The following is a 56949-nucleotide window of genomic DNA, read 5'->3' on the forward strand; positions in this document are numbered from 1 at the left end:
CTCATTGCAGGGCTGATTTACGGGTTGGCCCTGCGACGGTTCCCCGGGCTGCCGGTGCTCGAGATCTCACCCGATCTGGTGATCCTGCTGCTGTTACCCGCGCTGATCTTCGCCAGCGCCAGATCCCTGGAACCCCGTCAGTTGAAAGCCCAGGCACTACCGATCCTCTTCTATTCGACCGTGGGTGTGCTCCTCACGCTGTTTCTGATCGGCCTCCCGCTCTACGGGATGACGGCGCTGCCGCTCGCCGACGCGCTGCTCTTCGCCTCCGCTGTCGCTGCCACCGACCCCTCGGCGGTCTCGGCCATTTTCCGGCGCTTTGCGGTCCCGGAAAAACTCGGTGCGGTGATTGAAGGCGAGTCCCTGTTCAACGACGGCACCGCCATCCTGCTGTTCTTCACCATGGCAGCGTTGGTGATCGGTATGGAATCCTTCGACGTTGCCGACACCGCGTTCAATTTCGGCCGGACGGTTCTGGTTGCGATGTTGTTGGGTTCCGCCCTGGGTTGGATGGCGGGTCGACTGATTCGTTTCTGGTCGATACAGAACCAGTTCCCAGGCATCTCCATCACCCTGGCCCTGGTGTACGGCGGCTTCCTGCTTGCGGAACGGCTGCTGCACGTCTCCGGCGTGATCACCGTCATGTTCGCAGCCTGGGTATTCGTCTTTCAGCGTGGCCCCGCCTCGCTGCCGCACGCCTCAGCACCGACCAGTACCGCGGAGACCGGTGGTCATCCAGAACTGTTTGTCGGGTTCTGGGACTATGTGAGCCAATTGGCGGGCGGGGTGCTGTTCTTTGCCCTCGGCGTCACCGTGGGCCAACACGACTTCCCATTCACCTGGCTGATTCCCGCCAGCATCCTGGTGCTGTTGTTGGCACGCATGGCGGTCATCTACGGCGGCGGCCTGCTGTTCTTCAGGACGAGCCAAAAGGTGCCGCTTGCCTGGCAGCACATCCTGGTCCTGAGTGGCCTCAGGGGTGCCGTCTCCGCCGCCCTGGTGCTGATGTTGCCGGAATCCTATGAGTATCGGGAATTCATGCTGTGTCTGGTCTTGGTCCTGTGCCTGTATACGTTGGTGGTCCACCCGTTCTTGTTGCAGATCTATCTTCAGCGGCAAAAGCTGGAAGACTGAGCTCCTGACTGGCCAGAAATACCCGAACAAGCACTCGACTTAAGACCTGGACGTGCGGCAGGGGGCTCAGTTTGCCCCCCCTTCTCACGCGACCACCTTCGCGGAACGCCCGGCGTGGTGCGGTTTCACCGCGGACCTCCCGCCCTCCTCTGACTGCCGTCAAACGACCAGAATTCATCGATCAGTTCCGAATTGAACCCGAACAGAGCTCGGGATTAGCCTAGAACAATGAAATTCATCTGCGCGCGGCTGACCGCCGGCGCCGTGAGGGGGTGCCGAACCACTTCTGGCCCACGCCAGTCAGGCTTCTTATTTCGCGAAGTCCCGGCGCCCCGATTTCCTTACAGTTCCCCCCAAGACTTGACAGCACAGGTAACCCCATGACGACTGCAACCGCTGAAGCCCTGGTAGAGAGCACCACCCAACCAGCAACAGAGCAACCAGAAGTCCCCATCCGCCATATGAAGTTTGACTTCAACACCAAGGATGCGGACCCCAACTTCTATATGAACACTGAGCTGGCGAGCGCCTACTTTGAAGCGCTCTCGATCTTTCTGACCTACGGCGAGGAGCTGGTGATCGACACCGCACGCTACCATCGCGACTTCCTGACTGATCCGGTGCTCAAACAACGGGTGACCTCTCTCATTGGCCAGGAGGCCCTCCATTCCAAGGTGCACGAGGAATGGAACGAGGTATTGAAAGAACACCGGTTCCCGGTGACGTTCTATCGCTTCCTGGCGGAGAACGTGTTCAACTACGGCTTCAAACGATTCCCGCAGCCTCTGCAGCTCTCCCTGATGGCCGGTATCGAGCATTTCACCGCCGTGCTGGCCGAGTTCATGATGAAACACGAGGAGAACTTCTTCCACAGTGAGGACGAGAAGCAACGCGGGCTGTGGATGTGGCACATGCTGGAGGAGTCCGAACACAAGGACATCGCCTACGATGTGTTCCAGCAGCTCTCCGGTAACTACCCACTACGTATCGCCGGCTTTGCCCTGGCCCTGTTCACCATCTGGTTCCTGGTGCCCCTGGGCGGAGTGCTGATTCCGTTCATTCGTAAGCCGCGCAACCTTATCAGCCGTCGATTCTGGAAGGATGCCAAGCGCAGCCTGGATCTGGTCATCGGTCGCAAGGACGGTGTCTACGGCAGCACCCTGGGGCACGTGTTCGACTACCTCCGCCGGGACTTCCACCCCAATGACCACGATACGTCGGAGTATCTGGCCTACTACAAGGAGCGGCTGCTCCACCCGGAGACCGGCCTGCTGACGCCGTACCTGGTCAAGGAGGTGGTTCCCCCAGTCCGGGCGTAACTGTTACAGGACTCGGGCTGCCGGTATCCACCCATAACTCCGGCAGCGCCCAAACGCCCCTTCGAAATAACGCATTCAACCACGGTTACCACACATGGCTAACACCAAGAACAATTCGTCCACGGCGGACCATATCTACGACACCTTCATTGTCGGCGCGGGCATTTCCGGGCTGGCCACCGCCATCAAGCTGAAGAAAACCGGCTATCACAACTTCAAGATCATCGAGAAGGCCAGCCGGGTCGGCGGCACCTGGCGGGAAAACACCTACCCGGGCTGTGGCTGCGATGTGCCGTCGGCACTCTACTCCTACTCATTCGCCCCCAGCAGCAAGTGGAGCAACCTGTTCGCCAAGCAGCCGGAAATCCTCAACTACCTGGAAGAGGTCAGCGAGAGCTTCGGGATTGCCCCGCAGATCGAGTTCAACAACGAGCTGGAGCGTGCGGTCTGGGACGAGCAGCAACAATTGTGGAAGCTGGACACCAGCAGTGGCCAGTATCTTTCCAGAACCGTGGTGTTCGCGACCGGCCCGATCACCGAATCCCAGATCCCGGCCATCTCGGGCCTGGAGACCTTCAAGGGCGAGATGTTCCACTCCGCCAAGTGGAACCACGACTACGACCTCACCGGCAAGCGCATCGCGGTGATCGGCACCGGCGCCTCCGCCATCCAGTTCGTGCCCCGGATCCAGCCGCTGGCCAGCGAGCTGACCGTGTTCCAGCGCACCGCGCCCTGGGTGCTGCCCAAGCCTGACATGCAACTGAACGAGACCAGCAAGCAGGCCATCGACCGCTTCCCGGTCATCCAGAACACCTGGCGCAAGGCCGTCGCCGGCTCGCTGAATGTGATCAATTTCGGGCTGCGCAACCCGTCATTCCTCAAACCCGTCAACGTCGCCGCCAAACAGCTGCTGAAGCTACAGGTCAAGGACCCGGCGCTGCGCAAGGCGGTCACCCCGAACTTCGACATCGGCTGCAAACGCATCCTGTTCGCCAACGACTACTACCCCGCCCTGCAGGCGGACAACACCTCGCTGATCGCCAGCGGCCTGGTCAAAGTGGAAGGCAACACGGTGATCGCCGCCAATGGTGAACGCCGCGAAGTGGATGTGATCATCTGGGGTACCGGCTTCGATGTCTCTCACCCGCCCATTGGCCAGAAGGTGGTCAATGCCAACGGTGACCGCCTGGCGGATCTGTGGAAGAACAGTTCACCGGAAGCCTATCTGGGCACCGCCATCGAAAATACCCCCAACGCCTTCCTCATCCTTGGCCCCAACGTGCTGGTGTACGACTCGTTCATCCAGCTGGCCGAAGCCCAGCTCGACTACATCATCGACGGGCTTTGGAAGATCAAGGAGAAGGGCATTGGCAGGCTGACCATCAATCCCACCGTGCTACGCAAGCACAACGAGCGGGTTCAGAAACACCTGCGGACCACGGTCTTCAACGCCGGTGGCTGCAGCAGCTACTACCTGGACCAGAACGGCCGCAACTTCGCCGCCTGGCCCTGGTCCCTCAGCGCCCTCAAGCGGCGGCTGAATGTGTTCCAGTTGAAGGACTACGACGTGGTGTATGGCAAAGACGCCAAGGTTCGTGCCACCGAGGATCATGCCTCCGCCCGTGGCCAGGCCAGGGAAGAGGCCGTTAGCTGATCGATACCGGCGTTGGCGAGCCGCTTGAAGCTTCAGCGCTCAAGCGGCTCCCGCCGTTCTCCACCATCACCAAGGCACCGACTCCCCGTTGCACCTTCCGCCCCGATGGGTTGCCGGCTGAAGGCCCCGATGATGGGCGTGCCATGGGCCCGCATCACCGGTTCAATCTGCCGATGCAGGGCGTGATAGCGATAGAACGGCACCCGCGGAAACAGGTGATGGATGGAGTGCAGGTTCTGGCCAAGCCAGAACCATTCCAGCGGTTTCATCCAGCGCGGCATGATCAGGCTGTTGGTTGACGAAGAACGCCGCCAACTGGCCCAACAGTTACTGGAGGGCAGTGCCATGAAGCTGGACGAACTCGCCATACACCTGGGGTATACCGACACCGCCAGCTTCACCCGCGCCTTTCGACGCTGGCTGGGCTGTTCCCCCGGGGAATATCGCAAGTTCCCCGGGAGGAAGCTCCCCAACCGCCCCGTTCAGGACTTGCCCAGGTAAAGCCTCAAGGCCAACTTCTGGACGAACCGGCCATAGGGGGGATAGAAGAGTTGGGTCGGGAACCAACTCCGGCGCCGGAAGATAGCCTTGCCGTGGGACAGGGCAACAAACCCTTCCTCACCGTGGTAAGACCCCATGCCCGAGTTGCCGATGCCGCCGAATGGCATGTCATGCTGGAATACGTGCCAGGCCCAGTCGCCCACCGTCACACCACCACTGTGGGTTTCCCGCGTCAGCCTTTTCAGCTCCGCACCCGAAATCCCCAGGGGATACAGCGCCAGGGGCCGTGGGCGTTGACGGATGTAGGCAATCGCCTCGTCCAAGGTCTCGTACTCAATGACCGGCAGGATGGGCCCGAACAGTTCTTCCCTGGCGATCAGCATGTCGTCCTTCACCTCGGTGACAATGTGCAGGGGGATCCGCCGATGGTTAGCCCCGGCTGCCCCACAGCGAGTCACCTGAGCTCCCTTGGCTTCCGCCTCTTCGATCAACATGTGCAGTCGCCGTGCGTGTCGGTCGGAGACGATGCTGGTGTATTCGTCGCTGCTCTCCGGCGACTCGTGCAGGGATTCAAAGGCCGCTTTCACCGCCTCAGCAAAGGCCGCGCCCTTGCCTCTGGGCACCAGCACATAATCCGGCGCCACGCAGATCTGGCCGGCATTGAAGCTCTTGCCATGGGCAATCCTGAGCGCCGCATCCCTAACATTGGCTCCTTTACCGATGATAGCCGGTGACTTACCCCCAAGCTCCAGGGTGACCGGCACCAGATTTTCGGCAGCCGCCTTCATCACCTGGCGACCAACTTCGGGAGCTCCGGTAAAGATCAGGTGATCGAAGTGAAGCCGGGTGAAGACCTTGGCCTCTTCCACTTCGCCCCCGAAAACCGCAACCTGGTCTTCGCTGAAGCACTCCGCCAGTAATTCGGTCATCACCTGGCGGGTGCGGGGAGCGAGTTCAGGCATTTTGATCATCGCCCGATTACCGGCTGCCAGCGCCGCCACCAGGGGTCCCAGCGACAGGTAGAGCGGAAAGTTCCAGGCACCGACGATGCCCACCACACCTTTGGGCTGGTACTCCACCCATGCCTTGTTGCCCGCAAACAGCAGCTCGGTGCTGCGTCGGCTCGGTTTCATCCATCGGCGCAACCGGGAGATGGCGTGTCGGGCCTGCAGGATGGGGCCCATCACCTCCACCTGCAGGGTTTCAAACGCTGCCCGGCCCTCAAAGTCAGCGTCCACCGCTTCAACGATACGATGCTTGTTGCGCTTCAGGGCGGCAATCAGGCTTTTCAAAGCCTGCACCCGCTCCTCATACGTAGGGAACGGACGAGCCTCGAACGCCTGCTGTTGGCGAACCAGCGTTGCCTCCATACGTTCGATTTCCAGGGTGTCGGTTGATACTGCCATTTGATTCATGATTCAGGTCTCCTTGTGCCCTGCTGAATCCTGTCCGCAATCTTCTCACCGAGCTTCGCTTTCGGGGGTGTTCGCATTACCGCCTGCAGGTACCCAGGCAAATTTCGGAGCACACCACGGACGAACACCAGCACATGATGGGCGTTTGGCGAAAAGGTGTGATTCTCAGGTTCCAGGATGCTTCGTTGTCGTTGTGTGGTTGAGTCGTGGTCCCATGTTGGCAAGGGCCTTTCGATTCGACGAGGTTGAAAAGCGACACGCTGGGGGTTAATTTCTGCCACAGACATCAGGAAACGAGCGAATGACTACAATAACGACAGGCTCCTATGGCCATGCGCTGGAAGTCCGCCAGTTCAACATGCTGGGGCTGACGGCGCTGATGAAGGAACTGCAAACGCAGGGGGGAGACCCCAATGTCCTGCTGGCAGGCACAGGCCTGCCCTGCTCAAAAATCAACGACCCGGATACCCGCATATCCCATCAGCAGAAGGTGCAGATCTTCAGGAACATGCACCAGTCCATGCGCGAACCCGACAGCGGGCTGCGGGCCGGTCAGCGACAGCGCATCAGCGATTTCGGGATTTACGGCTACGCGGTACTGAGCAGCAGCACCTTCGGTGACGCCATCGACTTCGGCATCCGGCACGTTCGCTTGCTGGGCCCGGTCTTTGAGAAATCCTTTCACATCGAAGGGGATGAGGGAGTCTTTACCGGGCAACCGCTTATGGCGCTCGGCGACCTCCTGCCCCTGGCCTCCGAATTCTGGCTGTCATCGATTCAGGCGCTGGCCTATTTCATCCTCGAATACCAGTTGCCCGCCAACAGCCTGCGGTTGCCCTACCCCGCCCCCGATTACTGGCGTCGTTACGAGGAGATGTTTCATTGCCCGGTGACCTTTGGCTGCGACACCATGGAGTGGCGGTTTGACGCCGAAATTCTTGACGTCCCCTGCCCCAATGCCAACCCGATCACGGCGGCGGTCACTGCGGATCTATGTCGCCAGCTATTGGCAAACCTGCCGGAAGAATCGGAACTGATCGAGCAGATTCGCCTGGCCTGTCTCAACCAGCGAGGCAAATTTCCTTCCGCCGAGGCATTCGCGGAACAGGCTGGTATCTCGACCCGTACCCTCCACCGGCAACTGGCCAGTGACCACAAGACCTATCAGGGGGTACTGGATGAGATCCGCTGCACCCTTGCCAAACAGTTCCTGGACCAACCCGACCTGCCGGTGGAAACCGTTGCCGCTCAGGTGGGGTTTTCGGAGGCCTCAAACTTCCGCAAGGCCTTCCGGCGGTGGACGGGACTGACGCCCAGCAAATACCGAAACACAGTGGCCCAGCAGCAGGAATCCCAGTGAACGAGAGTACGCCTGCCCCCGATTACCTGGGCACCAGCCAGCCACGACTGGTCCTGTACCTGCCCCATCGCCCCAACGGCCTGGCGCAGTTGGTGGCCGCCCCCAACACCCAGGCCCTGATGGCGGCCAACTCCAATCACTGGCGCAAGATCGTGACCCTGCTGGCCAAGATTGCCAGTCCGGACGCCGGGGACTGGCGCCGCTTCCGGGATGACGAGTTGTTCCGACAAACGGCCCTCAGCTTCACGCCGTGGCTGAGTGAGACCCACGCCTGGCACTGGGTTGGCGGCAAGGACAACCTGCAGCGCTTCAGCGGGCTGACTCACCGCGCCCAGCCATTGACCGACTGTCCCGAAGTGTCCATGGATCCCGGGCTGCGCCTGCTGCTGACGCCCTACCCGGATTACCGGCAGTTGAGCAATGCAGTGGTCGAACATGTCCGCTCGGCCCTGAGGCACCAGGGATTCTATGGCAAGGCGAGCGCATGAGCCGTCCCTATTTTATCGGCTGCCCCCAGTGGCAGGACCCGAAATGGAATGGCGTCCTTCCGCCAGGAGAAAGCCCCTTGGCGCGTTACAGCCAGGTTTTCAATTGCGTGGAAGGCAACACCACCTTCTACGCTACCCCTAGCCAGGAGCAGTGCCGGCAATGGCGTTCCCAGGTGCCGGACGACTTCCGCTTCCTGTTCAAATTCCCCCGCCCGATCAGCCATGACCGACTGTTGGCCGGGGTCGGCCCCCAGGTGCGAGATTTCCTGGAAGTTCTCGCCCCGCTCGAAGACGTCATGGGCCCCCTCCTGCTGCAACTGCCGGCGGCGTTCGGTCCGGAACATCTGCCCAGGCTGTGGCGGTTTATCGATGCCTTGCCAGAGCCCCTGACTTGCACGGTGGAAGTGCGCCACCCGGCGTTCTTCGGCAAGGGTGAAGCGGAAAAACACCTGAACCGCGGTTTGCGGGGCCGCAAGGTCGCCCGGGTGTGTTTTGACGGACGCGCGCTCTTTGCCGCAGCTCCGGTCGACGTGGCCACCCGGGACGCCCAGCGCAAGAAGCCGCGGGTACCGGTTCACCTGTTGCCCGTCGACGCGCCTCCGGTGGTTCGTTACATTGGCCATCCCGACCTGGAGACCAACCGTCGCTTTCTGGTCCCGTGGGTGGAACGGGTGGCGCAGTGGCTTGCTACCTCCCAGCGGCCTTTCATGTTCATGCACATGCCGGACAACGGCGATGCCCTGGCACTGGCCAGGTTATGGAGTGACCTGCTGGGCGAGCGGATGCCAGAGGTTGAGGGCCTGGAACTCGACGACAAGCAGTGCCAAATGGGGCTATTCTGAAATCAGTAGTGAAGGTTCAGTGGGCTTGGATTGTATGAGTAGACACACACTCAAAGCAGCAACCGGGGCGTATCCAAGCCGTGGCGTGATTCTGGTGTGTGCCATAGTGCTTATGTTGGCGGCCTGGCCGGTTGCCGCCTCGCCGCACCGGCCCCAGGTGGACATGTTCCTGCCAGCCAGCACCCCGTTCTGGGACAAGGTGGCCCGGTTTGGCAAAGCCGCCGCGGAAGATAACGACATCCGGCTTGCCGTACATTTCGCCGATGCGTCCCGGCTGAAGTTGCTGGCCCAGCTAAAACGCCGGTTTGCCAGCCCGTCGCCGCCAGACGGTGCCATCTTCCCCAATTTCCTGGAAACCGCTCCCAGCCTGATCAAGGCCTGCGAAGCCGCCGGCATTCCCTGCATCACGTTTAACAGCGAGCTATCACCAGCGGACCAGGACCTGTTCGGGTTACCCCGCCAGCACTACCAGTACTGGATTGCCCAGCTGGTGCCGGACGACGCCGGCTCTGCCTACCGCCTCGCGCGACTGCTGCTGGAACGTGCCACCCAGAAGTATGGCTCGGGGCACCCCCTGCATATGGCAGCGGTAACCGGATACGCGGCGGATGCACCTTCCAGGGTGAGGATGCGGGCGCTGCGTACCGCCCTGCAGGAGTTCCCCCACGTGCGCCTGCTGCAGGTGTTCCACACCGACTGGAGCGAGACCGACGCCCAGCGCCGCACCACCGGACTGCTGAACCGACACCGCAATGTCCGCATTATCTGGTCGTCCAGCTCACGGATCACATCGGGCATACTGGCGGCAATCGATAACAACCCCGCGCACGACATCAATGAACTCACCATTAACGGATACGACCTCGACGCCGCGTTGTTGCTCCGAATCAGCGCCGGGGATCTGGTGGGGACCGCCGGGGGCCACTACACGGAGGGGGCCTGGGCCGTGGTGATCATGGCGGATCACCTGGCCGGACATTCGCCGCAAGAGCGGGTGATTCTGACGCCTCAACTGCTGGTCACCCAAAACAACGTCAATCAGGTGACGCCGCTACTGGCCATGCTGAACACCCCCGACGCCTTGCACCGCATCGACTTCAGCCGTTTCGCCCGCCCCGAGACCGCTTACCACTTCGACCTGGAGCCCATCCTCGAGCAACTGATGACCTCTGCCGAACCAGATCCCCCGGTCACCATGCCTTAGCGCGTCCGGCCGGCGCTCAACGTACCCGATCCGTCTGCAGGTACTGCTTTGGTAGCGATATTCCGTCGTCGTACAGGGTGATGCCAGATCTCAGGCCCACCGAGAGGTTACGGTGCGACTTTTCCGTGTCTTTGGGGAGCAGATCCGCCACCGCCTTCATCTCCTCGATCAACTCCTTCTCGGTGGCGATCATCCGTTCCCGGGCAAACTCGCTGATCTCCAGCCCCGGCACGATCTGGTAACGCCCGTAATCACAGCGTACCGGGAAGGAATAGACGATACCTTTCTCGATTCCGTAACTGCCGTCACTGACGATGGCCATGCTGACCCAGTCGTTCTCGTCGGTGCCGTTGATCCAGTCGTGCATGTGGTTAATGACCGCCTGGGCAGCCGACGCCGCACTGGAGCGTCCACGGGCCTCGATCACCGCCGCGCCGCGTTTTTGGATCTTCTCGATCAGGTGATCGCGGTACCAGCTCTCATCCACTTGCGACAACGCCGGCTCGCCGTAGATGGTGGCGTGTGCCAAATCGGGAAACTGGGTGGAGGAATGGTTGCCCCAGATGGTCACCCGTCGGATGTCCTTGGGATTGGCACCGGTGTGATTGGCCAGTATGCCCCGGGTACGGTTATGGTCCAGGCGGGTGAGCGCGGTGAACTGGGCCGGTGACAGGTCCGGCGCATTGCGGCTGGCAATCAATGCATTGGTGTTGGCAGGGTTGCCCACCACCAGCACCTTCACGTCCCGGTTCGCGAACTTGTTGATGGCCTGCCCCTGACCGGCAAAGACAGGCGCGTTCGCCGCAAGCAGGTCGGCGCGCTCCATCCCCGGTCCGCGGGGCTTGGCTCCGAGCAACAGCACATAGTGGGCATCAATCACGCCTTCCTCAAAACTGTCATGCAGGCTGATGGTGTGCAGCAATGGGAAGGCACAGTCTTCCAGCTCCATGGCGACGCCCCGTAGAGCCTCCAGCGCCTCGGGCACCTCGATGAGCTGCAGGATGACGGGCTGATCCGGGCCAATCATCTCGCCACTGGCGATCTTGAACAACAGGGCATAGCTGACACTACCGGCAGCGCCGGTGATTGCGATTCTGACGGGACGTTTCATAGGACTCCCCTAGCGCAGGTGGGCATTCTCTCTGTGAACTCTAGCACCGAGTGGCGGGAACTTCCTCCGACATTGACTCGCCGCTGCAACAACCCGGTCAGAGACACAGATAGAGAACAGTGGCGAAATACACCAGCAAAATCGCGGCGCTTTCAACGCCGATATTGGCAATGCCCTTGCGCTCCCGATACAGCAGCCCCAACAGCAGTAACGCGTTCATCGACATTGCCGTGCCAAGCCAAAGCTGCTCCTGATCAGTGATCGCGGTGAAGATGGAGCCTTCTCGATAAAAGATATCGGATACCGCCACGAACAGGGTATCGAAGGCATTGCCGCCCACTATATCACCCACGGCCAGCGTCAGAGCGCCCGCTCGTATGGCTGTGATGGCGATAACCAACTCCGGCAGCGAGGTGGAGATGGCAATAAAAATGCCGCCGACCACGCTCGAAGACATTTCACCGCGTTCAACCAGTTCCATGCCGGCACTGGTTATCAGCCAACCGGCGAAGCCAACCATGAACGCGCAACCGAAGAAGGACATCACTAGCCAGTGCTTGGAGCTACTAACTTCAGTGGACGCACGTTGCTTGGTTTCCTGGATGGTACCGGGGCTCATTCGGGGTAACCACATGGGTTTCTGGTGCGTATCCACCAGCATCTTTACCGTAAAGAGGTAAGTCACAATCAGCACCAGGGAGGCGGGATGTACGGACGCCAGGTTAATGGACGGGATCGTAAACGCAATCAGGAGGATGCACAGCAGCAACAATAACTGCGCGGACATCATCATGTTCTCGACCGAGGCGGCCGCAAACTCCAGGTTGGCCTTTCGGTAGACCAGGTCCCCCAGGACCAGGAACAGGGTTTGCGCCGCAATTCCGCCAAGCGAATTGCTCACAGCGAGAGTCGCCAGCCCATTGGAAGCAGCGGTAGCTGACGCCACCAGCCCGGACAATGACGTGGCAGCGCCAATGAAAACCGCCCCCATGACCGCTTCGCCGATCCGGGTCATGGCCGCCAGGTCCCGGGAGACATAGGTCATTTTTATGCCGAAATAGGCAATGAGACCTGCCGCCAGCAGGAAGAGGGCAACGCTCACCCAGAGCGAGTGCTGGGACAATAGCGCAGACATGTCTGGTAAGTTCCTGTGAATTGGACTGGTGTTAGAAATGTAGCAAACCCCCGGCAAAGGAGGCGCCTACCCCCCTCTGACTTTCCCCACGCAATCAACCATACTGGGTGGGTACAACACTGCTTCGGAAGAATCGGAGGCGTCATCCATGTCCTTCACCATTACCGTTTCCAACGACGTATACGCAGCAATCGTGGCAAGACGACAAACCCCGGATGAGTCCGAGAATGATATTCTCAGCCGCATTCTGTTGACGGCCGGCAACGCAAACGAAGTTCACGCCCATGCCCATAAAGATGCGGACTATGATCACCTCATCCTGGACAGCGAGATGGATCACGTAGCGGAGTGAAGATCCCGATAACCACCTATGGACGGGTCATTGGTTCCCGATACAGGGCATAAGCAGCGTGTATGAGCGACATCGACGACGCCAACCCGGAATTTTCCAGCCTGCAACAACTGCTGGATCATATAGCCAGGACCTCGCGTCAAAAACGGAAGGTGTCCCTGGAGCTGGTGGTGTACGCCATCGGTCAGCGCTCCTTCGCCCCCCTGCTGCTGCTGGTGGGCATCATCCTGTTCTCACCATTGAGCGGCATTCCCGGCGTGCCCTCACTGATGGCGGTTCTGGTGCTGCTGGTGGCCATACAGCTTCTGCTAGGCCGCCAGCACTTCTGGCTTCCGCAGTGGATACTGAAACGCTCTGTCCCGGAGAAACAGCTACTCCGGACGCTGGACAGGCTGCAGAAACCGGCGCGGTTTATCGACCGCTGGCTGCAGCCCAGATTCCATTTCCTGGTCCAACGCACCGGCAGCTATGTGATCGCCGCCATCTGTGCCGTGATTGCGCTGGCCTTGCCGGCCATGGAAATCATCCCCTTCTCCGCCACAACCGCCGGCTTGGCCCTGACCGCTTTCGGGCTGGCCCTGATGGCCCATGACGGCCTGCTGGCGATCATAGCGATTGTCATCACCGGCCTGCTGTTGATGGTGATCCTTTATGGCCGGCTTTGAGGTAACCCTGCCCCCTTTACACACGCGTCGATGCGAAACTCAAGACAATTCAAAATGCTGCTGAACGACAGTCTGGTATGACGTTTGGAACGGCATCATAAAGACACAACAACCGCATTGACTTCCCCCGGTGCCCCACCTAGGTTAACTCGAGTTAATAAAGCAGTCCTGTCATGGAGAAAGTGGCCAGGATGACCCACCAAAGGATGATAAGCGAGGACAAGGGATGAAGTTTCCAAAACTCTGCGCTCTTTTTGCCGCCGGCGCCCTGAGCGCCAGTGGCGCGGCCAACGCCGAACTGGTGACCGTTCAGGTGTCGGCGACCGTCAGTATGGTTGACGACCCGGGCATGGTGCTCGGTGGCGCCGTGCAACCGGGAACGCCGGTGACCGGCACCTATAGCTTCGAAACCACCACGGCGGATCTCGATTCCAGCCCCGAGTTTGGCCACTACCGACATGACTCCGGAGCGGGAGCGCTCGACCTGAACGTGGCCGGGTTCGCCATCCGGACCGACCCCGGCGCCAGCAACGGTTTTTTCACCGTGGATGTCATCGACTCGCAGTATGACGAAGGCTATCACGTGGTCAGCACGGACAACCTCCACCCCCTGGCCAACGGTGCCTACCTCTACGACGCGGGCATCCACCTGCATAGCTGGAACCCGACTGATGCACTCAGCTCCGATGCGCTGCCGTCAAGCCCACCAGCGCCGACACAGTTTGAGGAGCGGGTGATCTACATTGGCGGCAGTAACGGCAATGACTACTTCAGTTTTGAGGCCAAGATCGACAACCTCGTGGTGGAAGGGGCCGCCACTCCCGGAGTCTATACGGTAGTCGCCAAGGTCGACGACATCTACGATCCGGCCGGCCTGCTGCAAGGGCGCGTGGTGTTGGGTGAAACGGTCAACGGCAGTTATCGGGTGGAGCCCTCACTGGCGGACCAGGATTCGTCACCGGAATGGGGGCTCTACGAGCATCCCCTGGTCTCCGGTTATGGTTTCGAGCTGTCGATCAACGACCTGACCTTCTCCAGCGACAGTTCTGTGGCGCCGGTGCGCGCCTTGATCGCGAACAGCAGCGGCCACGACCAGTATGAGATTCAGGCGGAAGGTGGCAGCTCCAACGGCGGTTTCACATTGGATGAGATCTTTATGCACCTGGGTGACGGTTCAGCGACCGCCCTGTCATCCGACGCTCTGATCCAGACGCCAGATCCTGCCCAGTTTGATGGTCCCAGGGACCTGATCATCGCGGGCCGCAGTGCCTCCAGTGGTGACTACTTCCATATCCGGGCCCAGGTACTGTCCATCGCCGATTCCGGCGAGCCAGCGCCGGAGCTCACCTTGTTACCAGCCGACGGCCAATTCCTGCCCACTCAGGAATTCGACCTGGGCATTGCCCTGGCACCGGGGGAGCACCCTGTCCAGATCGAAGGTTCGGTTAACGGCTACGACAACAGTTCCTGGTTCGGAGGCTGTCAGCTGCGAGGCGGTAACTCCGCCGAAGGCGACTTCCTGATCTGCCCGGATGCACAGTACCTGCTGGATCCCGGCGCGGCACTGACGGTGATCGACGTCTCCGTGACTCTGGAGGACGGATCCACCCGAAGCGCGCAAGTGAAGTGGGAGCTGCTGCGCCGCTAACGTCAGAATCTCTCATCAGGGGCAGGCTCTGCCTGCCCCCGCTCTCTCCCACCACGGAAGAGCTGAGCTAAACAGGGTATCTGACCGTTCTACCGAAGGCTCTCCAGTCTGTCCCCCAGGGCACGCATCATCAGCTTTGCCGCTCGCTCACCCAGCAGCGTATGCTTGCCGGCCCAGCGTTCTGACCGGCCGTGACCGGAAACAATGGCGATAGCATCGGTACCTGTCCCGGTCGCGATCCCGCCCGATACGGGGCTGGTGACACCGGCTTCCTGCAGCACCGCGCACTTGGCTTCGGTCAACACCATTAGCAGCTCGGCCATGGTGGCCGGAGACAGGCCCAGGCTGGTCGCGAACACCGTATTGATGGTACCCGGCGGGGGCGTCACCTCCCCTGCCCAGTCGGCCGGATCACCGGCTCGCCGGGCGTTATCCAGGCCGCAGGTCACCCACAACGCCAGGGACTCGCCAGAATACTGATCGGATAGACAATGCAACGAGCTCATCGGTGCAGCGGTCATCAGCCCTACGGTCTCCCCGTCCCAACCCTGGTTATCGGCATACTGCTGCAGGCTCTGTTCCGGCGGCTGTATCACCTCGGAACCTTCAACACGGAGGTTCAGGACCCGGTTTGCCAGGCAGTAACCTCCATTATGGGGCGCGGAACTCAGGCAAGGGCGTACGCCATTCCAGGACAGACTCACGTGCCGGTCCGTGTGACACACCTTAATGCCCGCAACCTCCTCACGCCCTGGTAGTTCGAGCTCCTGCATGGCGCGAATCTCCTATTGGTTATTGGCAAGCGCTCGATTCTGCACCAGGGTATCGCCAGAGCCAACCCGATATCGCGCCGTTCCCCGCCATGCGGCTCCCACATCCAGCAATTTCAGACCTGTTGTGCCCTCAACCGGCTCTCTTTCCTGCCGGTCGGGCCATCCGGTCCGGCTCGCCACTCAACTCCAGGATGGCCTGGCGGGTCTGGTTACGCAGTCGGGTGGCCGCTGCCCAGTCATCGCCTTCGGGCCAGATCAGCTCTCCCACCCGAACCCCGATGGGGCCCGGCCGCGGGTTCCAGCGGTCGGCGGGCAGCTTCTGGCGGGTGCCCGTCAGGCCTATGGGCAAAACCGGCTGGGCGGCCACGGCGGCGGTCATGAAGGCCCCCATATGGAACATCTTCAATCCCGGTGCGGCGTCGAACGTGCCTTCGGCAAAATACATCAGGCGCCGCCCCTCGGCGTGCTCGGCTATGCGTCGCGAGGCGCGGACACTGGCTTCACCCGAGGCGCGCTCGACCGGCTCCACGTCAATCCGGCGGAACAGACGACGGAGCAGCCTAATCCGGGTCAGTTCGGCCTTGGCCACAAAGCTCACCGGTACCGGCATCACCGCGGCGATGACAAACGCATCGACGTAACTGGCATGGTTGGCCACGATCACGCAGCCTTCGGGTAGCTGGCGCAGCTTCTCTGCCCCCTCGACCACCAGGGGGGTTCCCGTCAGCCGCGCCAGCGCCCGACCGGTCTGGTGCACCACCTGCCAACGCGCGCTTTGGGTTGGCAACAGGTTGGCCAGAATCAGCACCGTCGCCCCCACGCCGCCCATGACGCACCAGCACCAGCCCGCGTACAGCCGGCGACTGAGGTAGCGCCCGGCAAACACACCGTAGCGGCGCCAGCCGGTTGCGCTCAGCCGGGCCAGTTGGTGCCAGAGTGGCAGGGATTTGCGCTCCAGGTCTCCGCGCTCGTAACGCAGGCGGCATTCGTTGCGGCGCAGCTTGCCACTGGAGGTCTTGGGAATGCTGTGGGGTTTGACGATCACCACGTCGTCCACGTCGATGCCGAGATTGTCCCGGACGATACGGGTGATCTCAGCGGTTAGTTGCCGACGGACGCTCGGGGTTCGTTGCCGGGACTCGGCCACCACCACCAGCCGCTCTCCCTCGCGCTCCCCAATGCCGGACGCGAAGGCCGCCACACAGCCACGCCGGACATGCTCCAGTTCCCCCACGGCTTCCTCGATCTCGGCCGGATAGAGATTGCGACCGGCGCGCACGATCAGGTCCTTGTTGCGCCCGGTCAGGTACAGCTCGCCATCGGCCATATAGCCCCGGTCCCCGGTATTGAGCCACTCGCCATCAAACAATTCGGCGGTTTGGTCCGGATTGCGGTAGTAGCCGCGGGTGGCGGAGGGCCCGGTGAACTGGAGCGAGCCTTCGCGGCGCTCCGGCAACGCCTGGCCGGCGTCATCGACAATGCGGATGGCGTTGTGGGGAATTGGCTTGCCACAGGCGACAAACCGCAAGGCCGTGGCGTCATCCGGTGACGCTGGCACCGCCTGGCCCTGCTCCTGGAAGCGATCCCGCTCGATGGTATCGATCAACGGTGCATGGGGCGATTCCGGAAAAGTCAGGGCGACGCAATTCTCGGCCAGGCCATACACCGGCGCCATGGTTTCAGGACGAAACCCCCAAGGGCCGAAACGTTCTATGAACCGTTCCACCGTCGCAGGGCTCACCGCCTCGGCGCCATTGAGAGCCACCCGCCAGGAACTGAGATCCAGCCCCTGCAGATCCTCATCACTCAGGCGCTGCAGGCAGAGTTCGTAGCCAAAATTGGGCGACGGCGAGAGGGTGCCGCGGTATTGGTGAATGGCCCAGAGCCAATAGCGGGGCTTGGTGAGGAACAGCAGCGGCGACATGATGACCAGGTGCATGCCCAACCACAGGCTGGATAGGCAGGTTCCGATCAGGCCCATGTCGTGGTATAGCGGCAGCCAGCTGACAAACACGTCGTCCTGATCCGCCTTGAGCACCTCTGCGCCGGCTCCAATGTTTGCGAACAGGTTGGCGTGGCTGAGCTGGACCCCCTTGGGATGGCCGGTGCTGCCGGAGGTGTACTGCAGGAAGGCGATATCGTCGGCCTGGGACCTGGCCGCTGGACAGGCCAGGGGGTGAGACCAGAGTTCATCGGGGGTAACCACGTGTTCCAGGCTGGGCACCAGCGCCTTGATCACCACAGCCATCCGCCTGGCCTCTGGCACGGTGACCAGGATGCGAGCCTGGGCATTATTAAGCACGTCGGCCTGCCGACGCAGGTGTTCCTCCAGTTGCGCCGTGCGCATGGGTGGGTAAAGGGGAACGGGTATGGCATTGGCGTACAGGGCGCCGAAAAAGCCGTAGAAATAGTCGTGACCAGTGGGCAACATCAGGGCCACCGTATCCCGCGGTTCCAGGTCATGCTGGAACAGTCCGTTGGCCACCCGCAGGCTACCCTGGTGGAGTTCGCCGAAGGTGAGCGGCCGCACATCGTCGTAGCTCTTGACCCACTGCAGGTAGGTTCGCTGGGGATGAGTGCGGGCATGCCACTGCAGCGCTTCCTGAAAGGTCTCGAAATGCGGAATGGTAAAGCGCTCACCGTCCACCTCCTGTGCAGGTGCCGTCACGTCCCCGGCCGCCCCGGTTGCAACACCGGGGACCTCCTGGGGGTCGCCCCGGGCCCGGGCAACGGCCTTGAGGAGATCCCGCGGGGTTTCTGCCTCACTCAACAGGCTTTCCGGAAGTTGGACCCCAAAGGCCTGCTCGACATTCACCAGCAGTTCGGCCCGGGAAAGACTGTCAAACCCCAGGTCACTGTCGAGCCGGCTGTCCAGATCGATGGCCGGTGCTTCGGCCCCGGGTTCATCGCTGTGCCAGCGGGTTTGGACCACCAGATCGAGCAGGATCGACTGGGACATGTCGTGATCAAGTGGCTTGTTCATCGCGCTCCAGTACGGGTTGTGACTCTCAGGGGCATAGGCCCCGCAGCACGACCAGGGTTAAAAACGCTTGAATTACGATTCTTTTATTACTGTAGCTGAGTTGGCCAAGTAGGGGATACCAAACCAGTGCGGATATTTCGCCAGCGCGGCGATGGCGAGCAGGTCGTAAACGCCGTGCCAGACGATCACCAGCAGCAGGCTGTCGCTGAACCAGTAACCGATACCCAACAACAGCCCCATGACGGTGGTCATGACAAAGTAGCTGAACGAAACGCAGTGCAGCAGTCCGAAGACCACTGCCGTCGCCAGCACCGCCACTGCCGGGGTGCTGACGCCGGCAAGCCAGGTCTGCAGGAGGCCGCGAAACAGCAGTTCCTCGCAGGCCCCCGCCGCTGTGGCGGTGACGATAATCTGAGGCCAGGAGAAGTGCCTGAACAGCGGGTACACAGTGGTGAAGAGGCTGCGCAGTTCCGCACCAATGACCGATTGCCAGCGTATTAGCCAACGAACCCCGGCAAAACTCAGCCCGGCCGCCAGCAGACCGAACGCCAGGGACGTCGGCAGGCCATGGCCCCACCAGGACACAGGGACTTCCAGGCCATATAGCCCAAGGGCGGCGACGGCCAACACAGCCAGTTCGACCACCATCGCCAGTTTGAAGGTGTCGCTACTTGTCGCTGCGGGCTGCCCCACCCCAACCTCCAATTCCGTGCGCTACAGGCCGTGACTGAGCTGATCCAGATCCAGGTTTCCGCCGGTAATCACCAGTGCGGTCGCACAATCTGGATCTGTCGCCACCTGTTGCTCGATCAAGGCGGCCAGCCCCACGGCCGCACCCGGTTCCACGTAGAGCCGGGTCTCGGTCAACAGCCGCCCGGTCGCCTCGCGGATGCCGGCCTCGCTGACTGTAACAATACGATTCACAACCTGGCGGGCGGCGGCATAGGTGCGGTCCCCCACCACCGCGGGGGCCAGGCTCGCCGCCCAGGTGTCAACGCTGGCCAGGGTGGCGCCGGCATCCCGTTGTTGCCAGGCATTCAGCATCGTGGCCGCGCCAGCCGGCTCCACACCCACCAGTTCGATATCCGGACGGCGGGCTTTCATGGCCAACCCAATGCCGGAGATCAGGCCGCCACCACCGATGGGGCACAGCACCCGCTTTACCGCCGGCAGCTGCCGCAGCATTTCCAGCCCCACCGTGCCCTGCCCCGCCATGACTCGTGGGTCGTTGTACGGATGGACCAGGGTACGTCCCTGCTCTTCACGCAGTGTGTGGCAGTACGCCACCGCCTGCTGGATCTGGCCGTGGACGACAACGTCCGCTCCCAGTGCCCGGGCGCGCTCGATCTTGAACGGGCTGGAGCCTTCCGGCATCACGACGGTCACGGGTACCTGCCTCATGCTGGCCGCCCAGGCCAACGCAATGGCGTGGTTGCCGGCAGAGACCGTCACCAGTCCGGGCGCCAGTTCCTGCTCACTGGCTGTGAGCAGCCAGTTGAGGGCACCTCTAACCTTGAAGCTACCGGTGCGCTGGAGATTCTCGCATTTCAACCAGAGCGACTGGCCCATCGATGCTTCCAGGTCCCAGGCCCGCCACAGCGGCGTCTCTGGCACCAGGGAACGTATGCGGCCCTGTGCCTCGGCAATGTCGTTTTCGTCGGGTAGTGTTGGGTGCGGCATATCGGGTTCAAAATTCACGGGTCAGTGTTTCCACCAGGCTTTCCAGGGAAGACTCAATCATCGCCTGCCCCTTGACGGAGTCCTCATCGCCCGGTCGATACTTCCCGGTCCGCACCAGACAGGCATTCAGGCCGGCATCGAGGGCCCCCTGAACATCGGCGGTCACATCGTCCCCCACCATCAGGGCCTCACCCGCAACAGAGCCGGCGTCTGCCACCGCCTGCTCGAAGAACAGAGGGGACGGCTTGCCCGCCACCTGGGCCTCGATGCCGGCAGCGTACTCCAGGGCACGGACAAAGGGGCCGGCGTCCAGGTGCAACCGATCGTCGCCCTGGAAGTACCGATTGTCACCGATGGCCAGCAAGGGAGCCCCGTCCATCAGCAGGGCAAAGGCCCGGTCCAGGGAATCATAGTTCAGGCGGTCCTCGGCATCCGCCAACAGCACCGCGTCGGGGTTGTCCTGGTCCAGGTCCTCGAATTCCGGCTCGATATCCGGATGAATAATCAGGAAGGGGCGACGACCGCGATCAACCAACCATCGTTTGGCCGCCTGGGGTGCCGTGAACAGTTCCTTCTCCGCCACCTCGAAGCCCAGACTGCGCAGCTTTTTCAGCACGGCGGAGGCAGGCTGGCGCGAGGTATTGGTCACAAAGCGCAACGCCACCCCGGCCCGGCGCAAGCGCTGTACCGCCTGGGCAGATCCGGCAATGGGCGCACTGCCCTGATACAGCACCCCAGAAATATCCAGCAGCACTGTTGTGTACATCGCCAGGCCCTCCCTCTTGCAAGTGTTCCCGCCGAACTCTCTTCGGAAGCCCAGGGACAATCCCTTACGTCATAGTGAAGCGGCCAGGTGCCAAAACGCAATCGAACCTATTGATGGATCGCCCCAGGGAGGCTGTTCGAGCTGAGCTCCCTACTTCGAGGGAGCCGGTGCACCGGTTTGGCGCCGGCTCTCGACCTCCATTGGATAGGCTCTGTGCAGCTGCCCTTCCCGCTCCGCCAGCACCGCCGCCATGGTGATGATGTACCTGGCCATACCTCGGGTAAGAGTAAGTAACATCAGGCCGAAAGCCTCGGGCTCCTGCTGGTGCAGGTCGAAGAATTGTCCAGTACGCGAGTCCCTGCGCCTGCCAGTACTCCTGGGCATCAATCTCGCGCATGTCACGGCCACCCAATGATTTTGCAGGTAAAACCAGTATAGACCCCAGCCTGCTGGCCTGCGTGGTCTGATCTAAGTGCGGTTGGAGACCTGTGCTTGGTCACGTTCCGCATCGCCCGCGATCGACCTGGCGATGGCCCGGAACATCGACACGGTGGTGCGCATGGACTCGTAGTTGTCGTCCGTGAAGCGGGTATTGGCGGAATTCTTGACGATCACCACCCCCAGTTTCTGGTTGACGTAGATGAACTGGTCGTAGATGCCGATGGCCATAAACTCCTGGTCGGCGTTTTCCGGAATCCACCACTGGTAACCATACCCCAGGGCCAGGTCGGCATTCTCCCGTTGCCCCGGCATCAGGTGCGGTGCATCCGGGGTGACCGAATCCGTGACCCACTGGGCGGGCACGATCTGCTGCCCGTTCCAGTAGCCCTGGTTGAGATAAAGACTGCCAAAGCGGGCAAAGTCCCGCGTGCGCATGTTCAGCCCACCCAGCACCAAGGGCTCGTTGTACGAATCCACCAGGTACTGGGTGTCGCCCTCCGGCCCCATCCGCGACCAAAGCCTTTCCTTGAAGTAATCGACGATCTCGCGGCCGGTGGCGGCCCGCAACACCATGCCCAGCACATGGGTATCAATGCTGACGTAATGCAGGTAGGTGCCCGGTTCCCTCTCCCGCTCCAGGGTGGTGGCAAACGCATCCAGCGAGCCCCCCAGGGCCATCAGCCGGCCAAACCGGTTGATGTCGGAGTTGAAGCGGGCGTAGTCCTCGTCAAACCCTACCCCGCTGGACATCTGCAACACATCCTTGATGGCGACGCCCTCATAGCCGGTGCCATTCAGGCTGGGCACGTACTCGTTGACCGGTGTCTCCAGGCTGGCAATGTCACCCTCGACAACCGCAATCCCGAACAGGGCGGACAGGAAGGATTTGGCCACCGACCAGGAAATTCGCCGGTCGTCGGCTTGGGTGCCCCGAAAGTACTCCTCGAAGGTGATGTCGCCGTCCTTCACCACCAGCAATGCCGTGGTCTTGGTGGTGTCGAGGAACCGCCGGGTATCGCGGACTTCGCCATCATGTCGAAATTGCGGCGGCAGCGGCTGGGGGGCTTCGCCAAAGGCGGTCTCAGGACCGGTTGGCGGAATGGTCACCGTCTCAAAGATCCGGTCCATGTGGGAGAAGTTGCTCACGATGACGTCTTCATCGAACAGGGTCACCGTGTGGTAGAGGCGGCGCAGCGCAGTCGCATTGAGGGCAGCCGCAACCAGGGCCACCGCCAGCAGTCCGGCGGTCAGGTAGATCAGGGTTCGTTTCATTCGGGGTCTCCTTCGAACATTCGATGGTTACATTCCATGTTCATTGTTATATTTATCGATCGATATATTTTTGATCATATCGGGAGAAATCGAACCTGTCTATAATCTGCCTCCAGGTTTTAGAGCAAAGGCAGGCAAGCCCATGGCGCGACAGAGCAAATCCGACGAGAGACGGCGGCAGATTCTCGATGCCTTCGAGCTTGTGGTGCTCCGGGACGGCTACGCCGGCGCCTCGCAACGCAAGATTGCGCGGGAAGCGGGGATCAACCAACCGATGCTCCACCACTACTTCTCAGGTGGCGAGGAAATGCTGGACGCCCTGCTCGAACGGGTTGTCGAACGCTACACCACAGCCCTGCACCAGTTCCTGGACGATCGGCAAGCGCCGTCGCTTGAGCGATTACTGGGGTTTCTCTGTTCGGCGGAGTTCCACCAGGTGAGCGAACGCAATGGGGTCTTCTTCGCCCTCATCGCCCAGGGCGGCCACAGCGAGGCCACCCATGCCAAGCTCATTGGCCTGTACCGGCATTTTCTCCAACAGATTGCGGAATACCTGGGCTGTGCCGGTGTCGACCACCCGGAACGAATTGCCTACACGCTGATGTGTACGGTGATTGGCCACGACTGGGCCAAGAAGGTTGGCTTCGGAGAGGAACGCAACGCCGAGATCTCCGAGGTACTGCTGGGCTGGGTAAAGGGATAACCTCCTCCGGTTCAGGGCCAACCTCGCCCGGGGGTGCGCCCCTATCCATAAACAGATTATCCCTCAGTTAAATATAAATAATATTTTATTTATGGAAGCATGCCTCCTATCCTGGCGACTGTTGACCCCACTCAGGAGACGACCCGTGAGCATGATCCGACACATCCGCCGGCTGTCGGCCATCGGGCTGCTACTTCCGGGAATAGCGGGAGCCGCCGCTGACACCGTGAGATTCAGCTTTTTCGAAACCAGCCAGTCCAAAGGCGCCCAAGAGGCGATGGTGGTGGAGGACGGCAGGTGGTTCACCCGGCGCCACCTCAGTCACGGCGCCATCCTGGTGGAACACCCCCAAGGGACCTTGCTGTATGACACCGGCCTGGGAACCCAGGTGGACGAGCAGTTCGCAGTTAATTCCTGGCTGGCGAGACAACTGTTTGCCTATACCGAACCGGCGCCGGTCCTGACCCAGATGCAGCAGCACCAGTATCCCGTTAGCCAACTCGATGCCATTATCCCCTCCCACCTTCATTGGGATCACGCCAGTGGCCTGGTGGATTTCCCGGGGATCCCCGTGCTGGTCCAGAAGGAAGAGCTGGACGGGGCCAGGGCTGGCGAGAAACCCGGCTTTCTCCAATCTCAGATAACGTCAGACGCCATCGCCTGGCAATACCTCGAACTGCGGGACGAGCCATTTCTCAGTTTTGACCGAAGCCTGGACCTGTATGGCGATGGCACTGTGGTGCTGGTGGATCTTTCCGGCCATACTCCGGGTCAGGTGGGGCTCTACCTGAAGCTCTCGGACACAGAGCAATACCTGTTCATTGGCGACACGACCTGGGTGTTGGAAGGCGTGGTTAACAATCAACCCAGACCGGGCCTGATCAAGCTGGTGACGAACGTGGACGGCAACGAGGAGCGGGCCCGGCGACGGGTGTCTCAGGTGCACCGGCTCCTCGAAAGCCATCCCGAGCTGACCCTGGTGCCGGCCCATGACGAACGGGTAGCCGCCTCGCTTCCCCACTTTCCAGCCTTCAGCCCAACGACGGACTGACAACCGGGAAACCGCCATGGACCTCCGATCCCTCCGTTACTTTGTCGCCGCTGTGGAGCAGTGCAGCATTACCGCAGCGGCGGAGCACTGCCACGTGGCGCAGCCGTCCATTTCCCATGCCATCAACAAACTGGAGCAAGAACTGGGGACCCGGTTGCTCGAGCGGAGCAAGCAAGGCGTACGACCGACCCCCGCCGGCAGCGAGCTGTTCTTCAAGGCCCAACGTCTGCTCGCCGAAAGCGAGGGAATCGTCAAATACTTTACCCAGAGGCAACCACTGCGCACCTTGACCCTGCAAATGGAGGTCACCCTGAGTCTGGACAGAATGCGTTACCTCCTTGGGCGGTTCCAGTCGTTCAGGCACAGCTACCAGTTGGAGATCACCAAAGGCCAACCAGAGGCGGACATCCGACTGACCCGATTGGACGACCTGCCGGAGAACTACCACTTCTGCCCATTGTGGGAAGACGAATACTGCCTGCTCCTGCCCCTGGATCACCCACTGGCATCGAAAGCGGCTGTCGAGGTGAGCGATATCCACAATCTGCCAATCATTGAACGCACCTTCTGCGAGCGCTCCGAGCTGTGGGCCGATTTCACCAGCCGCTACCAACTGCCCCCCCGAGTGGTGGCCCAGACCGACTCGGAAGAGTGGGCGCTCGCCCTGGTGGAATCCGGCATCGGAGCCTGCTTTGCGCCTGCACCCGACACCCTCAAGCATCACAAGCTACGCGCTCACCCGCTCTCTGCGATCCCCGGCCTGCCCCGGATTCTCCGAACCGTCGGTCTGGCCTGGAGCCCGCTCACCCCCAAGCCCGTCAGCAACTTTCTGGCAGAGTGGTCCGACAGGGGGCGGCCCTCACCCACGCCGGGAGCGTTTGATTACGGCTCAAGCAGAGGGGATTAGTACAGTTCCCAAAGATCCAAACCGGCACAGGTGGCCAGATTTTTGGATCTGTACCGCCACAAAACCAGCTCCCTGTACCTGTGTCGGCCCACCATCACCGCCCATACTGGCCCTACCTGTCATAGGGAGGATCGGTAATGAACTATTCAAGCATAGCGAAATGGTCTTTCTGGCCAGCGCTGATCGGGGTGCTATTGGTGTGGATGGAACCGTCCGTCGATGCCAACACCTCAGAGACCGTCCGGACGCCGTGCGAGTCAGTGGCCAGTTCGCAGCCAAGGCCCTGCGATAGAAACAGCTGGTGGTGGCACCTGCACTGACCGGGCCTCACTGGAAACAGGCACGGTTGCGCCCGCAACATCGTCCTTCAACGGTGGGATTCCGGGCACAACCCTCCCGGCACCGCCATTACCCAATCCCGAATGGCGAGGATCGCCGGGTCCTGCCGGCGGCTTTCCGGATACACCAGGTAAAACGGCTTACCTTCCAGCTCCGGGCCGAAGGGTTGCACCAATCGCCCTCCAGCCAGCTCATCTGCAATCAACGGACGACTCATTAACGCCACCCCCTGACCACCGATGGCGGCTGAGATGGCGTGGGTTTCATCGGAAAATACCAGCCCAGCACTTACCTCCAGCCCGGGCACCCGCGCCTGCTTCTGCCAGCCAGCCCAATCCATCGGCGAGATGGAGGGAGCCTGGGGGCGGAAGTGAATCAGCGGGTGATGGGGTAGATCCGCCACCGCCTGGAGATCCAGGTGAGGGCTGCAGGCCGGAATGAAGGTGTTATCGAATAGTTTCTCAGCTACCAGGCCCGGCCAACGGCCGTCACCGTAACGAATCGCCAGGTCGGCAGTCACCCCATCCAGGGCAACTGCCTCATGGGAGGCGTGGATACGCAGGTCTATGTCCGGATGCGACTCCCTAAGCAGACACACCCAGGACAGCAGCCAGCGCACCGCAATGGCCGGTGTGGTAGAGAGGGTGATGGCCTGACGCGCAGGCGCAGACGTCAGCCGTCCAATGGTATGGCTGATGTTGTCGAACGCGGTTTCCAACACCAGCTGAAGCTCCCGTCCCTGGGGGGTCAGTTCCAACTGTCGGGGCTTTCGCACAAACAGGGGGATTCCCAGTGCCTCCTCCAGCCCCCGAATCTGATGACTGATGGCCGTGGCGGTTACAGACAGCTCCTGCGCAGCCTGCTTGGCGCTCTCATGACGGGCAGCCGCTTCAAAGGCCCTGAGGGCGGAAAGGGAGGGTAATCGGCGAGGGCCCATGGATGAACCTATCTCATCTATAGCGGAAAGAAATCATCGTTTGTCGCCCATAACTGCCTGGCGATACGCTGAGTTTGCGATCAATTACAGATGAACTCAACTTTTAGTTAAAGGAGCACCGTCATGCCTCATATCCTGCAGATCGACGCCAGCGCACGCCCCGGATTCGCCGGCAACGACGAACATGGGTCCCACAGCCGCAAGCTCAGCCGTCGGTTCGTCAAACGCTGGCACTCCAGGCGCCCCGGGGACACCGTCACCCATCGGGACATCGGCCTCACCCCGCCTTCCTTTATCACCCAGGAATGGATCCAGTCCGCTTTCACCCCGCCGGAACGCCACGAACCCTGGATGGAAGGCGTACTGGCCGAAAGCGATCAACTGATCGACGAACTGCTTGCCGCAGACATCCTGGTGATTGGCACGCCGCTGTACAACTTCGGTATGCCCGCCGCTCTCAAGGCTTGGGTGGATCAGGTGGTGCGTATGGGCCGTACTGTGGACTATGACCCAACCACGCCGGAAGACCCGTTCACCCCCAGGTTGACCGACCGGCAGCGCCATGCGGTCATCCTCTCCGCCCGGGGCGGGACAGGGTTTGAGCCTGGCGAAGCGCTGGCGCACATGAACCACCTTGAGCCCAGCCTGAGCACCGTGCTCGAGTTTATTGGCATCAGCCGGGTGCACCGCGTCGCAGTCGAGAACCAGGAAGCCGGCGGCGAGCTGCTGGCTGCCTCCGTTGCCGAGGCAGAATACCGGGTGGATGAACTGGTGGAGACGCTGCTGGCCACCTTCCGGGCAACGCCAGTGCCAGCCTGAGCATTCTGGAGCCGGGCAGCAGCCAGGAAGATGGTCCAGTCAGTTTTTTGGTGCCCGGGCAGGTCTGGATCATCGAACTGATCGATGTAACGAATCCGCTCTCCGGGCTTCAGCCCCACATAGCGACCACCGAAACAGTGTTGCTTACCGGTGCTAAAATTGGTGAACGACATGCAATAGCCTCCCCGCTCACGGGCGTCCATTTCGTGGACTTTGCCAGTGAAACCATGGGGTGGCAGCCATTACACTAGGGCGTCCGGCTCGATAAAGGCACGGTAGACGCGCTCGGGTCTGCTCCCGTAAGACACGGTGCAGTTGGACAGTGTTGCCAGCCATTGCCATTCTCCTTTTCAAGTGTCTGAGAGCTTTCGCCAACAGAAGCATCATTGCTTCATCGAATACCGTCACCAAATTTCGACAGAAGCCGCCATATTTCCCCCTGAAATTGGGACTCGGGTTATAATCCTTCTGCCAGACCAGGAGTAAGACCGCATGCGCAGCCACGCTCACCAGATCCAGAAACTGCTGTTGATTCAAATCACTGACCGCCAGGTGTTTGCGCTGGGTACCCTGAAGATTCGGGAAATCATCCCCAGCCCTCCCCTCACTCACCTGCCCAAGAGCCATCCCGCCGTTATTGGCTCAACGCCGTTTCGGGGCGCGGTGATCCCGGTGATCGATATGGCCGCCGCCGTTGGCTATCCCCCCCTGAATGCCGAGGAACGCAAAACCGCGGCGGTCATTGTTGCGGACATCCAGCGTAAGGAAATTGGTTTCATGGTGCGGCGGGTTGACCGGATCATCGACACCGATTGGAAGAAGGTATTGCCGCCGCCCAGGAGCCTGGGGGAGCGGCCGTTCATCACCGGCCTGATCGATTCCGATGGCCAGTTTGTCCAGCTCCTGGACGTTGAACTGCTGTTGGCGGAAGTCTACCCTCAGGACGTCACCCCACAGGCCACCCACCTGGACGCAGTGGAACAGGAAACCCTGCGCAACAGCCAAATCCTCCTGGTGGACGACTCCCAGGTGGCCAGGCGGCAGTTGTCCGAGGCCCTGGACGCTCATGCCATTCCCTACCGCATTGCCGAGAACGGCAGCCTGGCGAAGGAGATACTGTTCGCACAGAGCCCGCCGGTGGACATCCTGGTCAGTGACATCGAAATGCCCGGCCTCGATGGCTACGAACTGGTCTTCGACGTGCGCGACCGCGCGGACATCGCGCAGCCCTACATCATTTTGCATACCTCGCTGAACAGCGAGATCAGCGTCAGCTACGCCAAACAGGTGGGCGCCGACGAGGCGCTGACCAAGTTCGACGCCGCGGAACTGCTCCGGGCCATGCTGCGAGGGGCCAGGCGCGGCTAGTGTCCCCTAACCCGAGTTTCGGCCACTAACGCGGCCGCCTATAGGGTAACCGGCGACACAAATCCCGGCGGCTTGATCGCCAACACCGAGCAATGCACCTGATTGAGGACCATCTCCGCGGTGTTCCCCATGATCAACCCGGGTATACCGGTACGAGCCACCGTGCCCATGACCAACAGGTCGGCATTGAGATCCCGTATTGCCGCGGGGATTGCCTTGCGAGCCTGATCCATCAGCAAATGCACTCTGGGCGCCAGGTACTGGTAGCCCTCAACGCCAATGCGTTCACGCAACGCCTGTACCAAGGCCTCCACACCGGTCCGGTGTCGCTCCCGCTCACCATTGAGCAACTGCAGTTCCGCCTTCTCGGGGTCGTCCAGCCAGGCGCTGATAAAACCGGCCTCCGGCGCCTCCCAGGCATGGACCAGGTGCAACTGAGCGAACTCGGCCACTGCCACGGAGCCTGCAATATCCAGGAGATCCAGGCTAAACTCAAATTCCTCGCTCTCGAGATCGTTGGGATCGAAGTCCACCGCGACCACGACATTGCGGTACCGGCCCCGGTCATTGGGCTTCATCATCCAGACCGGGCAGGGACACTTTCGCAACAGGTGCATATCGTCACCGCCAAACAGCCGTTCCAACCACTCCGGATTCTCGGCGGGCTTGATGACCAGGTCGTAACCCTCGCGCAGTACCGCCCGGATCACTTCCAGGAACTGTCTGCCCTGCACAACCTCAGCACGAATGGGTAACTGCTCCCGGTAGGGAGCCACCCAGCCGGCCAGTTTCTTCTGCTGGCTGACGATGAGCCTGCTGCGAATGCCTTCGGGAAAGAAGGCTGACAGCACGTGGCGGCTCAGCTGGGGTTCCGGAACCACGTCAAGCACCGTCAGGCTGGCCTGGTTGTCCCGGGCCAGGCTGACTGCACAGGCGATGGCCGTGTCCTGGTTGACCGACTCCTCCACCACGTACAGGATATTCTGGAAACGTTTCACACCACACCTCCCTCGGGTTCTACCTCGACTGCGACCAGGCGCATGAGCTGATCGGCGGCCTCCTTGGCGGCATCCGAATAGGGAATGAGGACCAGGTCGACACCGGCCTGCTCAAGCTTTTTGGCGTCCCGCCGGCTGGAACAGGCCACGGCTACCCTGCCACGATACTGCTGCTGCCTCAGTCCCTGAAGCAACATCTGGTTGATGCCGATGTCGCGAATGGTGCTGACCACCCAGCGCGTCGCCGTCAGCGGCAGGGTAGCGACAAACTCTGGGTCCTCGGCGTCGCCGTAATGGACCAGGTAACCGTCGCGGACGTGGTGCTGGACGGCACTGGGATCAAAGTCCACCGCCAGCATGTGGCAGCCGCGTTCGCGCAAGTTCGCCGCCACCGCCGCACCGTACCGGCCCAGGCCAATCAGCAGGATGTCCACCCGGGCGTTGGCACTCAACTGGCTGTCCAGCTCCCGATGGGGAACCTTGCGCTCAAACAGGGATAACCAGGGTGCCAGTCGCTCGTAAAGTGCGTGGGAATACAGAATCATATAGGTGGAGGCGCTGATGGTGATCAGGCCGACCAGGGTGATCAGCCCCACCGTTTGCTGCTGTAGGTGGCCAAGGCTCAATCCCAGCGCAGCCAGGATCAGGGAAAACTCGCTGATCTGGGCAACCGTAAGCCCGGCCAGGAAGCCGGTGCGTTTGCGATATCCCATATACCCCATGATCGCCATGACGATGAGTGGGTTCCCCACCAACACGAACAGCGAAAAGATGGCCGAGGCCCCCAGCTGGGCGCCCAACATCCCCAGGTCCAGGCTGGCCCCCAGCTCGATAAAGAAGAACAGCAGCAGGAAATCCCGCAGGCTCACCAGACGCGCGGCCACCTGCTCCCGATAGGGTGTGGAAGCAATGGAAACCCCCGCCAGGAACGCACCCACCTCCTTGCTGAACCCGAGCAACTCCCCGGCCACGGCCCCCAGCACCGCCCAGGCGATGGCAAACAACATCAACAATTCGGGCGAGCGAGCCAGCCGGTGCAGTAGGGGCGGCAGCACGTAATGCATCAGCACGGCCACGGTCAGCAGGAAGGCGCCGCCTTTGAAGAGGATCCCCAGCGCCTCCCAGGTCGGGCTGACCTCCTCACCCGCCTTGCCAAAGGCTGTCAGGCCAATCATGACCAGCACCACCACGATGTCTTGCACGATCAGGAAGCCCACCGCAATCCGGCCGTGCAGGGAATCCACTTCCCGCTTGTCTGACAATAGCTTGACGATGATGATGGTGCTGGAAAACGTCAGTGCCACCGCCACATAGATCGCGGTGACATGCGGCATCCCCAACATCAGCGCAATCAAATAGCCGACCACCGAGGTAAAGAACACCTGCCCCAACCCTGAAGCCAGAGCCACGGGACCCACGGTGCGAATGATATGGATATCCAGTTTCAGGCCGACCACGAACAAAAGCAGGGCAATACCGAGCCGGGCGAACAATTCAATCTCGGATCTGAGCGATACCATGCCAAACGCTGAGGGGCCAAGCAGGATGCCCACGGCAATGAAGGCAACAATCAGCGGCTGGCGCAGCAACTGGGCCAGCCCACCCACCGCGGCGGCCAGGCCAACGATGACTCCGATCTGGACGAAAACGCTGTCAAACATGGCGCCATGATTCCCCGGCCTTCGCCCCAGCCAGTCTAGCTGTCGACGATGGCCTCATGGTTCGCAAAAGTAGAAGGAGGATTGCTTTATACACGATCAATCCTCACTGCTGCCAGAAGCCTGGCAGGCTAATGGAGCCCCTGAGTCCCTTGCCCCGAGAAGATCGCCGCAAACTGACTTCCAAAACGCTCGATCCACTCCTGCGCCGCGGTTTCGCTGTCCAGCTCACGTCCCTCCCGGCGAAGTTCCTGGCGGTAGTGTTCAATCTGACAGACCTGTTCCACCATCTTGCTCTTGAACGACTCGGTTTCATCATTGAACCGGATACCAATCCGATAGCCGTCCGCACAGCGGCTGCATCGCACTACCCGGCCGGAGAAGCGGTAACTGTCTTCCAGCGAAGGGATGCCCAGCGCCACGACAGCGCCCGGCCCCAGCTTTCGCTTGACGTTGCAGGCCAGACCGCCCTGGCTGATGTCGCACATGCTGGCCTCCTCGCCATCGGCGCTGTCCATGGCGAAAACCAGGATGGGAAAGCCCGTGGGGTGACGTATGAAGCGTCGCATATTCGTTCTCCCTGGCAAAAGTACCAGTTTGGAGTCCCTTCGGATCATCTCCCAGGTATCCCTTAACAATGGCAGAGGTATCATCATTCGGCAAAATCCGCCTCCATTTGCCGCTTGCGGTGTCCCCTGCAATGGACCCATAGTGCGAAATGGCAGGGGGATCCCCTGGTGCAACTGGCCACGAAACGAGGAACCATGGAATTCACCTTTTTGGGCACCTCCGCCGGAGTACCCACCAAGTCGCGCAACGTGACCGGCCTGGCACTGTGCCACGGCGGCCCCAAACCCTGGTATCTGGTGGACTGTGGCGAGGGCACCCAGCACCAGTTATTACGTACCCGCTACTCGGTGATGCAGTTGCGGGCGGTATTCATCACCCATATCCACGGTGATCACACCTTTGGTTTGCCGGGGCTACTGACCAGCGCGTCCATGCTGGGCCGCAAGGAACCGCTCGATATCATCGCCCCCGTTCAGGTGCGGCGGTTCATCCATGCGGTGATCGATAACAGCGATTCCACCTTGAGCTATCCCCTGAACTTCATCGACTCCGAAGCGCCTGACTTCCACTGGCAGGATGAACGCGTCGAGGTGACCAACGTTGCGCTGTCCCATCGCGTCTCCTGCCGTGCCTATGTCTTCACCGAGCGACAGCTGGAACGGCAACTGCTGCAGGACAAACTGCGGGCGGATGGCATCGACCCCGGGCCGAGCTGGGGCGAGCTTCAAAAAGGCCATGACGTGCTGCTGGAGGACGGTCGCCTGATCCGAAGCGACGCCTACACCCGGATCCCCCGGGTTGCCCGCCGCCTGATCGTCGCCGGAGACAACGACACCCCGAGCCTGCTCGCCGAGGCCAGCAAGGGCAGCCATGCGCTGATCCATGAAGCCACCTACACCCAGGCGGTGGCCGACCGGGTTGGCCCCTGGCCGCAACACAGCTCTGCCGAGCAGGTGGCCCGGTTTGCCCAGCAGGCCGGCCTGCCCAACCTGGTGTTGACCCACTTCAGCTCCCGCTACCAGTCCGGTCCCGGCGGCGCTCCCCACATCAGTCAACTGGCGGCCGAGGCCCTGCAGCACTACCAGGGCCAGCTGTTCCTGGCCCGGGATTTTGACAGCTACCGGCTGGAGAAAGACCTGGTGCTGCATCGTCTGGCCATTGACTGACTCCCGACAGCGCGCTGATGTTGTGTCACAGGGGCTCCTTTGATGGCGGCATTCGGTGGTTTGGTCCAGACTGAGAACTACTAGGGTGCTCCACTTTCGCAGGACGTCAGAGGCCCGCCATGAGAAGGATGCATGGGGAGTATCGCCGGCATTTGCGATCCGGAATCCGCATTCCGGTCGCACTGAATTTCGCCAACCACACCGTGGAAACCAGCACGCTGGACATTTCGGCCAGCGGCTTGCGTCTGAAAAGGCCGGAACGGGTGTACATCCGCCCCGGTGAGGTCATTGACGTCGATTTTCGTGACAAGGCCGGGCTGAAGGTCGCCGCAACGGTGGCACACACCGGCAAGTCGCATATCGGCCTGCAGTTCTACCGCACCCGCTTTTCCGAGTACGAACTGCAGGAACTCTACGACGTAGCCCCCTCCTGGCAACGCCTGACCGCCAGAAGCAAACGCCTGCTATGGACACACAGCCGCCGCATGGCGGTGCTGTTGGCCAACACCTTCCTGCGTTCGCTGGTGCATGCCCTGAGCCGGCCCCATTTCCTGTTTGCGGTGTACGGTAACAAGCAGCAGGTGGCGGCCTACTTCACGCCCCGAATGGCGCGGCGGCTGCCACCCAACCTGGTGCTGGGCTTCATTCGCCAGCAGGACAAGCGGGGCCTGCTGGTGGCGTCCCAGTTCCTGGAGCATAAGTTACAGGAAGATCCCGAAAAGGTTCGGCTCTATCTGGATCGCCTGCAACGGGACTATCCCGATGCGCAACGGATTGCCCTGGTCGGCCGGCTGCCCAATTTCGTCCAGAAAGCGGGCATCGACATTCGCGGCCCCCTGGTCGAAGGCAGCCTGGGCACCCGTTACATGATCTGGGACGTCGCACGGCAAATGCTTGAGCGCCCCCAGTACTGCCAGCAGACCAGCATTGTCGTGCTGGGAGGAGCCGGACGAATAGGCAATGCGGTGTGCCAGGATCTCACCGCTCTCTTCGAGAGGGTGGTCGCCATCGATCCGCGCTACGAGCAAGACAGGAAATTCGCCACCGACCAGGGCACGATACTGCAAACCGCCAACCTGGCCCATCTGCAGGACGAAAGGGTTTTCATCGCGTTAACCCACCATGGCGATGTGGTGCTGGATTTCTACCAGCAGATCGCGCCGGGCGCCTTGATTGCCGACGATACCCATCCCTGCATCAGCCTGAAGGTCCGGGAGCGCCTGCAGGAACGGCAGATCGCCGTGGAAAAAGTGGTGCTCGCCCATGAAGAGTTCCTGATGTGGCCACGCATGCCGGCCTGGAACAACCGGGATATACCCGGCTGCCTGGTCGAGGCCCTGGTGCTGTTACGCCGGCCAGATGTGGGAGCGGGCGACTTTGCCGCCTTTTGTAACGAGGCGGAGTTTCTCGGGTTTGCTGGCCGCCTGGTCAGGCCCCTGGACGAATAGGACAAACCGGAATGTCCACGATGAAACTCAACCTATGGGCAGTTGGGGTGGCAGTGATCTCACTGCTGTACGCCGGTACCGTCGGTGCTGAGGAAACGACGGTTCAGGGGGACGCGGGTCATTACACCTTGAACGACCGCATCGAGTACCTGCTGGACGGGGACCAAACGCTCGAGCAGGTGTTCCGCCAGGAGCCATGGCAGAGAAAACACGACGACAGCGTACTGAACCTGGGGTTCACCGATCAGACCGTCTGGGTCAGGACATCCCTGCGAATTCCAGCCTCCCTGCGCCAGCGTTGGTACCTGGTCATTCCCTATCCGCTGCTGGAAGAGGTGGATCTGTTCACACTCCGTGACGGCCGCTTGCCGGTTATCGATCGCACCAGTCGTCGGCAGGCTGAACGTCAGCGGCAGCAGGCCCACAGCTACCAGGTAGCCCTTCCCCTGCCGCCGGGTTTGAGCGGCCGGTTGGAATTGGTCCTGCGGGCGCGATCCGCCACCTCGCTGCAGGTGCCGGTGGAGCTGTGGCGCGAGGATCACCTACTGAACCGTTTTGCCCGGGAAAGTCTGTATTGGGGCATTTACTTTGGCATCCTGTGCGCCCTGGTGATCTACAACCTGTTCCTGTTTGTCTCCATCCGGGATTCGGCTTACGGCTATTACGTGCTGTACATCGGCTCCATGAGCCTGCTGATGCTCTGCATCTCCGGCGTCGGTAGCGCCTGGCTGTGGGCCGGGGAACCGCTGCTCACCCGCTACGCCCTGCCCATCAGCACCGGGCTGGTGTCCCTGTGTGCCTTGATGTTCGCCCGCAGCTTCCTGAAATGGCGTGAGATATCCGCTCACTGGGACCGGGGCATGAGGACCGCCGCCGGCCTCGCCGTATTACTGATTATCTACACCTGGCTCGATCCCATCCACGGGGCGCTGTTCGCCGGGCTGCTGGGCACCCTGGTGATCGTACTGCTCATTGCCGTGGGGGTTGCGGGCCTGCGAGCCGGCATCGCCATTGCCCGTTACTTTGTGCTGGCCTGGACCACCTTTGCCCTGGGGGCCTCCCTGTATCTGCTCAGTGTCTTCGATCTTCTGCCGGTGAACCTCCTCACCAACCATGCCATGCAGGTTGGCTCCGCCACGGAGGCGTTGCTCTTGTCTTTTGCCCTGGCCCATCGCATCAAGGACGAACGGGCCCGCAAGCTGGCCGCGCTGGAACGACAACAACAGGCCGAGCGGCAGGTCCGGGATCTGGAACTGCAATCCCTGGAGCAGGCCATGCACGATTCCACCACCCGGATGCCCAATACCTCCCTGCTCAACCAGCAACTGCAGACGGTGATGGGCCAGGACAAGCGGGTGGCGCTGGCCCTTGCCCACTATCCCCAGGTCAAGGAAATTGCATCCAGCATGGGCCACAGCCTGGCAGAAGACATGTTCTGTCAGTTGATGAAGAAGCTCAACGAGACACTGGCGGGACTGACCGGGGCAATCTGCCTGGAACACCGGCAACCGGCCTTTCTGGCCATTCCGGAATTCGGTTCGGCGGCGTTTCTGATCGACCTCGACCGGCTGGCAGGCTCGCTGGAGCCCACCGTCGAACAGGTGGTGGGACACCACGAGGTCTCGATTCACGCCGTCAGGCTGCCGGTGTTGATGAACCTGCACTGCGGTGTGGCGGTTGCCCCTGAGCACGGCGACAGCCCGGAGATTCTCTACCAACACGCCTTGGCTGCACGGGACCGCAGCGAATCCAGCAAGGTCCCGGTGCAGGTCTATCACCAGGGCATCTCCGATTTCGCGCGGCGCCGGCTGGATCTGATGACGGCCTTGCCACCGGCCATCGAGGCCGGGGAGCTGTCGCTGTACCTGCAACCGCAAATGAACAGCGCCCACCGGGAGCTGGTGGGGGCGGAGATGCTGTTGCGGTGGCACAGCCCGCGTTTTGGGGTGGTGCCCACCTGGGAAGTGGTCGAGATTGCCGAAAATGCCGGGCTGATGGACCTGCTATCCCGCCATGTCGTGGCCCAGGCCTGGAAAACCATGCAGACCCTGCAGGACCGGAACCTGGAGATTACCTGCAGCATCAACCTGTCGGTACAGAACCTGACCAACAGTCAATTCGTGCCCTTCGCACTGGCCGGCATCAGGGAGCACGCCATCCCCATGAACCGCGTCATCTTTGAAGTCACGGAAACCTCCATGATGCACAGCATGGAGCAGGTGATCGGGTCGCTGCTGCTCATCGCCGACAGCGGCTGCCGGATCGCCCTGGATGACTTTGGCACAGGCTACTCCTCCCTGGCCTACCTGAGCCGCCTGCCCATTCACGAACTGAAAATCGATCGCTGTTTCATCAGTCAGATGAGTGTCAACCGCAACGACCTGGGGATTGTACAAAACACCCTGAAACTGGCCCGCACCCTCAATCTGGAGGCCGTGGCCGAAGGCGTGGAGGACCACGCCACCATGGAGTTGTTGCAAAAGCTGGGCTGTCACCGGATGCAGGGCTACCTGTTTGCCAGGCCGATGCCGGTGGAACGATTCTGCGAATGGGCCGTGGAACGCTGCCTTAGCTGAGGGGCAAAACACCCCATTGCCCGTCCCCGCTACATCCTGATCACCATGTCCCGGTCATCAAAGCGAACTTTCGTCAGCCGGGCATGCTCGTCGGCCGGGCTACGATAACCGAGGGCCACAATGGCCGAGGTCTCCAGCCCCAGCTCCGCCAACCCCAGAACCTCATCGTAGGCCGGGCGATCGAAACCGGTCATCGGGCAACTGTCGATGCGGAGCAAAGCAGCCGACGTCAACAGAGTCCCAAGCGCGATGTACGCTTGCTGATGGGCCCACTCCCGCTTCTCCCGGCTCGTTTTCCGGGCCAGGGCGTCCTTCATGTGGCGGGCGTAGCCAGCAATATCCCCGTAAGGAATACCCCGGACCTTCATCACCTGCTCGACGTAGCGATCGACCGTATGGTCGCCGATGTCGGTGTGGGCCGCGAGAACCACCAGGTGTGAACACTCCAGCACCTTCTGCTGCCCAAAGGAGTGGGCCAACAGAACCCGCCGCACCGCTTCGGACTCGATCACGATCAGTCGGTAAGGCTGTAAGCCATAGGACGACGCACTCTTGCGAGTCGCCTCGATCAGGGACTCAACCGATTGTTGGTCCAGGGTTTCCGGTGAGAATGCCCGGACGGCGTATCGCCAATCCAGTGCCGCGTGTAATTCCATCGTCCGCCTCCTTCAGGCCGGTTCCAGTGTGTGGGAGAGGCCACTCTATGAAACCACCGGACCCGGTTAAACGGACAAAACAGAACGAGATAATTTCCCAGTTGGAAATAATGCGCTGGCGAACCGACCGACGAGGCGTCCGTGATTGCTACTCCCAATAGGGCTGGTCGCCAAGGTGCTGGTCCAGGTGCTCCACCAGCAGTTGGACCTTGGTGGGCTGCCTGCGCCCGGGCGGGAACAGCGCGAATATGGTGTAGCCCTTCGGCGGGTAAGCCTCCAGCAGCGGAACCAGGGTTTCGGCCTCGATATCCCGCTGTACCAGGAACCACGGCAGCAGGCCCACCCCCAGGCCCCGCAACAGGCTTTGTCGGATCGACAGGCTGCTGTCGGTGCGGAGGTTGCCTCGCACCGTGACCGCCTCATCACCCAGCTGCCAAACGTTGGGCCGATCATGCAGGGTAAAGAGCAGGCAGTTATGAGCAGCGAGATCGGCCGGCGAACGGATTTCCGGTGCGTTCGTCAGATACGAGGGCGAGGCGCAAACAACGTTTCTGGACTGCCGCAGCGCTTTGGCCCGCAGGCTGGAATCGGCAAGCTCACTGCGGACCCGAATCGCAACATCGACGCCCTGCTCCACCAGGTCAACCATGCGATCACAGAGCTGCAGGTCGATGTCGATGAGTGGGTAACGTTCCAGGAAGCTGTCGATGGCCTCGGTAATGTGAGTCAGACCGAATGACATCGGCGCATTGAGCCGAATCGTCCCCCGGGGCTCCGCCTGGAACCCCCGAGCCTCCAGCTCAGCCTCTTCCAGGTCGTCCAGCAGGGCCTGGGTTCGTTTGAGAAAGGCCAGGCCGGCGTCGGTCAGGTTCATCCGGCGCGTGGTCCGGTTAATCAGCCGGGTATCGATGTCCTGTTCCAGAAAGGCAATGTGCTTGCTGACCGTTGCCGCGGTGATGTCCAGGTCATCCGCTGCCCGGGTAAAGCTTCCCAGCTCCGCAACACGCCGAAAGACCTTCATGGCAATTAACTTGTCCGTGGCCATCCGCCCTCCAATAGTTTCCAATTTGGAACAAGTATTATTCGGCCTTCTCCAATTATCAATCCAATGAAGTCCTGCACACTCATCGTCAGCCTTCGTTCATTCACACTTGGGAGCACGCAGACGATGACGGCTTTGATCCAGCGATTGCCCCCCCCACCCCTCGGGGTTGTCTGGGGCTTACTTCTGATAAACGGATTGCTGATTGCCCTGATGCTGGCGCTGTCGAAAGTGGCAACGGCCCAGGGCATGCCCGCCACCACCTACGCCTTCTGGCAGACCCTCATTGCCGGCCTGATTCTGTTGGTGCGAGCAGTGCCGATCAGGGCCATGGTCGAGAAGCGCCTGATGGTCTACTTCTTCATCAGCGGCTTAACCGGTATTGCAATCCCCAACGTGACGGCGTTTTACCTGGTTGCCAAACTGGGCACCGGCTTCACCGGCATCATGTATGCCTTGCCGCCCATTTTCACCTTCCTGATGGCGACCTCCATGGGGCTGGAACAACGCAATTGGCGCAGGTTGTCCGGACTGTCGATTGCCGTGCTGGCCTGTGGCTGGATCATCCTCCAGCGCCACGCCAACATGGGGCAGTCGGAACCGCTCTGGTATGCCCTGGGGCTGCTCATCCCGTCCATGCTGTCCGTTGGCAACATCTACCGCGCTGTCGCCTGGCCCAGCCGGGCCACCCCCATGACCCTGGCCGCCGGCACCCTGCTCGCGTCGGCCGCGGCACTGGCCCTGTTCGCCCAACTGACCGGCACCCCGCTGATCGCCCGCGACGCCAGCCCGAACCTGCTGACCATCCTCGCCGTCCAGGGCGTGCTGACGGCGCTGGCCTACTTGTGTGCCTTCGAGATCCAGAAGCGGGCCACCCCCGTGTTCTTCAGCCAGCTCGGCGCAGTGGCCGCGGTGTTCGGACTGATCATCGGCGTTGCCTGGTTCAAGGAGCAGTATTCGCTGACGATCTGGTTGGGGGTGCTGCTGGTGATTCTGGGGCTGAGGATGAGCAATCGCCAGCGGGCGGTGGACCAGTGTCCCTGAACACTGGTTCGTCGCTTGTGTTCGGGGACACTAATCCATCAGCGCGCGGATGCTGGACAGCGTCAGCTTCGCATAGAGCTGGGCCATCTCGGCCTCCGGTGGCTGGAAATCCCGTTCCACCCACGTCTTGAGCAACAGGAAAGAACCGCCGGCCCAGAACTCAATCAGGTAGGCCAGCTGTTCCGGCGACAGGTTGAACCCGCGGTTCTCCCGCACCACACGCCCAACGATCCGGGCCAGGTAACTGCGGAAGCGACTCTGGAGAATGGCCTGTACCGAGTCCTGGGTCAGCACGCGGCTGAACGCCTTCTCTCCGGAGAAGGTCGCGAACATACGCTCGGCAGCCCCCTCATCCAGCAGGTCGGCATGGGCCAGCGCCTCTTCGATCTCGGCGAAAAAGCCCTCAAACATCTCATCGATGTAGTCCAGCAAGAGCTCGTCCCGGGATTTGAAATGCAGATAGAACGTTGCCCGGGCGATGCCCGCCTGGGCCACCAGATCCTTCACCTGGATCTCGGCGAACGGCCGTTGGGCCAACAGCTCCAGCAGGGCCTGGCGGATCCCCTGTTTGGTCGATTTCATGCGCTCTCCCTGGCAGGCGGTTGGCGATAGTTGGACATAATTGGCTTGGTGTCCATAAATGGACATGTCACCGCCTGTGTCGATGGCACCGACATGGCTACGCTTCATAATAGACACGTGTCTATTTGACCGCCAAGGGAGGCCCCACCGATGCCGCCGATGGAGCAGGCCACGAGCACCGACACCGGATTTGACGAAGCCCGATTCGGGCGTTACCGCCGGATTGCCGATCACGATTTCCCGCTGGAATTCCTCATCGCCGGCGAACTGGCCCAATTCCAGACCTACGCCATTCCCTCCATCTCCCGACTGCTGCATCGAACCGCCCAGTACGAACAGGATGGCCTCAAGCGTCTGGACGATACCCGCGCCACCATGACCGTCATCTTCAGCAATCCGGAGGGCAGTGCCAAACGGCAGGCGATGATCCAGCACCTCAACTGGATTCACGGCCATTACACCATCTCCAACGAAGACAGCCTGTACACCCTGCTGCGGCTGTTCCTGAACCCCGTTGAGTGGATCCAGCGCTGGGGCTGGCGGGCGCTGTCGCAAGAGGAGCTGGATTTGCTGGTGGCGGAGCTGGTCAGCGTTGGCAAGGCGATGAATATCCAATTCCAGGACGAGACCTTCGAGGGGCTCAATCGCTGGCAGCAGGCCTACCGGGCTGAACGGGAACACTACCACCCCGACAACCAAGCGGTCGCGCTGGGCACCATCCATGGACTCAAGGCGTATTTTCCGCGCTGGCTGCGACCACTGGTGCCGACATTGGTCAGTGCACTGCTGGAAGACAAAGACCTGCTCCGGCATCTGGGGCTGACACCGGCTTCCCGGTTTCAGCAGGCCACTGTGAGCTCTCTGCTCGGACTGTGGCGATGGGGCAGCAAGGTGTATCGCCCCTGGGAACGCCGACCCTTCTCCGAGGGCTGGCTGGCCAATCGCTATCCGAGTTATCAAGACAACCGTCTGAGCCTCTGCCAACTGGGGCCCCGCAAGCTGGTCCGTCGACGCAACGCCCGCTCCGGTTGTCCTTTCCGCTGACCGTTGGCTATGGGATAGGGACCATCTGCGTGCCCCTGGTTGGGGGTAGATCGATCACTGGAAAGCGAGAACATCGATCTGACCCGCTCGCTTGTGCCGTTCGCTACTAAAACCGCTCGGGTTACGGGGTCATATCCTCATAGCTGCCATGGTTCAGGCACAGCGTCTCACCGGGGGATCATCGATGCCGTCATTGTCGTCTGGTCCTTGGGGGCCGACGGCTGGACAAAGTGATTGCAGCACAGGCATTCTTGCCATATATTTGACTACTCAAGCATAAATCAAGGACTTCAGTATGTCTCTTTCCCAGAACGCCAGCGGCCTAATCAAGCTGGCGAACTTCCAGGCCAAGCTCCTCAAAAAGCAGGACCAGTGGCTGGCGGGCCACGGCATCAGTTTCAAGGAATTCACCATCATGTTGCATCTGCGCCAGTCGCCGACCCGGAACATGCGCCGCGTCGATCTCGCAGAAGCGGTGGGGCTCAGCGCGTCCGGTATTACTCGGCTCCTCAACCCAATGCAGAAGATTGGGCTGGTCGACAAGGAGGAAAGCGCCCGCGACGCCCGCGTGAGCCTGGTTCGGCTGACGGAAGCCGGCGAGGCCCTGCTCGCGGACGCAGAGCACTCTTTCAATGAGCGCACCGAAGCTTTCATGGGACTTCTGACGGAGGGCCAGCGAGCCGCCCTCAATGAGCTGTCAGCGACACGGATCTAGCACATTGTGTCGGGCTCCACCGGGTCAGCGGTCCGCCTACACCACACTTGCAAGGATGTATGGAATGAGCAGATTGAACCATCGACAGGCGCTGATCGACCGTATGGGCGTATCGGTAACACAGGCACAGATCATGGCGGGCCCGGTGAACACGGCTTACCTGCGCGCCGGCCATCCTGATCAGAGACCACCCGTGGTGTGCCTGCACGGCGCCGGTGCCGGCGCTGTGACCTGGTATCCGACACTCGGAGCGCTTTCTAGGCGCTTCCAGGTCATTGCTCCGGACATCGTCGGCTACGGTGAGTCCGATAAGCCTGACGCTGCCTATGACCGCTCCTACTTCTCGGCCTGGCTAAGGGATTTGCTAACGGCGCTGGACATCCACAAAGCGCATCTCGTAGGCCTGTCCCAGGGCGGAGCCATTGCCCTCCAGTTTGCCCTGGACAACCCCGGGATGGTCGACAAACTCGTCCTGGTGGACTCCGGCGCACTCGGCGCCCGACCGCCCCCAGGATCCTTTGCCGGAATGATCGGGCTCAACACCTTCCCATCCGCCCTGACAAACCGCTTCTTCTCCCGTTACTTGTTGTTCCACCCAAAGAACCGGGATCCGAACCACGGGCATTACTCCATTGAGGTCATTAAGGGAAAGGGCGGCAAAAAAGCGTTTCGGCAAGGCCGGGGTGCGGCGGTTGCGGCCATGCCCGAGGACTCACTTCGCCGGATTCAACACCAAACCCTGATTGTCTGGGGAGAGCAGGACCGGTTGTTTGCCATCAAACATGGAGAAGCAGCAGCGGCTATTATGCCCAACGCCCGATTGTGTCGGGTTCGGGATGCAGGGCATTTGCCGTTGATGGATAGGCCCGAGGATTTCAATAAGGCGGTGGTAACGTTTCTGAGCCGAAAGGAATCCAGCCAACAAGGATCGGAGGCATGGCTCTGAAATCGATCCGGCCACATTAACATTCACCGGGTGGGTGCCGCCCCGTGAGCAATGCGGGTAACTGCCTACAAAAAAAAGCGTGGCTATTTCCTGAACATTGACGTACAGTGGCCCTCGTAGGAAAGAGTTAGCAAAGCAGTTCACGAATAAGACGTTTCTAAAGTAGTAGTTCCCGTCCTGTTTTTGATTCCGCCTGTTTATTAGTTCCCGCACCCCCGTTGGCATAGCCCTCATAACGATGGGCACCGACACTTTTATCGATTGATTTCAGGATTTATATCTATGTCTACTACTACCGGTACCGTTAAGTTCTTCAACGAATCCAAAGGCTTTGGCTTCATCACCCGTGACGGCGGCGCTGATGTTTTCGTTCACTACAGTGCTATTCAAGGCGGCGGTTTCAAGACCCTGGCCGAAGGTCAGCAAGTCGAGTTCACCGTTACCCAGGGCCAGAAAGGTCCCCAGGCGGAGAACGTTGTCGCGCTGTAACAAGCCGGCATCACTCCCCAAAAGGCAGCTTCGGCTGCCTTTTTTCGTTTTACGGGGCTTGCCGTTTGCCTTCCGGGCCGGCCCTGGCACAACATTCCTTTGCGCCTTGGCCGGACAGCCCCCGCCCGGGTTGTCCCTGTTCATGTTTCGTCGTCGGTAAAGGCTGCGCGATGGAATTCCGCCGCCGCCGTCACTTCTCTCATACCGCTTTCCATTAACTCCGGAACATCGCCCCCGGCCAGTACTTCCAACACGGCACGAACTCCATGGGCCAGCGACGTCAGGCTGTAGCCACCTTCCAGCACCAGGGCCAGCCGGCCGTTGCAGTGCCTGTCCGCGATGCTCTGGACAATACTCGTGATCACCTTGAACCCGTTGTAGGTCAGGTTGAGGGCCATGTCATTGCGGTGTGGGTCGAACCCGGCGGAGACCAGCACCAGGTCGGGTTCAAAGTAGTCCGCCGCCGGCACCAGGATGTCCCGGAACGCCGCCTCGAACGCGATGTCGCCTGCCGTCTCCGGTAACGGCACATTAATGGTGTAGCCCTCGCCCAATCCAGCGCCCACCTCCTCCAGATGCCCCGTACCGGGGTAAAAGGGCGCGGCGCAGTGGGTGTCGAAGAAGAGCACGTCGGGGTCCGCCCAAAAGATGTCCTGGGTGCCATTGCCATGGTGTGCGTCCCAGTCAACGATCAACACACGCTCACAGCCCAGTTTTGCCCTGGCATGGGCCGCCGCCACCGCAACGTTGTTTAACAGGCAGAAGCCCCGTGCCCGAACCGGCTCCGCGTGATGCCCTGGCGGCCGCACGAGGGCAAAGGCGCTTTGCGTATCGCCGTTGACCACGCTCTCTACCGCAGCAATGGCGTTGCCCGCTGCGGCCGTGGCGGCCTCAATACTGTCTGGCGAGACCGCCGTGGTGTCCCTGTCCAGCCAGGCGCGCTTGCCCGCCAGCGAGAACAAATGGTCCAGGTAAGTGGTGGTATGAACCCGGCCCAGTTGGTCGTAGGTCGCACTGGCGCCGGATTTGAACTGAACACCCGCAACAGGGTGCTCATCCAAATGCTGCTTGATGGCAGCAAGCCGACCAGGGTGCTCGGGATAACTCCAGCGAAAGTCCAGATTCTGAAGAATCGCCCTGACGCGTTTTTCCACTCGACTGGGGATGAACGGCAAATCCACTTCGGGATTATGGCCCAGCATCAACTCGTCAAAGAAGACCGTTACAGAACGCTCACCAATCACTTCCCCCCTCCTCTTTTCATTGCCCTTCCGGCCGCCCTCGACAGGAAAGGCCAACGCTGCAAGAAGGCCGACAAACTGGGCCACACCGGCGTTCGTCGCCAGGCCTAGCAAGCAGCCCTGTGCTTAGAGCTGTTACAACCGTTGGTTTCAGTGTAGGTGGGATACGGCGTAGCTGCGATATTGTGCGCCCTGCTCCCAAACCTGGTTCATCCCTGAACCGGCGGACCTCCCAGTCCCCCGATGCGTCGCAGTGCATCGGCTCTGGGCGAGTGGCAGTTTTCACCTGCTATCTGTCAGTTACCACTCTCCTGCGCTACCAGGGAACCGTCTAACCTGACTTGGCAGCGACTGCAGGCGGGCTCTGAAGCGTCGTTGGATCGTCGACTAAGGATCTGCCGCCCAGCAATCGGACAGGCACTGACAGGCCAACTACAACGGGGAACAACATGATCGGATACGTGACCATTGGCGTGAGCGATATGGCGAAAGCCAAAACCTTCTATGCAGACTTGCTGAGCAACCTGGGTGCCAAGGTGCTGCTGGACATGGGACGCATCGCCTTTATCGGTAAAAGCATGGCGAATCCCATGCTGGCGGTATGCACCCCCTATGACGGCGGGACCCACCAGCCGGGCAACGGCAATATGGTGGCCCTCCAGGCGGGCTCCAAGGACCTGGTGGATTCCTTATACCAAAAAGCCATCGAACTGGGCGCCAGCTGTGAGGGAGAGCCGGGACAACGTATTCCCGATCAGTTTTACGGTGCCTACGTGCGCGATCCGGACGGCAACAAACTGGCCTTTTTCCAGTTCGGATAACCGGCCTACCGAATCCCAATGAAAGGGGAGCAGCTGGGTTCTTCACCAACGGCCCCCTTTTGTCCCCCTTCCAACGGAGCTTCATGAGTGTTGCCCATGCCAATGGGAATACGCCGTGCTGTTCACTATACTTGGGGTGATTACTCTCTCATTCGGATGGGGAACGCCTTTCTGCATCCGAAAAATACCGGCGCTTTGCTCCAGTACTAGTAGGCTGGGCAGAGGAGGCGATGTGGCCGATATCCTGGACATTGCCGTCAGTATCACACTCCGTCGCCACCACGATGATGTCCGCGAGAGCCTCATCAAGACCGTCTTCGAGCTTTTTTCAGTCAACGAATTGCACTTTTACTCCGTTTCCCAGGGGCATGAGCAGCTGACGCGAACGACCGTCGCCATAGGTCGATGCCGTGGTGATGCCTCAGGGCCCATGCAGGTGGACTCGACGGTCACCCGGGGCATTCTTGCCGAAGGCGCCCTGTTGACGAGCCTGCAGGAACACCGGCCAGTTCAGGAAGAGTTGCCCTGCGGCCAGATCCGGTTGTGCATTCCGGTGATCGTGAACGACATCGTTTCCGGCCTGATCGTTGTCTATCACGATCCGGATCTGGACGACAGCCGGAGCGCCCTGGCAGCGCTGGTGCGGCTGTACAGCAACTTCGTCGGCCTGATCCAGGAGAAGGATATGGACACACTAACCGGTGTCCTTAACCGCCGTGCCTTCGAATACCAGATCGGTCGCCTAATGGGACCTGAACTCGGCAACCCGAAGCTCAACCCGGACAACCAGGAGCCAATGCCATGGTGGCTAGTGCTGCTGGATGTGGACCACTTTAAGAGGGTGAACGACAGTTTTGGCCACTTGATCGGCGATGAAATCCTGATCCTGATTGCCAGGCTGATGAATGAACATTTCCGCACTGTCGACGAGATCTACCGTTATGGCGGTGAGGAGTTTGCAGTGCTGATCGGACCGTCGACACAGCACGGAGCGCGATCCGCTGTCGAAAGACTGAGGCTCGTGGTGGAACAGTACCCCTTCCCCCAAGTTGACCGGGTGACCATAAGCTGCGGCATGGTACCGCTGGATCACTACGACCACGTGTCGAACGTCATCGGGCGGGCAGACCAGGCGCTCTACTATGCCAAGAAACAGGGGCGCAATCGGGTTTATGAGTTTCGCGAACTGGTTGAGGCCGGCGTTGCCAAAGCGGGCCCCAATAACAGGAGTGATGCTGAGCCTTTCTAGTGTTCAGGGACACCGGGGCTCCTCTGAACAGGGGCAAACCGCCGCCATTCCACTGTTTAAAATTGTAAAACCCTTCTCCCCCGACCGCCCCCAGCCGCTCATCATCCCACCAGAACAACCGAAATAAACCCCATTAATATCAAGACCCTAGACGACAACTCCCGCCCAATCCCAGCGTAACGATTGATCTCAACATGTGTCCCTCGGTAAGCGTCAAAGACCTGACGAAATCCCGCCACCAAAGCTGGAACCAGACCACACCTAGCCGCAGCTTCCCGCTCTATGATCTACCCGAAATCATCAATTATTTGGTGCAAAACGATGGCATATTGCGACAGGAAATTGGCGAATCACGGTCTGTGGCTGCTACCGGTGGCGGTCTTGCTCGCGGGTTGCGGTTCGGGTGGATCCGGCAACGATGACAGTGCCGCGACACAGGCTCAGGGCACCACCGATGGGACCGTTGAGCTGGCAGGTGCCGCCATGAAAGGGGTGATCCAGCAGGGCCTGGTCACCGCCAACCGCCTGATTGCAGACAAGGACGGCCACTACGCTCCGCAGCGGCAGTCGACCAAACCGGTGCTGACCGCGGAAGATGGCAGCTACCAGCTGCAGTTGCGCGGGAAATCCGATGGCTGGGCCCTGGTGCAGCTTCAGGCAGACGCCAATACCCGGATGATCTGCGACGTCATGCCCCAGTGCGACCAGCCGGGGGCCGATCCCGTTGCCTTCGGCCAGCCGCTCGCACTGAACAGTGACTTTATCCTGAGCGGGGCCGGCGACCTGGCCAACGAAACCGTTCACCTGACCCCGCTGACCCACCTGGCGGTATCCCTGGCCGAACGCAGTACCGATGGCTTGTCCCCCGAAGCTCTGTCCACGGCTTATACCACGGTTGAGGACTGGTTTGGCCTGAATGCCGGTGCGCTGAGCCTGGCGCCGCCAGATCTAACCCGTCTCGATGAACTGAGCAATGTGTCTGCGGACGCCATGCAGGTCGCGATTGCCAACGCCGCCTTCCTGGCGCTGGTCAATGACAACCCGCAGTGGCAAGGCATTTCCGACGTACTGGCCGACATGACCGCCCAGGTAAGCGAGACTGGCCAGCTCAGCATGACCGGGGACGGTACCAACGTAGCCTTGGCGGACCTGTTGAGTGCCGCGGCCGTGCAAGCCTCCGAGCTGCAGGCGACGGTGGATTCGAGTGTGATCAACCAGAAGCTGGTCGTGGTCGAGCACCGTAACGTGCAGCACTTCGCAACCATTGACGACCTCTACCAGGACTCCGATACCGACGCCGGTGACACCACCAGCGACAGCGGCGATACCGGTTCATCCGGCGGCAGCACCGGCGACGCCGTGCCGGCCAACGCCGCCCTGCTCAGCTGGACCGCACCGCTGACCCGGGTGAACGGCGAGAGCCTCGCCATGGGTGAGATTGCAGGCTTTGAGGTGGTCTACGGCACCAGTGCGGAAAACCTGGACCAGAGCCTCGCCATTGGCGACGCCTCCGTGGATGAGCTGCTGGTGGAAGAACTCGGCGAGGGGACTTGGTACTTCGCCATGCGCACCCTCGACACCGACGGCAACCGAAGCGAGCTGTCGGAGGTGGTTTACAAACAGATTTGAGCCGAGCAAAGGACCTGACTGGCGGGCGTCCGGCCCTACCGGTAAAACACGGCCAGCCAAAAGGTCAGCTCCGCTGGATCGGTCCACGACACCTTGTGTTTTCGGTGCGCCGGAATGTTGATGTAATCGCCCGCCGACAAACGACAGGAAGAGCCATCGTCAAAGGTCAGTACCCCACTCCCCTGTAAGACCAGGACCCATTCATTCTCGTCCTGGTCGTACCACCCGGTTTCGGGTGAGCGGTGACCCTTTGAGACGATCCGTTCTATCCTCACCGTCGAGGTATGCAGGATCTCGTCAAACCTTTCAGTTTTCAGGTCGTGCGGGAGAAAATCATGGAGGTTTTTGCAGTTCATCTCGAGCCTTCCCCCGCTAACCGGAGCACCCGGTCCAGCATGGGATCCCAGCCCATTTCCCGGCCCCTGCGGCCAAGGAACGACAGGCGAATGTGTGGCGGGATGCCGATGTCTTCGTAGGTCTCGCCGTCAAATGCCCGGTAAACCTCGTTCGACAGGGTCAGGTGCCAGCCGTTGGGCAGGTGCCGTTCGAGGGTGTCGGACAGAATACCGAGGGTGGGGTCACCAATCAGCGTCAGGCGGGGATGCTGCAGGAGTGCAAGAACGAAAATTTCCGCGGCACTGGCGGTGAGTTCGCTGGTCAACACAAACAGGTTGCCGCCGTAGGTGTCACCGGCCACAGGGCAGACATAAATTGCCTGCTGTCCCGTAAACCCCTTCCCACATCGGGCCGACTTGGTGAACGCCAGGCGCTTGCGCCCCATCAGGTACGAGGCAAAACAAAGGGCCACGCCGTCATAGCCGCCACCGTTGCCCCGTATGTCCACAACCAGGTTGGGCAGATTGCCCAGCTCCGCCAGCGCCCGCTCCATCACGGCATGGGTGGCGGCAAGGTCGTGCGCCGGGTGGCCCAGTTTCCCGCTCTGACCCGACATGGCACGAATGTTCAGGTAGCCGATGGTCCCATTCAGGCGCCCCCATTCCACCAGGTGATTGCCACCCTGCCGGACCTCTCCGCCGAGATAGTCTTGATGGATCACCTCCCGTAACCAATCCCGGAGTTCGCCCAGGTAGCTGGTGGTCTCCCGGTGCTCCCCGGCTTCTTCCAGCTCTTTACCCAGTCGTTTGTAGAGTGCTGGCAGCGCACCGGCATTGTAGTGGCCCCAGGGAGTGTGTAGCCGGACATGGCCATCCCGAAGCGGGCGCAGCATAGCGGCCAGGGTGGCGTACAGCACCTCCGGATCGCTGTCCGCGGTAATCCTGGGACGAAACCGTTGGTACATCTGGAACCAGTCCACGCCCTTGAGCGCAAACAGCGCGTAATGTTCTGCAAAGGTGTGCCAGAACACCTCGAAGTTATAGACCGGATCGTCCCTGTCCCGGCCCTGGGTATCGGTAACCGTTGCGGGCAGCGCCTTGAGGCGACGAAAACCGATGCGCGTCACCCCCGTTGCCCGGCGGACGCCGAACGCCTGCTCACCGGGCGAAACCACCAGGTTCTCGTACCATTGGCCCAGTTCGTCAAGCGACCCGGCATAGCGCTTCAGACAACTGATGGCGGTTTCTTCGAAAACGACGAACTCGTCCCCCTCGATCAGCAAGATCTTGCCATACCCCCGCGATCGCCAGACGCCCTGGAGGCGCCCGAAACTCAAAGCAGACGAGGGATGCCGGATCCGGCTGGAGGTTGCCACGGTAAGGGGCTCCAGTTTGCTCAACAGGCCATTCAGCAGCGTTTGCGCTCAGGGCAAGTAATCAGAACCAGACAACCACCAGACGGTTCATCGCAGCCCCCTACTCCGCGTTCCAAGCGAACTTGAGGGTGTGATCAACGGCAGTGGTTCACGCTTACAGTCGGCTTATCGCCGCATCCATTAGGGAGGACCCTGGCAAACAGAAATTGAGTAGTGAAAGTATAGCCAACCGCCAGGGGCCAACAAGCTTGCACGAATCCGGGGGCAGATAATGATCTATCTGCCCCCCGTTCATTACCTCAGGAGCCAGTGCCTGACGATTCAACCGCCAGCGCCAGCCTCTGGCGATCAAAATAGTCGCGGGTCAGCCGGAAGACCACTGGGCTGAGCGCGGCAATGGCAATCAGGTTGGGCAGGGCCATCAACGCATTGAGTGTGTCGGCTACCAGCCAGACAAAATCCAGGTTGAGAACCGCCCCCAGGGGGACAGCGAGCACCCACAGCGCCCGGAAAGGCTTGATTGCCCGGGTGCCAAGCAAAAATTCCACGCACTTCTCGCCGTAGAATGACCAGCCCAGGATAGTGCTGAAGGCAAACAGCGCCAATGAAATCGCAACCAGGTAATTGCCCACCCCGGGCAAGGCCAGTCCAAAGGCTGCCGAGGTCAATGCGGCCCCCGACTCACCGGAATCCCAGGCACCGGAGGTAACAATCACCAGGCCGGTAATCGAACAGACGATCAGGGTATCGATCAAGGTGCCCAGCATGGCAATCAGCCCCTGGCGCACCGGGTCGTTGGTCTTGGCGGCAGCGTGCGCAATGGGAGCAGAGCCCAAGCCGGCCTCGTTGGAGAAGACGCCACGGGCCACACCAAAACGAATGGCGGCCCAAACCGCCGCTCCCGCAAAGCCCCCTTGCGCGGCATGCCCGGAGAAGGCACTGTCAAAAATAAGGGCCAGGGCCGGACCGATCTGGTCAGCGTTGATTGTCAGCACCACCAGTCCGGCCAGCAGGTAGGCGACCGCCATAAATGGCACGAGCTTTCCGGCTACCGCCCCGATGCGCCGGATTCCGCCCATCTGCACGGCTCCAACCAGCACCATCGCCACCAGCCCAGTTACGATCACCGGTATCCCAAAATTGGCATCAAGCACCTGGGCAATGGAATTGGATTGGACGGTATTGCCGATGCCGAACCCGGCCACGGCGCCAAAGATGGCGAAGGCGGTGCCCAGCCACGCCCATTTCCGCCCCAGGCCGTTCTTCAGATAGTACATTGGGCCACCGACGTGGTTGCCCTGATCATCCACTTCACGGAACCGGACGGCCAGCACCGCCTCGGAATACTTGGTGGCCATGCCCACCAGGGCGGTCAGCCACATCCAGAACAGGGCTCCGGGACCGCCGAGGAACACGGCGGTGGCCACACCCGCAATATTGCCGGTGCCCACCGTTGCTGCCATTGCCGTCATCAGCGCCTGAAAAGGCGATACTTCGCCCGCCTGTTCATCGTCATGGCGGACCGGAGTGCGGCTGAACAGCAGCCTGAAACCCGTGCCAACCCGGAGGACGGGCATCAGCTTCAGGCCCAGACTCATAAACAGACCCACGCCCAAAATCAGGATGAGCATGGGCCAACCCCAGACGATTCCGTTGACGGTTCCCAATACAGAACTCAGTAAATCCATGGGATCGGTACCTCTTGTTGTTGTCGTATGGTGTAGGGCGCGCTATCGGCCTTGCCGATAACAAACGCCGGAAGGATCGTCCTGCGGGGGCCATCCACCCGCAGGATGGGCAGAGTCAGTTCATCAGCGCCAGCCCCTGGTCGGGGGTGATGGCTTCGATGCCCTGGGCGGCGCCCACGGACGGACAGGTCAGCACACCGTTGAACACATTCAGCCCCTGCAGCAGCCCCGGACTGTCTGCCAGCGCCTGACGCGGGCCCTTGTTGGCAATCTGCAGCACATAGGGCAAGGTGGCGTTGTTCAGGGCGTAACTGGAAGTCCGGGCAACCGCCCCGGGCATGTTGGCCACGCAGTAGTGGACCACGCCGTCAACCATGTAGGTGGGCTCGGCATGGGTGGTTGGTGTCGACGTCTCGAAGCAGCCGCCCTGATCGATTGCCACATCGACCACCGCCGCGCCCGGCTTCATCCGGGAAATCAGTTCACGACGGACGAGCTTGGGTGCCGCGGCCCCGGGGATCAGCACACCGCCGATCACCAGGTCCGCCTGCAACAGCACCTGCTCGACAGCCTTCGACGACGAGAACAGGGTCTGCACCCGGTTGCCAAACACCGCATCGAAACGACGCAATACGGCAATGGACTTGTCCAGCACGATGACACGGGCGCCCATACCCACCGCCATCTGGGTAGCATTGAAGCCCACCACGCCACCACCGATCACCACCACGGTGGCGGCGTCTACGCCGGGCACCCCGCCCAGCAGCAGGCCCCGTCCCCCCTGGGATTTCTCCAGGCAATGGGCGCCGGCCTGAATACTCATACGGCCAGCCACTTCCGACATGGGCGCCAACAACGGCAGCGTTCCATTGCTGTCAGTGACGGTCTCATAGGCGATACAGGTCGCGCCGCTGGCCAGCAGCTCGTTGGTTTGGGGCACATCCGGGGCCAGGTGAAGGTAGGTAAACAGGGTGTGATGAGGCCGTAGCAGGGCTCGCTCCACCGCCTGCGGTTCCTTGACCTTGACGATCATCTCCGCCTGTTCGAAGACGGCGTCCGCAGTGGCGGCGAGCTGGGCACCAGCGGCCTGGTACTGCTCATCGGTAAGCTCGATACCCATGCCGGCACCGGCCTGCACAACCACCTGATGGCCATGTGCAACCAGCTCATGAACAGCCTCTGGGGTCAGTCCAACCCGGAATTCATTGTTTTTAATCTCTTTGGGTACACCCACAATCATAGGGTTTTGCTCCTGTCGGGCAATGAGTGAACGCGACCCAGCGGTCACGGTGACGCCTCACAGTCTAAACAGCCACAACAGAAGAAAATTCTGAATTTTTTCCAAAATCAGAGTTTTCTATCTTTTATATCCTAAGATAAAGTATATTAAACTGCCTTTTTGAATTTCGTGAGTATGGGGGAGCAAACTGCGTGCGAAAACTGGATCGTATCGACCTGGCCATCCTGGATGAACTGCAGAACAATGCCCGGATCACCAACCACGAATTGTCGAACCGGGTAAACCTCAGCCCAACCCCTTGCCTCGAAAGGGTCCGCAAGCTGGAACGGGATGGTTATATCCGGAACTTCCGGGCCATTCTCAACGCCCGCAAGCTGGGCATTGGACTCACGGTATTTGTCGAGATCAGCCTCACCCGCACCGGACCGGATGTGTTCGCCCAATTCAAGGAAGCGGCCATCGACGTTCCGGAGGTGCAGGAGTGCCACCTCGTTTCCGGCAACTTTGACTACCTGATCAAGGCACGGGTGGCAGATGTCGCGCACTATCGCTCGCTGTTGGGGGAAACCATCCTGGCCTTACCCGGGGTGAACGACTCCCGCAGCTACATCGTGATGGAAACCGTAAAGGAAGGGCAGTTATTGAGTATGAAGAGCGTTAGCGAACACGGCATCACCTAAGATGCGGTGAATCCGGCTGCTGGCGGGGTCAGGCGTTGCCCCGGGATCCCTTCAAAAAATCAGTTGGTCCCGGCTGTCCTTATTGCCAGCGCTCAACCAGGCGCTGATAGGTGCCATTCTCCTTGATGGCCGCCATGCCGGCCTCGAACTCAGCCAAAAGGTGGGGGGTACCCGGGCTGCGCGTCAGGCCCACAACGTACTCCTTGCTGGACCCGAAGACCGGCAGCTTTTCGAACTGCCCCTGCAGCCCCATCTGCTTCAGGATGTAATCCCAGTTGATCTCATAGCCGGCAAAGCCATCCAGCCGCCCTAACCGCAGCATGCGAAAGCCCTGCTCTATACTGTTGACCGGATACTTGTCGATGCCATCCAGCTGCATCCAGTCGTCTCCCAGGTTGTAGCCACGGACCATGCCAATGGTGCGGCCTTCCAGGGATGCCAACCCCTCCCAGACGATGTCCGCATCCCGACTGACGTAGACACGGAAGTCGACTTCATTGAGGGGCGTCTTGGGATAGGATAAATAACTTGCCCGTTCCAGATTCTTGCCGGTTGGAAACAGCAGCTCAACGTTACCCTGGTTGATATTGGTCATCGCCCGGGCCCAAGGCGTGATCACCAGTTCAATGGTATAGCCCCGGGCATGGAAACTCTCACGCAGCACATCCCAACTGAAGCCCTGAAAACTGACGGCATCGGAACCAGGCGGCACGACCTCGAGCGTCTGCCGCTCCACCCCTTCCCGGTAGAAGCAAAAAGGCGGGTAGTTTTCGAGCGTGGCAACGCGGACCCGCCTCTCCTCACCGCTGGCCTGGAGGCCCCAGACCATGGAACACCACAGACACGCTAACAGAGCCTCCTTTAGCCAAGCCATCATTCACACCTCGAGCTGGCATCACTGAATGCTAAATACAGCATAGCCCAGTTTCGCCGGATCACTTCGTTCAGGGAGCCCCGAAACCGTCATCGGAGCGGGGACACGCCTGGGCATCGTTATCTGCGATTCAACCAAACATCCCCCCTTCAGATTGATCTCAACCTGTGTCCCTCGGCAAGCGTCAGGGACCTGACGATATCCCGCCAACAACCCTGGAACCAGACCACATCTAGCCGCCATCTCCCGCGCTAAGTTGTGCCGGAAATCATCAATGCCTTGGTGCAAAACGATGGCGCATTGCGACAGCAAATTGGCGAATCTCGGTCTGTGGGCACCAGATAGGAGAGCAACGAACGCCCGGCCGCCCTGGGGGCTGAATTTTGCTGGCCAAGACATAGCCCCATAGCACAGCGCTGATCGGTTCTGCTCTATAATAAATCTGAGGTGAGGCATTAACGCTTCAAGCAGTTTGGAGTTTGGGCGCCTGCCATTCCCGCACAGAGGCGCTCGATACGTGCCCCACTGGCCAGGCGGGAGGAGGTACGAACCATGCCAAGGTATATCGATGTGCATCCCATGAAGCCGTTCACGGCAGAGGAACTGAAACAGTTACAGAACGCGCCTGCTGACGAATTTGGTGTCACACACCACGACATCCTGTTCAGCGAGAAGGACGACAAGATCTATTGTGTGCTCGACGCGCCGAACGCCGAAGCGATCCACAAGCATCACGCTAAAGCAGGCATCGAGTGCGAATGGGTTCACGAAGTACAGTCCACCCGTGGGTGACGAAGTCCTTTCGTCCGCGAGGTTAGTTCCGGATAAGGAAGCAAGAACCCAGGGACGGGTTCTTGGCGAGTAGGGGCGGGGCTGCCTCACGTCCCCGGTCGACATACCCCCAGCCGCTCCTCCAGCAAGTATGCACAAAACGCCTCCACATCCGGGTTGGTGAACTCGCTGGGGATGAACTCCCCGGGAATGAGGCTCTCATCCCATCGGGTGGTCGCCAAGGTGTAAGGGGGGTCCTTCGTCGTCGCCCGGGTTCCCCGCTCAAGCCTGGGCCCGCGCTCCCGCCTCAGTTTTCGCTGACCGGCAACCGGCGATGGCGCGCCGGGGTGACGGTGAAATAGCGCTTATAGTCACGGCTGAACTGAGAGACACTGCGGTAGCCGACCGCCGCGGCCGCCTGGTTGACGTTCAGGTGGTCCCTGGTCATCAACTGGCGAGCCTTGATCAGCCGGAAGCGCTTAAGGTATTGCAACGGCGAACTGCGGGTGATGTCCTTGAAATGCTGGTGAAATGCCGAGGCACTCATATTGGCCTGTGCCGCCAGTTCATCAACGGTGTAGTCGCGGTCAAACTCCGCATGCAGTCGCTGGAGCACCTGGACGATCCGGGAGTAGCGTCCCCGGTTCTGCACGAGGGCCCGAAGTGCGCCCCCCTGCTCACCTTTCAAGGCTTCGTACACCACCTCACGAACCCGTGCCCGCCCCATCACCCGGGCATCCATGGGGTCCACCAGTGCACGCAACAACCGCACCATCGCCTCATGCATGCCCTCAGTCATGGCCACGGACGCCATGGGCAACGGGTCCGTGTCTTCCTCCCTGAAAATTTCGCCCTCAGTGTCGTGCACCAGTTCGCTCAATGTAGAGGGATCGAAGCGAACGGCAATTCCCATCAGGGGGGCCTCCGGCGTGGCCTGGGTCTCGCACTCGAAGGGCAACGGTAGCGACTGGACCAGATACTGGCCAGGATTGTAGTGGATGGTGCGATCCCCGAGGTAACCCACCTTCTGCCCCTGGGCGATCACGATCAGACTGGGCTCATAGATCAGCGGGGTCCGGGGAACCTGCCGCCTCGCGGCCACCAGGTACACCTCCGCCAGCGTCGTGCGGATAAAGCCATCGCGGGTGATCAAGGGCTCCAGCAATTCCACCAGCTGCGGGGAGCGTTTCTGTTCCATCAATTGCCAGGCTCCAATGACGTTTCAGCGCATTATGCACGTTTGA

At 60.9% G+C, this 56949-nt stretch carries 55 protein-coding genes and 1 pseudogene; 29 read left to right on the forward strand and 27 right to left on the reverse strand.

Going from position 1 to position 56949, the window contains the following annotated elements:
* The 3 genes from R3175_RS13295 to R3175_RS13305 all read left to right on the forward strand — a co-directional run.
* On the forward strand, positions 1–1134 hold a 1134-nt coding region (locus tag R3175_RS13295), incomplete at its 5' end, for a cation:proton antiporter (protein ID WP_318944806.1).
* A gap of 380 nt (positions 1135–1514) precedes the next feature.
* On the forward strand, positions 1515–2453 hold the full coding sequence (locus R3175_RS13300) for a metal-dependent hydrolase (RefSeq protein WP_318944807.1): 939 nt from the start codon (positions 1515–1517) through the stop codon (positions 2451–2453).
* A gap of 94 nt (positions 2454–2547) precedes the next feature.
* Positions 2548–4107: an NAD(P)/FAD-dependent oxidoreductase gene (locus tag R3175_RS13305; protein WP_318944808.1), complete on the forward strand. Its 1560-nt coding sequence runs from the start codon at positions 2548–2550 to the stop codon at positions 4105–4107.
* A 32-nt stretch (positions 4108–4139) separates the two neighbouring features.
* Here the strand turns inward: R3175_RS13305 and R3175_RS13310 are convergent, their stop codons facing one another.
* A complete protein-coding gene (locus R3175_RS13310) occupies positions 4140–4376 on the reverse strand; it encodes a fatty acid desaturase (protein ID WP_318944809.1) in 237 nt (78 codons plus the stop codon).
* A gap of 10 nt (positions 4377–4386) precedes the next feature.
* Here R3175_RS13310 and R3175_RS13315 point away from each other — a divergent pair, with 10 nt between their 5' ends.
* On the forward strand, positions 4387–4608 hold the full coding sequence (locus R3175_RS13315) for an AraC family transcriptional regulator (RefSeq protein WP_318944810.1): 222 nt from the start codon (positions 4387–4389) through the stop codon (positions 4606–4608).
* On the opposite strand, the gene R3175_RS13320 is transcribed toward R3175_RS13315, so the two are convergent.
* Positions 4590–6023, reverse strand: a complete 1434-nt coding sequence (locus R3175_RS13320) for a coniferyl aldehyde dehydrogenase (RefSeq protein ID WP_318944811.1) — start codon at positions 6021–6023, stop codon at positions 4590–4592. The two genes, R3175_RS13315 and R3175_RS13320, sit on opposite strands and share 19 nt — an antisense overlap.
* Positions 6024–6324: 301 nt before the next feature.
* On the opposite strand from R3175_RS13320, the gene R3175_RS13325 reads away from it, so the two are divergent.
* The 4 genes from R3175_RS13325 to R3175_RS13340 are packed head-to-tail and all read left to right on the forward strand — an operon-like array spanning position 6325 to position 9917.
* The gene (locus tag R3175_RS13325; RefSeq protein ID WP_318944812.1) at positions 6325–7383 is read left to right on the forward strand and encodes an AraC family transcriptional regulator; all 1059 of its coding nucleotides are present in this window, start codon (positions 6325–6327) and stop codon (positions 7381–7383) included.
* Positions 7380–7871 carry a DUF6942 family protein gene (locus tag R3175_RS13330; protein ID WP_318944813.1) on the forward strand — a complete coding sequence of 164 codons (492 nt, stop codon included), beginning with the start codon at positions 7380–7382 and terminating at the stop codon, positions 7869–7871. The genes R3175_RS13325 and R3175_RS13330 overlap by 4 nt, the downstream gene beginning before the upstream one ends.
* Positions 7868–8713 (forward strand): DUF72 domain-containing protein, encoded by an 846-nt coding sequence (locus R3175_RS13335; RefSeq protein ID WP_318944814.1) that lies wholly within the window; start codon positions 7868–7870, stop codon positions 8711–8713. The genes R3175_RS13330 and R3175_RS13335 overlap by 4 nt, the downstream gene beginning before the upstream one ends.
* A gap of 34 nt (positions 8714–8747) precedes the next feature.
* Entirely contained in the window at positions 8748–9917 is a 1170-nt protein-coding gene (locus tag R3175_RS13340; RefSeq protein WP_318944815.1) for an ABC transporter substrate-binding protein, read from the forward strand.
* A 16-nt stretch (positions 9918–9933) separates the two neighbouring features.
* Here R3175_RS13340 and R3175_RS13345 read toward each other — a convergent pair whose 3' ends face one another.
* Positions 9934–11028, reverse strand: a complete 1095-nt coding sequence (locus R3175_RS13345) for a malate dehydrogenase (RefSeq protein ID WP_318944816.1) — start codon at positions 11026–11028, stop codon at positions 9934–9936.
* 97 nt (positions 11029–11125) lie between these two features.
* Positions 11126–12130 (reverse strand): sodium:calcium antiporter, encoded by a 1005-nt coding sequence (locus R3175_RS13350; RefSeq protein ID WP_318944817.1) that lies wholly within the window; start codon positions 12128–12130, stop codon positions 11126–11128.
* A 181-nt stretch (positions 12131–12311) separates the two neighbouring features.
* Here R3175_RS13350 and R3175_RS13355 point away from each other — a divergent pair, with 181 nt between their 5' ends.
* The 3 genes from R3175_RS13355 (at position 12312) to R3175_RS13365 (ending at position 14828) form a co-directional block, all read left to right on the forward strand.
* The gene (locus R3175_RS13355; protein ID WP_318944818.1) at positions 12312–12515 is read left to right on the forward strand and encodes a hypothetical protein; all 204 of its coding nucleotides are present in this window, start codon (positions 12312–12314) and stop codon (positions 12513–12515) included.
* A gap of 62 nt (positions 12516–12577) precedes the next feature.
* A complete protein-coding gene (locus R3175_RS13360) occupies positions 12578–13180 on the forward strand; it encodes an exopolysaccharide biosynthesis protein (protein WP_318944819.1) in 603 nt (200 codons plus the stop codon).
* A 226-nt stretch (positions 13181–13406) separates the two neighbouring features.
* Positions 13407–14828 (forward strand): hypothetical protein, encoded by a 1422-nt coding sequence (locus R3175_RS13365; RefSeq protein ID WP_318944820.1) that lies wholly within the window; start codon positions 13407–13409, stop codon positions 14826–14828.
* Positions 14829–14917: 89 nt separating this feature from the next.
* On the opposite strand, the gene R3175_RS13370 is transcribed toward R3175_RS13365, so the two are convergent.
* From R3175_RS13370 to R3175_RS13400, 7 genes are all read right to left on the reverse strand, one after another.
* On the reverse strand, positions 14918–15601 hold the full coding sequence (locus R3175_RS13370; protein ID WP_318944821.1) for an adenosylcobinamide amidohydrolase: 684 nt from the start codon (positions 15599–15601) through the stop codon (positions 14918–14920).
* Positions 15602–15731: 130 nt separating this feature from the next.
* Positions 15732–18584: an AMP-binding protein gene (locus R3175_RS13375; protein WP_318944822.1), complete on the reverse strand. Its 2853-nt coding sequence runs from the start codon at positions 18582–18584 to the stop codon at positions 15732–15734.
* A 72-nt stretch (positions 18585–18656) separates the two neighbouring features.
* Positions 18657–19277 carry a CPBP family intramembrane glutamic endopeptidase gene (locus R3175_RS13380; protein WP_318944823.1) on the reverse strand — a complete coding sequence of 207 codons (621 nt, stop codon included), beginning with the start codon at positions 19275–19277 and terminating at the stop codon, positions 18657–18659.
* 21 nt (positions 19278–19298) lie between these two features.
* The gene (locus tag R3175_RS13385) at positions 19299–20282 is read right to left on the reverse strand and encodes a threonine/serine dehydratase (protein ID WP_318944824.1); all 984 of its coding nucleotides are present in this window, start codon (positions 20280–20282) and stop codon (positions 19299–19301) included.
* Positions 20272–21030, reverse strand: coding sequence for a TIGR01458 family HAD-type hydrolase (locus R3175_RS13390; protein ID WP_318944825.1), 759 nt, complete (start codon positions 21028–21030; stop codon positions 20272–20274). The genes R3175_RS13385 and R3175_RS13390 overlap by 11 nt, the downstream gene beginning before the upstream one ends.
* Positions 21031–21180: 150 nt before the next feature.
* Entirely contained in the window at positions 21181–21327 is a 147-nt protein-coding gene (locus R3175_RS13395; RefSeq protein ID WP_318944826.1) for a hypothetical protein, read from the reverse strand.
* Positions 21328–21498: 171 nt separating this feature from the next.
* Positions 21499–22743, reverse strand: coding sequence for a serine hydrolase (locus R3175_RS13400; RefSeq protein WP_318944827.1), 1245 nt, complete (start codon positions 22741–22743; stop codon positions 21499–21501).
* Positions 22744–22885: 142 nt separating this feature from the next.
* Here R3175_RS13400 and R3175_RS13405 point away from each other — a divergent pair, with 142 nt between their 5' ends.
* The 3 genes from R3175_RS13405 to R3175_RS13415 all read left to right on the forward strand — a co-directional run bounded on the left by R3175_RS13405 (position 22886) and on the right by R3175_RS13415 (position 25404).
* Positions 22886–23446 (forward strand): TetR/AcrR family transcriptional regulator, encoded by a 561-nt coding sequence (locus tag R3175_RS13405; RefSeq protein ID WP_318944828.1) that lies wholly within the window; start codon positions 22886–22888, stop codon positions 23444–23446.
* Positions 23447–23597: 151 nt separating this feature from the next.
* Positions 23598–24497 (forward strand): MBL fold metallo-hydrolase, encoded by a 900-nt coding sequence (locus R3175_RS13410; RefSeq protein WP_318944882.1) that lies wholly within the window; start codon positions 23598–23600, stop codon positions 24495–24497.
* A gap of 16 nt (positions 24498–24513) precedes the next feature.
* The gene (locus R3175_RS13415) at positions 24514–25404 is read left to right on the forward strand and encodes a LysR family transcriptional regulator (protein ID WP_318944829.1); all 891 of its coding nucleotides are present in this window, start codon (positions 24514–24516) and stop codon (positions 25402–25404) included.
* A 367-nt stretch (positions 25405–25771) separates the two neighbouring features.
* Here the strand turns inward: R3175_RS13415 and R3175_RS13420 are convergent, their stop codons facing one another.
* Positions 25772–26680: a LysR substrate-binding domain-containing protein gene (locus R3175_RS13420; protein ID WP_318944830.1), complete on the reverse strand. Its 909-nt coding sequence runs from the start codon at positions 26678–26680 to the stop codon at positions 25772–25774.
* Between the two features lie 123 nt (positions 26681–26803).
* On the opposite strand from R3175_RS13420, the gene R3175_RS13425 reads away from it, so the two are divergent.
* On the forward strand, positions 26804–27499 hold the full coding sequence (locus tag R3175_RS13425; protein ID WP_318944831.1) for an FMN-dependent NADH-azoreductase: 696 nt from the start codon (positions 26804–26806) through the stop codon (positions 27497–27499).
* A gap of 92 nt (positions 27500–27591) precedes the next feature.
* Here R3175_RS13425 and R3175_RS13430 read toward each other — a convergent pair.
* Positions 27592–27702 (reverse strand): annotated as a pseudogene (locus R3175_RS13430) (activator of HSP90 ATPase); the annotation flags it as partial.
* Positions 27703–27991: 289 nt separating this feature from the next.
* On the opposite strand from R3175_RS13430, the gene R3175_RS13435 reads away from it, so the two are divergent.
* The gene (locus R3175_RS13435; protein ID WP_318944832.1) at positions 27992–28867 is read left to right on the forward strand and encodes a chemotaxis protein; all 876 of its coding nucleotides are present in this window, start codon (positions 27992–27994) and stop codon (positions 28865–28867) included.
* Positions 28868–28905: 38 nt separating this feature from the next.
* Here the strand turns inward: R3175_RS13435 and R3175_RS13440 are convergent, their stop codons facing one another.
* From R3175_RS13440 to R3175_RS13450, 3 genes are all read right to left on the reverse strand, one after another.
* Complete coding sequence (locus tag R3175_RS13440; protein WP_318944833.1) at positions 28906–29865, reverse strand: universal stress protein; 960 nt, start codon at positions 29863–29865, stop codon at positions 28906–28908.
* The gene (locus R3175_RS13445) at positions 29862–31526 is read right to left on the reverse strand and encodes a cation:proton antiporter family protein (RefSeq protein ID WP_318944834.1); all 1665 of its coding nucleotides are present in this window, start codon (positions 31524–31526) and stop codon (positions 29862–29864) included. The genes R3175_RS13440 and R3175_RS13445 overlap by 4 nt, the downstream gene beginning before the upstream one ends.
* Before the next feature lie 128 nt (positions 31527–31654).
* Complete coding sequence (locus tag R3175_RS13450; protein ID WP_318944835.1) at positions 31655–32092, reverse strand: PilZ domain-containing protein; 438 nt, start codon at positions 32090–32092, stop codon at positions 31655–31657.
* A 195-nt stretch (positions 32093–32287) separates the two neighbouring features.
* On the opposite strand from R3175_RS13450, the gene R3175_RS13455 reads away from it, so the two are divergent.
* The 3 genes from R3175_RS13455 to R3175_RS13465 all read left to right on the forward strand — a co-directional run bounded on the left by R3175_RS13455 (position 32288) and on the right by R3175_RS13465 (position 37283).
* On the forward strand, positions 32288–33259 hold the full coding sequence (locus R3175_RS13455; protein WP_318944836.1) for a ribonuclease Z: 972 nt from the start codon (positions 32288–32290) through the stop codon (positions 33257–33259).
* 119 nt (positions 33260–33378) lie between these two features.
* A complete protein-coding gene (locus R3175_RS13460) occupies positions 33379–34707 on the forward strand; it encodes a PilZ domain-containing protein (RefSeq protein ID WP_318944837.1) in 1329 nt (442 codons plus the stop codon).
* A gap of 11 nt (positions 34708–34718) precedes the next feature.
* On the forward strand, positions 34719–37283 hold the full coding sequence (locus R3175_RS13465) for an EAL domain-containing protein (protein WP_318944838.1): 2565 nt from the start codon (positions 34719–34721) through the stop codon (positions 37281–37283).
* Positions 37284–37312: 29 nt separating this feature from the next.
* Here R3175_RS13465 and R3175_RS13470 read toward each other — a convergent pair whose 3' ends face one another.
* Both R3175_RS13470 and R3175_RS13475 read right to left on the reverse strand, forming a co-directional pair.
* Positions 37313–37939, reverse strand: coding sequence for an NAD(P)H-dependent oxidoreductase (locus tag R3175_RS13470; protein ID WP_318944839.1), 627 nt, complete (start codon positions 37937–37939; stop codon positions 37313–37315).
* 148 nt (positions 37940–38087) lie between these two features.
* Positions 38088–38984 (reverse strand): LysR family transcriptional regulator, encoded by an 897-nt coding sequence (locus R3175_RS13475; RefSeq protein ID WP_318944840.1) that lies wholly within the window; start codon positions 38982–38984, stop codon positions 38088–38090.
* A gap of 123 nt (positions 38985–39107) precedes the next feature.
* On the opposite strand from R3175_RS13475, the gene R3175_RS13480 reads away from it, so the two are divergent.
* Positions 39108–40025: a DMT family transporter gene (locus tag R3175_RS13480; RefSeq protein WP_318944841.1), complete on the forward strand. Its 918-nt coding sequence runs from the start codon at positions 39108–39110 to the stop codon at positions 40023–40025.
* 30 nt (positions 40026–40055) lie between these two features.
* Here the strand turns inward: R3175_RS13480 and R3175_RS13485 are convergent, their stop codons facing one another.
* Complete coding sequence (locus R3175_RS13485) at positions 40056–40607, reverse strand: TetR/AcrR family transcriptional regulator (protein ID WP_318944842.1); 552 nt, start codon at positions 40605–40607, stop codon at positions 40056–40058.
* 150 nt (positions 40608–40757) lie between these two features.
* On the opposite strand from R3175_RS13485, the gene R3175_RS13490 reads away from it, so the two are divergent.
* From R3175_RS13490 to R3175_RS13505, 4 genes are all read left to right on the forward strand, one after another.
* Positions 40758–41651 (forward strand): hypothetical protein, encoded by an 894-nt coding sequence (locus R3175_RS13490; protein ID WP_318944843.1) that lies wholly within the window; start codon positions 40758–40760, stop codon positions 41649–41651.
* A 295-nt stretch (positions 41652–41946) separates the two neighbouring features.
* Complete coding sequence (locus R3175_RS13495; RefSeq protein ID WP_318944844.1) at positions 41947–42366, forward strand: MarR family winged helix-turn-helix transcriptional regulator; 420 nt, start codon at positions 41947–41949, stop codon at positions 42364–42366.
* Between the two features lie 64 nt (positions 42367–42430).
* Entirely contained in the window at positions 42431–43312 is an 882-nt protein-coding gene (locus R3175_RS13500; protein WP_318944845.1) for an alpha/beta hydrolase, read from the forward strand.
* Positions 43313–43594: 282 nt separating this feature from the next.
* On the forward strand, positions 43595–43801 hold the full coding sequence (locus R3175_RS13505) for a cold-shock protein (protein ID WP_318944846.1): 207 nt from the start codon (positions 43595–43597) through the stop codon (positions 43799–43801).
* A gap of 140 nt (positions 43802–43941) precedes the next feature.
* Here the strand turns inward: R3175_RS13505 and R3175_RS13510 are convergent, their stop codons facing one another.
* On the reverse strand, positions 43942–45045 hold the full coding sequence (locus R3175_RS13510; protein ID WP_318944847.1) for a histone deacetylase: 1104 nt from the start codon (positions 45043–45045) through the stop codon (positions 43942–43944).
* Positions 45046–45491: 446 nt separating this feature from the next.
* Between R3175_RS13510 and R3175_RS13515 the strand changes: the two genes are divergently transcribed.
* From R3175_RS13515 to R3175_RS13525, 3 genes are all read left to right on the forward strand, one after another.
* A complete protein-coding gene (locus tag R3175_RS13515; protein ID WP_318944848.1) occupies positions 45492–45863 on the forward strand; it encodes a VOC family protein in 372 nt (123 codons plus the stop codon).
* Positions 45864–46095: 232 nt separating this feature from the next.
* On the forward strand, positions 46096–47112 hold the full coding sequence (locus R3175_RS13520; protein ID WP_318944849.1) for a GGDEF domain-containing protein: 1017 nt from the start codon (positions 46096–46098) through the stop codon (positions 47110–47112).
* Between the two features lie 321 nt (positions 47113–47433).
* Positions 47434–48741: a hypothetical protein gene (locus R3175_RS13525; RefSeq protein WP_318944850.1), complete on the forward strand. Its 1308-nt coding sequence runs from the start codon at positions 47434–47436 to the stop codon at positions 48739–48741.
* A 35-nt stretch (positions 48742–48776) separates the two neighbouring features.
* On the opposite strand, the gene R3175_RS13530 is transcribed toward R3175_RS13525, so the two are convergent.
* The 4 genes from R3175_RS13530 to ald all read right to left on the reverse strand — a co-directional run bounded on the left by R3175_RS13530 (position 48777) and on the right by ald (position 53380).
* The gene (locus tag R3175_RS13530; RefSeq protein ID WP_318944851.1) at positions 48777–49097 is read right to left on the reverse strand and encodes a cupin domain-containing protein; all 321 of its coding nucleotides are present in this window, start codon (positions 49095–49097) and stop codon (positions 48777–48779) included.
* Positions 49094–50452 (reverse strand): S41 family peptidase, encoded by a 1359-nt coding sequence (locus tag R3175_RS13535; RefSeq protein ID WP_318944852.1) that lies wholly within the window; start codon positions 50450–50452, stop codon positions 49094–49096. The genes R3175_RS13530 and R3175_RS13535 overlap by 4 nt, the downstream gene beginning before the upstream one ends.
* 299 nt (positions 50453–50751) lie before the next feature.
* A complete protein-coding gene (locus tag R3175_RS13540; RefSeq protein WP_318944853.1) occupies positions 50752–52140 on the reverse strand; it encodes a sodium:alanine symporter family protein in 1389 nt (462 codons plus the stop codon).
* Between the two features lie 115 nt (positions 52141–52255).
* Entirely contained in the window at positions 52256–53380 is a 1125-nt protein-coding gene (gene ald / locus R3175_RS13545) for an alanine dehydrogenase (RefSeq protein WP_318944854.1), read from the reverse strand.
* 191 nt (positions 53381–53571) lie between these two features.
* On the opposite strand from ald, the gene R3175_RS13550 reads away from it, so the two are divergent.
* Positions 53572–54060 (forward strand): Lrp/AsnC ligand binding domain-containing protein, encoded by a 489-nt coding sequence (locus R3175_RS13550; RefSeq protein WP_318944855.1) that lies wholly within the window; start codon positions 53572–53574, stop codon positions 54058–54060.
* Positions 54061–54139: 79 nt separating this feature from the next.
* On the opposite strand, the gene R3175_RS13555 is transcribed toward R3175_RS13550, so the two are convergent.
* Positions 54140–54937: a substrate-binding periplasmic protein gene (locus R3175_RS13555; RefSeq protein WP_318944856.1), complete on the reverse strand. Its 798-nt coding sequence runs from the start codon at positions 54935–54937 to the stop codon at positions 54140–54142.
* Positions 54938–55486: 549 nt separating this feature from the next.
* On the opposite strand from R3175_RS13555, the gene R3175_RS13560 reads away from it, so the two are divergent.
* A complete protein-coding gene (locus R3175_RS13560; RefSeq protein ID WP_318944857.1) occupies positions 55487–55726 on the forward strand; it encodes a nickel-binding protein in 240 nt (79 codons plus the stop codon).
* Positions 55727–55812: 86 nt separating this feature from the next.
* Here R3175_RS13560 and R3175_RS13565 read toward each other — a convergent pair whose 3' ends face one another.
* Entirely contained in the window at positions 55813–55947 is a 135-nt protein-coding gene (locus tag R3175_RS13565; RefSeq protein WP_318944858.1) for a hypothetical protein, read from the reverse strand.
* 65 nt (positions 55948–56012) lie between these two features.
* Positions 56013–56903, reverse strand: coding sequence for an AraC family transcriptional regulator (locus tag R3175_RS13570; RefSeq protein ID WP_318944859.1), 891 nt, complete (start codon positions 56901–56903; stop codon positions 56013–56015).
* Positions 56904–56949: the final 46 nt, after the last annotated feature.

The organism is Marinobacter sp. (assembly GCF_033722735.1).
Classification (GTDB): domain Bacteria; phylum Pseudomonadota; class Gammaproteobacteria; order Pseudomonadales; family Oleiphilaceae; genus Marinobacter.

Coding starts and splice junctions, on each gene's coding strand:
- R3175_RS13470 (WP_318944839.1), bottom strand. CDS start 37,939: ATGGAATTACACGCGGCACTGGATTGGCGATACGCCGTCCGGGCATTC.
- ald (WP_318944854.1), bottom strand. CDS start 53,380: ATGATTGTGGGTGTACCCAAAGAGATTAAAAACAATGAATTCCGGGTT.
- R3175_RS13435 (WP_318944832.1), top strand. CDS start 27,992: ATGCGCAGCCACGCTCACCAGATCCAGAAACTGCTGTTGATTCAAATC.
- R3175_RS13465 (WP_318944838.1), top strand. CDS start 34,719: ATGTCCACGATGAAACTCAACCTATGGGCAGTTGGGGTGGCAGTGATC.
- R3175_RS13420 (WP_318944830.1), bottom strand. CDS start 26,680: ATGGGCCCTCGCCGATTACCCTCCCTTTCCGCCCTCAGGGCCTTTGAA.
- R3175_RS13415 (WP_318944829.1), top strand. CDS start 24,514: ATGGACCTCCGATCCCTCCGTTACTTTGTCGCCGCTGTGGAGCAGTGC.
- R3175_RS13310 (WP_318944809.1), bottom strand. CDS start 4,376: ATGAAACCGCTGGAATGGTTCTGGCTTGGCCAGAACCTGCACTCCATC.
- R3175_RS13540 (WP_318944853.1), bottom strand. CDS start 52,140: ATGGATTTACTGAGTTCTGTATTGGGAACCGTCAACGGAATCGTCTGG.
- R3175_RS13370 (WP_318944821.1), bottom strand. CDS start 15,601: ATGCAGGAGCTCGAACTACCAGGGCGTGAGGAGGTTGCGGGCATTAAG.
- R3175_RS13495 (WP_318944844.1), top strand. CDS start 41,947: ATGTCTCTTTCCCAGAACGCCAGCGGCCTAATCAAGCTGGCGAACTTC.
- R3175_RS13455 (WP_318944836.1), top strand. CDS start 32,288: ATGGAATTCACCTTTTTGGGCACCTCCGCCGGAGTACCCACCAAGTCG.
- R3175_RS13355 (WP_318944818.1), top strand. CDS start 12,312: ATGTCCTTCACCATTACCGTTTCCAACGACGTATACGCAGCAATCGTG.
- R3175_RS13445 (WP_318944834.1), bottom strand. CDS start 31,526: ATGTTTGACAGCGTTTTCGTCCAGATCGGAGTCATCGTTGGCCTGGCC.
- R3175_RS13375 (WP_318944822.1), bottom strand. CDS start 18,584: ATGAACAAGCCACTTGATCACGACATGTCCCAGTCGATCCTGCTCGAT.
- R3175_RS13320 (WP_318944811.1), bottom strand. CDS start 6,023: ATGAATCAAATGGCAGTATCAACCGACACCCTGGAAATCGAACGTATG.
- R3175_RS13450 (WP_318944835.1), bottom strand. CDS start 32,092: ATGCGACGCTTCATACGTCACCCCACGGGCTTTCCCATCCTGGTTTTC.
- R3175_RS13390 (WP_318944825.1), bottom strand. CDS start 21,030: ATGTACACAACAGTGCTGCTGGATATTTCTGGGGTGCTGTATCAGGGC.
- R3175_RS13395 (WP_318944826.1), bottom strand. CDS start 21,327: ATGTTACTTACTCTTACCCGAGGTATGGCCAGGTACATCATCACCATG.
- R3175_RS13530 (WP_318944851.1), bottom strand. CDS start 49,097: ATGAACTGCAAAAACCTCCATGATTTTCTCCCGCACGACCTGAAAACT.
- R3175_RS13515 (WP_318944848.1), top strand. CDS start 45,492: ATGATCGGATACGTGACCATTGGCGTGAGCGATATGGCGAAAGCCAAA.
- R3175_RS13340 (WP_318944815.1), top strand. CDS start 8,748: ATGAGTAGACACACACTCAAAGCAGCAACCGGGGCGTATCCAAGCCGT.
- R3175_RS13525 (WP_318944850.1), top strand. CDS start 47,434: ATGGCATATTGCGACAGGAAATTGGCGAATCACGGTCTGTGGCTGCTA.
- R3175_RS13505 (WP_318944846.1), top strand. CDS start 43,595: ATGTCTACTACTACCGGTACCGTTAAGTTCTTCAACGAATCCAAAGGC.
- R3175_RS13560 (WP_318944857.1), top strand. CDS start 55,487: ATGCCAAGGTATATCGATGTGCATCCCATGAAGCCGTTCACGGCAGAG.
- R3175_RS13305 (WP_318944808.1), top strand. CDS start 2,548: ATGGCTAACACCAAGAACAATTCGTCCACGGCGGACCATATCTACGAC.
- R3175_RS13500 (WP_318944845.1), top strand. CDS start 42,431: ATGAGCAGATTGAACCATCGACAGGCGCTGATCGACCGTATGGGCGTA.
- R3175_RS13360 (WP_318944819.1), top strand. CDS start 12,578: ATGAGCGACATCGACGACGCCAACCCGGAATTTTCCAGCCTGCAACAA.
- R3175_RS13555 (WP_318944856.1), bottom strand. CDS start 54,937: ATGATGGCTTGGCTAAAGGAGGCTCTGTTAGCGTGTCTGTGGTGTTCC.
- R3175_RS13345 (WP_318944816.1), bottom strand. CDS start 11,028: ATGAAACGTCCCGTCAGAATCGCAATCACCGGCGCTGCCGGTAGTGTC.
- R3175_RS13325 (WP_318944812.1), top strand. CDS start 6,325: ATGACTACAATAACGACAGGCTCCTATGGCCATGCGCTGGAAGTCCGC.
- R3175_RS13475 (WP_318944840.1), bottom strand. CDS start 38,984: ATGGCCACGGACAAGTTAATTGCCATGAAGGTCTTTCGGCGTGTTGCG.
- R3175_RS13405 (WP_318944828.1), top strand. CDS start 22,886: ATGGCGCGACAGAGCAAATCCGACGAGAGACGGCGGCAGATTCTCGAT.
- R3175_RS13570 (WP_318944859.1), bottom strand. CDS start 56,903: ATGGAACAGAAACGCTCCCCGCAGCTGGTGGAATTGCTGGAGCCCTTG.
- R3175_RS13485 (WP_318944842.1), bottom strand. CDS start 40,607: ATGAAATCGACCAAACAGGGGATCCGCCAGGCCCTGCTGGAGCTGTTG.
- R3175_RS13410 (WP_318944882.1), top strand. CDS start 23,598: ATGATCCGACACATCCGCCGGCTGTCGGCCATCGGGCTGCTACTTCCG.
- R3175_RS13335 (WP_318944814.1), top strand. CDS start 7,868: ATGAGCCGTCCCTATTTTATCGGCTGCCCCCAGTGGCAGGACCCGAAA.
- R3175_RS13425 (WP_318944831.1), top strand. CDS start 26,804: ATGCCTCATATCCTGCAGATCGACGCCAGCGCACGCCCCGGATTCGCC.
- R3175_RS13315 (WP_318944810.1), top strand. CDS start 4,387: ATGATCAGGCTGTTGGTTGACGAAGAACGCCGCCAACTGGCCCAACAG.
- R3175_RS13400 (WP_318944827.1), bottom strand. CDS start 22,743: ATGAAACGAACCCTGATCTACCTGACCGCCGGACTGCTGGCGGTGGCC.
- R3175_RS13490 (WP_318944843.1), top strand. CDS start 40,758: ATGCCGCCGATGGAGCAGGCCACGAGCACCGACACCGGATTTGACGAA.
- R3175_RS13480 (WP_318944841.1), top strand. CDS start 39,108: ATGACGGCTTTGATCCAGCGATTGCCCCCCCCACCCCTCGGGGTTGTC.
- R3175_RS13460 (WP_318944837.1), top strand. CDS start 33,379: ATGAGAAGGATGCATGGGGAGTATCGCCGGCATTTGCGATCCGGAATC.
- R3175_RS13300 (WP_318944807.1), top strand. CDS start 1,515: ATGACGACTGCAACCGCTGAAGCCCTGGTAGAGAGCACCACCCAACCA.
- R3175_RS13365 (WP_318944820.1), top strand. CDS start 13,407: ATGAAGTTTCCAAAACTCTGCGCTCTTTTTGCCGCCGGCGCCCTGAGC.